At 75.3% G+C, this 51,591-nt stretch carries 47 protein-coding genes, 1 pseudogene and 1 riboswitch; of the genes and pseudogenes, 17 read left to right on the forward strand and 31 right to left on the reverse strand.

Annotated features, from left to right (window positions below):
- Position 1 precedes the first annotated feature (1 nt).
- Together ACFVU3_RS30465 and ACFVU3_RS30470 are read right to left on the reverse strand one after the other, a co-directional pair.
- Positions 2–1,408, reverse strand: coding sequence for a DUF6421 family protein (locus ACFVU3_RS30465; RefSeq protein ID WP_390071250.1), 1,407 nt, complete (start codon positions 1,406–1,408; stop codon positions 2–4).
- Positions 1,409–1,564: 156 nt separating this feature from the next.
- On the reverse strand, positions 1,565–2,137 hold the full coding sequence (locus tag ACFVU3_RS30470; RefSeq protein ID WP_390071251.1) for a GNAT family N-acetyltransferase: 573 nt from the start codon (positions 2,135–2,137) through the stop codon (positions 1,565–1,567).
- A 170-nt stretch (positions 2,138–2,307) separates the two neighbouring features.
- On the opposite strand from ACFVU3_RS30470, the gene ACFVU3_RS30475 reads away from it, so the two are divergent.
- The 4 genes from ACFVU3_RS30475 (at position 2,308) to ACFVU3_RS30490 (ending at position 5,499) form a co-directional block, all read left to right on the forward strand.
- Entirely contained in the window at positions 2,308–2,892 is a 585-nt protein-coding gene (locus tag ACFVU3_RS30475) for a DUF5134 domain-containing protein (protein WP_390071253.1), read from the forward strand.
- Between the two features lie 111 nt (positions 2,893–3,003).
- Positions 3,004–3,948: a M56 family metallopeptidase gene (locus tag ACFVU3_RS30480; RefSeq protein WP_390071254.1), complete on the forward strand. Its 945-nt coding sequence runs from the start codon at positions 3,004–3,006 to the stop codon at positions 3,946–3,948.
- A 132-nt stretch (positions 3,949–4,080) separates the two neighbouring features.
- Positions 4,081–4,749 carry a phosphatase PAP2 family protein gene (locus ACFVU3_RS30485; RefSeq protein WP_390071256.1) on the forward strand — a complete coding sequence of 223 codons (669 nt, stop codon included), beginning with the start codon at positions 4,081–4,083 and terminating at the stop codon, positions 4,747–4,749.
- 132 nt (positions 4,750–4,881) lie between these two features.
- On the forward strand, positions 4,882–5,499 hold the full coding sequence (locus ACFVU3_RS30490; protein ID WP_390071258.1) for a TetR/AcrR family transcriptional regulator: 618 nt from the start codon (positions 4,882–4,884) through the stop codon (positions 5,497–5,499).
- A gap of 11 nt (positions 5,500–5,510) precedes the next feature.
- Here the strand turns inward: ACFVU3_RS30490 and ACFVU3_RS30495 are convergent, their stop codons facing one another.
- On the reverse strand, positions 5,511–7,034 hold the full coding sequence (locus tag ACFVU3_RS30495; RefSeq protein ID WP_390071260.1) for an LVIVD repeat-containing protein: 1,524 nt from the start codon (positions 7,032–7,034) through the stop codon (positions 5,511–5,513).
- 175 nt (positions 7,035–7,209) lie between these two features.
- Between ACFVU3_RS30495 and ACFVU3_RS30500 the strand changes: the two genes are divergently transcribed.
- Positions 7,210–7,866, forward strand: a complete 657-nt coding sequence (locus ACFVU3_RS30500) for a DUF305 domain-containing protein (protein ID WP_390071261.1) — start codon at positions 7,210–7,212, stop codon at positions 7,864–7,866.
- On the opposite strand, the gene ACFVU3_RS30505 is transcribed toward ACFVU3_RS30500, so the two are convergent.
- Positions 7,844–8,233 (reverse strand): ArsR/SmtB family transcription factor, encoded by a 390-nt coding sequence (locus tag ACFVU3_RS30505; protein ID WP_390071263.1) that lies wholly within the window; start codon positions 8,231–8,233, stop codon positions 7,844–7,846. The genes ACFVU3_RS30500 and ACFVU3_RS30505 overlap by 23 nt on opposite strands.
- Positions 8,234–8,395: 162 nt before the next feature.
- Between ACFVU3_RS30505 and ACFVU3_RS30510 the strand changes: the two genes are divergently transcribed.
- Together ACFVU3_RS30510 and ACFVU3_RS30515 are read left to right on the forward strand one after the other, a co-directional pair.
- The gene (locus ACFVU3_RS30510) at positions 8,396–9,475 is read left to right on the forward strand and encodes an NADH:flavin oxidoreductase/NADH oxidase (RefSeq protein ID WP_390071265.1); all 1,080 of its coding nucleotides are present in this window, start codon (positions 8,396–8,398) and stop codon (positions 9,473–9,475) included.
- A 121-nt stretch (positions 9,476–9,596) separates the two neighbouring features.
- On the forward strand, positions 9,597–10,679 hold the full coding sequence (locus tag ACFVU3_RS30515) for a WD40/YVTN/BNR-like repeat-containing protein (RefSeq protein ID WP_390071267.1): 1,083 nt from the start codon (positions 9,597–9,599) through the stop codon (positions 10,677–10,679).
- 34 nt (positions 10,680–10,713) lie between these two features.
- On the opposite strand, the gene ACFVU3_RS30520 is transcribed toward ACFVU3_RS30515, so the two are convergent.
- Complete coding sequence (locus ACFVU3_RS30520; protein ID WP_390071268.1) at positions 10,714–11,391, reverse strand: uracil-DNA glycosylase; 678 nt, start codon at positions 11,389–11,391, stop codon at positions 10,714–10,716.
- A gap of 81 nt (positions 11,392–11,472) precedes the next feature.
- Between ACFVU3_RS30520 and ACFVU3_RS30525 the strand changes: the two genes are divergently transcribed.
- Both ACFVU3_RS30525 and ACFVU3_RS30530 read left to right on the forward strand, forming a co-directional pair.
- Positions 11,473–12,498 carry an N-acetylglucosamine kinase gene (locus ACFVU3_RS30525; RefSeq protein ID WP_390071270.1) on the forward strand — a complete coding sequence of 342 codons (1,026 nt, stop codon included), beginning with the start codon at positions 11,473–11,475 and terminating at the stop codon, positions 12,496–12,498.
- A 172-nt stretch (positions 12,499–12,670) separates the two neighbouring features.
- Positions 12,671–13,588, forward strand: coding sequence for a sirohydrochlorin chelatase (locus ACFVU3_RS30530; RefSeq protein WP_390071271.1), 918 nt, complete (start codon positions 12,671–12,673; stop codon positions 13,586–13,588).
- A 159-nt stretch (positions 13,589–13,747) separates the two neighbouring features.
- Here ACFVU3_RS30530 and ACFVU3_RS30535 read toward each other — a convergent pair whose 3' ends face one another.
- The 4 genes from ACFVU3_RS30535 to ACFVU3_RS30550 all read right to left on the reverse strand — a co-directional run bounded on the left by ACFVU3_RS30535 (position 13,748) and on the right by ACFVU3_RS30550 (position 18,089).
- Positions 13,748–14,809 (reverse strand): lactonase family protein, encoded by a 1,062-nt coding sequence (locus tag ACFVU3_RS30535; RefSeq protein ID WP_390071273.1) that lies wholly within the window; start codon positions 14,807–14,809, stop codon positions 13,748–13,750.
- A 101-nt stretch (positions 14,810–14,910) separates the two neighbouring features.
- Positions 14,911–16,413, reverse strand: a complete 1,503-nt coding sequence (locus ACFVU3_RS30540; protein ID WP_390071274.1) for an FUSC family protein — start codon at positions 16,411–16,413, stop codon at positions 14,911–14,913.
- Between the two features lie 266 nt (positions 16,414–16,679).
- Positions 16,680–17,306, reverse strand: a complete 627-nt coding sequence (locus ACFVU3_RS30545) for an ankyrin repeat domain-containing protein (RefSeq protein WP_390071276.1) — start codon at positions 17,304–17,306, stop codon at positions 16,680–16,682.
- A gap of 225 nt (positions 17,307–17,531) precedes the next feature.
- A complete protein-coding gene (locus ACFVU3_RS30550) occupies positions 17,532–18,089 on the reverse strand; it encodes a heme-binding protein (RefSeq protein ID WP_031009917.1) in 558 nt (185 codons plus the stop codon).
- 381 nt (positions 18,090–18,470) lie between these two features.
- Between ACFVU3_RS30550 and ACFVU3_RS30555 the strand changes: the two genes are divergently transcribed.
- Positions 18,471–18,965 (forward strand): Lrp/AsnC family transcriptional regulator, encoded by a 495-nt coding sequence (locus ACFVU3_RS30555; protein WP_390071278.1) that lies wholly within the window; start codon positions 18,471–18,473, stop codon positions 18,963–18,965.
- A 206-nt stretch (positions 18,966–19,171) separates the two neighbouring features.
- On the forward strand, positions 19,172–19,792 hold the full coding sequence (locus ACFVU3_RS30560) for a DinB family protein (protein ID WP_390071279.1): 621 nt from the start codon (positions 19,172–19,174) through the stop codon (positions 19,790–19,792).
- Positions 19,793–19,849: 57 nt separating this feature from the next.
- On the opposite strand, the gene ACFVU3_RS30565 is transcribed toward ACFVU3_RS30560, so the two are convergent.
- Both ACFVU3_RS30565 and ACFVU3_RS30570 read right to left on the reverse strand, forming a co-directional pair.
- The gene (locus ACFVU3_RS30565; protein ID WP_390071280.1) at positions 19,850–21,994 is read right to left on the reverse strand and encodes a SpoIIE family protein phosphatase; all 2,145 of its coding nucleotides are present in this window, start codon (positions 21,992–21,994) and stop codon (positions 19,850–19,852) included.
- 198 nt (positions 21,995–22,192) lie between these two features.
- Positions 22,193–22,642 carry an SSI family serine proteinase inhibitor gene (locus ACFVU3_RS30570; protein WP_390071281.1) on the reverse strand — a complete coding sequence of 150 codons (450 nt, stop codon included), beginning with the start codon at positions 22,640–22,642 and terminating at the stop codon, positions 22,193–22,195.
- A 462-nt stretch (positions 22,643–23,104) separates the two neighbouring features.
- On the opposite strand from ACFVU3_RS30570, the gene ACFVU3_RS30575 reads away from it, so the two are divergent.
- Positions 23,105–23,710 carry a carboxymuconolactone decarboxylase family protein gene (locus tag ACFVU3_RS30575; protein WP_390071282.1) on the forward strand — a complete coding sequence of 202 codons (606 nt, stop codon included), beginning with the start codon at positions 23,105–23,107 and terminating at the stop codon, positions 23,708–23,710.
- 45 nt (positions 23,711–23,755) lie between these two features.
- On the opposite strand, the gene ACFVU3_RS30580 is transcribed toward ACFVU3_RS30575, so the two are convergent.
- The 11 genes and pseudogenes from ACFVU3_RS30580 to ACFVU3_RS30630 all read right to left on the reverse strand — a co-directional run bounded on the left by ACFVU3_RS30580 (position 23,756) and on the right by ACFVU3_RS30630 (position 33,369).
- Positions 23,756–24,343: a GNAT family N-acetyltransferase gene (locus ACFVU3_RS30580; protein ID WP_390071284.1), complete on the reverse strand. Its 588-nt coding sequence runs from the start codon at positions 24,341–24,343 to the stop codon at positions 23,756–23,758.
- Positions 24,340–24,948: an isochorismatase family protein gene (locus tag ACFVU3_RS30585; protein WP_390071286.1), complete on the reverse strand. Its 609-nt coding sequence runs from the start codon at positions 24,946–24,948 to the stop codon at positions 24,340–24,342. Before ACFVU3_RS30585 ends, ACFVU3_RS30580 begins: the two co-directional genes overlap by 4 nt.
- 135 nt (positions 24,949–25,083) lie before the next feature.
- Complete coding sequence (locus ACFVU3_RS30590) at positions 25,084–26,019, reverse strand: hypothetical protein (RefSeq protein ID WP_390071288.1); 936 nt, start codon at positions 26,017–26,019, stop codon at positions 25,084–25,086.
- The gene (locus ACFVU3_RS30595) at positions 26,016–27,224 is read right to left on the reverse strand and encodes a DUF2306 domain-containing protein (RefSeq protein ID WP_390071290.1); all 1,209 of its coding nucleotides are present in this window, start codon (positions 27,222–27,224) and stop codon (positions 26,016–26,018) included. The genes ACFVU3_RS30590 and ACFVU3_RS30595 overlap by 4 nt, the downstream gene beginning before the upstream one ends.
- Positions 27,225–27,326: 102 nt before the next feature.
- Positions 27,327–27,875, reverse strand: a complete 549-nt coding sequence (locus ACFVU3_RS30600; RefSeq protein WP_390071291.1) for a PadR family transcriptional regulator — start codon at positions 27,873–27,875, stop codon at positions 27,327–27,329.
- Positions 27,876–27,898: 23 nt separating this feature from the next.
- Complete coding sequence (locus ACFVU3_RS30605; protein ID WP_390071293.1) at positions 27,899–28,291, reverse strand: STAS domain-containing protein; 393 nt, start codon at positions 28,289–28,291, stop codon at positions 27,899–27,901.
- 202 nt (positions 28,292–28,493) lie between these two features.
- On the reverse strand, positions 28,494–29,933 hold the full coding sequence (gene rox, locus ACFVU3_RS30610; RefSeq protein WP_390071295.1) for a rifampin monooxygenase: 1,440 nt from the start codon (positions 29,931–29,933) through the stop codon (positions 28,494–28,496).
- A gap of 159 nt (positions 29,934–30,092) precedes the next feature.
- Positions 30,093–30,665: a GNAT family N-acetyltransferase gene (locus ACFVU3_RS30615; protein ID WP_390071297.1), complete on the reverse strand. Its 573-nt coding sequence runs from the start codon at positions 30,663–30,665 to the stop codon at positions 30,093–30,095.
- A 133-nt stretch (positions 30,666–30,798) separates the two neighbouring features.
- A complete protein-coding gene (locus tag ACFVU3_RS30620) occupies positions 30,799–31,005 on the reverse strand; it encodes a cold-shock protein (protein WP_390071298.1) in 207 nt (68 codons plus the stop codon).
- 96 nt (positions 31,006–31,101) lie between these two features.
- Entirely contained in the window at positions 31,102–32,019 is a 918-nt protein-coding gene (locus ACFVU3_RS30625) for a glutaminase (RefSeq protein WP_390071299.1), read from the reverse strand.
- Positions 32,020–32,072: 53 nt separating this feature from the next.
- Positions 32,073–33,369, reverse strand: a pseudogene (locus ACFVU3_RS30630) (flavin monoamine oxidase family protein).
- A 214-nt stretch (positions 33,370–33,583) separates the two neighbouring features.
- Here ACFVU3_RS30630 and ACFVU3_RS30635 point away from each other — a divergent pair.
- Positions 33,584–34,411 carry an N-formylglutamate amidohydrolase gene (locus tag ACFVU3_RS30635; protein ID WP_390071300.1) on the forward strand — a complete coding sequence of 276 codons (828 nt, stop codon included), beginning with the start codon at positions 33,584–33,586 and terminating at the stop codon, positions 34,409–34,411.
- A gap of 132 nt (positions 34,412–34,543) precedes the next feature.
- Here ACFVU3_RS30635 and ACFVU3_RS30640 read toward each other — a convergent pair whose 3' ends face one another.
- Positions 34,544–35,956 (reverse strand): aminopeptidase P family protein, encoded by a 1,413-nt coding sequence (locus tag ACFVU3_RS30640; RefSeq protein ID WP_390071301.1) that lies wholly within the window; start codon positions 35,954–35,956, stop codon positions 34,544–34,546.
- A 148-nt stretch (positions 35,957–36,104) separates the two neighbouring features.
- Between ACFVU3_RS30640 and ACFVU3_RS30645 the strand changes: the two genes are divergently transcribed.
- A complete protein-coding gene (locus ACFVU3_RS30645; protein WP_390071302.1) occupies positions 36,105–37,088 on the forward strand; it encodes a LuxR family transcriptional regulator in 984 nt (327 codons plus the stop codon).
- Between the two features lie 9 nt (positions 37,089–37,097).
- On the opposite strand, the gene ACFVU3_RS30650 is transcribed toward ACFVU3_RS30645, so the two are convergent.
- The 7 genes from ACFVU3_RS30650 to ACFVU3_RS30680 form a co-directional block, all read right to left on the reverse strand.
- Positions 37,098–39,119 (reverse strand): prolyl oligopeptidase family protein, encoded by a 2,022-nt coding sequence (locus ACFVU3_RS30650; RefSeq protein WP_390071303.1) that lies wholly within the window; start codon positions 39,117–39,119, stop codon positions 37,098–37,100.
- A gap of 32 nt (positions 39,120–39,151) precedes the next feature.
- The gene (locus ACFVU3_RS30655) at positions 39,152–40,912 is read right to left on the reverse strand and encodes a serine/threonine-protein kinase (RefSeq protein ID WP_390071305.1); all 1,761 of its coding nucleotides are present in this window, start codon (positions 40,910–40,912) and stop codon (positions 39,152–39,154) included.
- A 68-nt stretch (positions 40,913–40,980) separates the two neighbouring features.
- Positions 40,981–42,702, reverse strand: coding sequence for an acyl-CoA dehydrogenase family protein (locus ACFVU3_RS30660; protein ID WP_390071307.1), 1,722 nt, complete (start codon positions 42,700–42,702; stop codon positions 40,981–40,983).
- Between the two features lie 132 nt (positions 42,703–42,834).
- A complete protein-coding gene (locus ACFVU3_RS30665) occupies positions 42,835–43,401 on the reverse strand; it encodes a PadR family transcriptional regulator (protein ID WP_390071309.1) in 567 nt (188 codons plus the stop codon).
- Between the two features lie 106 nt (positions 43,402–43,507).
- Entirely contained in the window at positions 43,508–44,338 is an 831-nt protein-coding gene (locus ACFVU3_RS30670; protein ID WP_390071310.1) for a DUF2785 domain-containing protein, read from the reverse strand.
- A gap of 304 nt (positions 44,339–44,642) precedes the next feature.
- A complete protein-coding gene (locus tag ACFVU3_RS30675) occupies positions 44,643–45,344 on the reverse strand; it encodes a response regulator (protein ID WP_390071312.1) in 702 nt (233 codons plus the stop codon).
- Positions 45,341–46,651, reverse strand: coding sequence for a sensor histidine kinase (locus ACFVU3_RS30680; RefSeq protein ID WP_390071314.1), 1,311 nt, complete (start codon positions 46,649–46,651; stop codon positions 45,341–45,343). The genes ACFVU3_RS30675 and ACFVU3_RS30680 overlap by 4 nt, the downstream gene beginning before the upstream one ends.
- Positions 46,652–46,870: 219 nt before the next feature.
- On the opposite strand from ACFVU3_RS30680, the gene ACFVU3_RS30685 reads away from it, so the two are divergent.
- From ACFVU3_RS30685 to ACFVU3_RS30695, 3 genes are all read left to right on the forward strand, one after another.
- Complete coding sequence (locus ACFVU3_RS30685; protein ID WP_390071316.1) at positions 46,871–47,710, forward strand: ABC transporter ATP-binding protein; 840 nt, start codon at positions 46,871–46,873, stop codon at positions 47,708–47,710.
- Complete coding sequence (locus ACFVU3_RS30690; RefSeq protein ID WP_390071318.1) at positions 47,707–50,061, forward strand: ABC transporter permease; 2,355 nt, start codon at positions 47,707–47,709, stop codon at positions 50,059–50,061. The genes ACFVU3_RS30685 and ACFVU3_RS30690 overlap by 4 nt, the downstream gene beginning before the upstream one ends.
- 78 nt (positions 50,062–50,139) lie before the next feature.
- Positions 50,140–50,291: riboswitch (cobalamin riboswitch) on the forward strand.
- Between the two features lie 70 nt (positions 50,292–50,361).
- The gene (locus tag ACFVU3_RS30695) at positions 50,362–50,805 is read left to right on the forward strand and encodes an acyl-CoA thioesterase (RefSeq protein ID WP_390071320.1); all 444 of its coding nucleotides are present in this window, start codon (positions 50,362–50,364) and stop codon (positions 50,803–50,805) included.
- Positions 50,806–50,850: 45 nt separating this feature from the next.
- Here the strand turns inward: ACFVU3_RS30695 and ACFVU3_RS30700 are convergent, their stop codons facing one another.
- Positions 50,851–51,354, reverse strand: a complete 504-nt coding sequence (locus ACFVU3_RS30700) for a DedA family protein (protein WP_390071322.1) — start codon at positions 51,352–51,354, stop codon at positions 50,851–50,853.
- Positions 51,355–51,591 lie beyond the last annotated feature (237 nt).

The following is a 51,591-nucleotide window of genomic DNA, read 5'->3' on the forward strand; positions in this document are numbered from 1 at the left end:
CTCACGCGGCGACCCGCTCGGTGCCCGTGACGTCCGCGGCCGTGATGCCCTTGGTTCCGGCGATCACGCCCTTGAGCTTCTTGGCGAGGGCCTCGAAGAACATGCTCAGCGGAAACTCGTCGGGAAGCACGTCGTCGACGAGCTTGCGCGGCGGGAGGCTGAGGTCCAGGGCGTCGGGGCCCTTGGCCCACTTGGAGCCCGGGTGCGGGGCGAGGTAGCCGGAGACGAACTCGTACGCCTTGAACCAGTGGACCAGCTTCGGGCGGTCGATGCCGTCGCGGTACAGGGTCTCGATGTCGGCGCAGAGGCGGTTGGTGACCTCGGGGGCGCGCTCCCAGTCGATGGTGAGGATGTTGTCCGTCCAGCGCACCACGTCGTTCTTGTGGAGGTACGCGAAGAGGAGCTGGCCGCCCAGACCGTCGTAGTTCCGGTTGCGGTCGCCGGTCAGCGGGAAGCGGAACATCCGGTCGAAGAGGACGGCGTACTGCACGTCACGGCCGTGCTCGTTGCCCTCGGCCTCCAGCTTCACGGCCTCCTTGAAGGCGGTGAGGTCGCAGCGGAGCTCCTCCAGGCCGTACATCCAGAACGGCTGGCGCTGCTTGATCATGAAGGGGTCGAAGGGCAGGTCGCCGCGGCTGTGGGCGCGGTCGTGGACCAGGTCCCAGAGGACGAACGCCTGCTCGCAGCGGGTCTGGTCGTCGAGCATGGCGGCGATGTCCGCGGGCAGCTTGAGGCCCAGGGTGTCGACGGCGGCCTCGGTGACCTTGCGGAAGCGGGCGGCCTCGCGGTCGCAGAAGATGCCGCCCCAGGTGAAGCGCTCGGGGACCTCGCGGACGGCGACGGTCTCCGGGAAGAGGACGGCCGAGTTGGTGTCGTACCCGGCGGTGAAGTCCTCGAAGGTGATGCCGCAGAAGCCCGGGTTGTCGTAGCGGGTGCCCTCCAGCTCGGCGAGCCACTCGGGCCAGACCATGCGGAGGACGACGGCCTCGAAGTTGCGGTCCGGGTTGCCGTTCTGCGTGTACATCGGGAAGAGCACGAGGTGCTGGAGCCCGTCCGCGCGGCCGGCGGCCGGGTGGAAGACCATCAGCGAGTCCAGGAAGTCCGGGACGGCGAAGCCGCCCTCGGACCACTTGCGGAGGTCGGCGACGAGCGCGCGGTGGTACTCGCCGTCGTGCGGCACCAGCGGGGAGAGCTGCTCGACGGCGGAGATCAGCCGGTCGACGGTCAGCTCGACGAGCGCGCGGGCGGGCGCGCCCTCGGCGTCGAAGTCCACGGATCCGTCGGCGCGCTGCCAGACCCGGATCTCCTCCACGGCGTTCTTGAGCTCGGCCCACGCCGGGTGGTCGATCACGCGGGTGTCGGCGACTATGCCCTCACCGGTCACGTCCTGCACAAGAATTTCCGTCATGCCTCTTCCTCCACAGGAGAACCTTGCGTCTAGAAACCGTATCCAGGCAGCACGGGATACCGCAAGGGGAGCAAGAGAAATTCTCTCGTGAGACACCCACCCGACCGCATTTTTTCCTGTCGGCCGGGGGGTGAAGGCGTGCTTCCGCCGGAAGGATCAGACCAGAGGCTTCACCAGGAGCTCGAAGCGGAGGTCGTCCCTCCGAGGCAGGCCGAACCGCTCGTCGCCGTACGGGAAGGGGCTCGTCTCCCCCGTGCGCCGGTAGCCGCGCCGCTCGTACCAGGCGATCAGCTCCTCCCGGGCGGTGATCACCGTCATGTGCATCTCGCGGGCGTCCCACAGCTCCCGTGCCCGCCGCTCGGCCTCCGCGATGATCGCCTTGCCGAGTCCGGCGCCCTGGAGCTCGGGCCGGACCGCGAACATGCCGAAGTAGGCGGCCTCGCCGCGGTGCTCCAGCTGGCAGCAGGCGACCGTCACGTCGCCGCGCTCCACCAGCAGCAGCACGCTGCCGGGGGCGGAGATCACCGCGGCCACCCCCTCCGGATCGGTCCGCTGCCCGTCGAGCAGGTCCGCCTCGGTGGTCCAGCCGGCCCGGCTCGCGTCGCCCCGGTAGGCCGACTCGACGAGCGGCACCACGACGGGGACGTCGTCGAGCACCGCCTGCCGGTACGTGACGGTGCCGGTCTCCCGGCTCTCGCCGGTGTCGGGAACGGGCGTGGCGGTGTCCATCGTGCGGGGCTCCCCTCGGGTGCTGCGGATCGGCGTGCGCGATCGTTCCGAGCCTAACGCGCGCCTCCCCACCCCCTTTCGTACGCCTGTGCGCGCCCGTGCGCCCGCGTGCGCGCACCCTCCGGCGGGCAGGTCCTGGGTGGGGGTACGAGTCGAGGGGGAGGTGTGCCGTGCACGGACCGGCCCTGTCCGGCTGGCTGCTCGTCGCGCTCTGCGCGGCCGGCGGAGCGTACTGCCTGCTGCGGATGCGGGCCTGCGCCGGCGAGGAGCGCAAGGCCGCCCGCGCGGAGGCGGTGATGGGCTTCGGGATGGCCGCGATGGCACTGCCCGCGGCGGCCGCCGGACCGCCGTCCTGGGGCTGGGCGGTGTACGCGGCCCTGTTCGGCGCCGTGGCGGCGGCGGACCTGGTCGCGGCGCGCCGCGACGGGCACCGGCTGCACCACGCGGTCGGCTCCCTGGCCATGGTCTACATGGCGCTCGCGATGGCCCCGGCGGCCGGCGGCGCACAGGGGGTGCACACGGCGCACGGCGCGGGCGCGGTGGGCGGCATACCCCTGCTCACCGGCGGCCTGCTCCTCTACTTCATGGTGTACGTGCTCCGCACCGGCGCACGGCTCGTCCCCGTGGCGCCCCCCGCGCGCGTGGCCGGGGCGCCGGGGGACGACGGATCCGCGTGGGCGACCCGGCCCGAGCTGACCCTGGTCTGCCGGCTGTCGATGGGGCTCGCCATGCTGGCGATGCTCTCCACGCTCTGAGTCCCTTGCCCCGTGCGGGTGTTCGGGCCGGAGGGAACCGAAACCGTGGCGTGCGTCACTTGGCCGGTGAGGCCATACCCCCGGGGAGCACCCCCCTCATAGGCTGGCGCCATGTCGGTCTCCCTCGCACTGCTCCTGCTCGGCGTCCTGACCGCTCTCACCGCTCCCCGGCTGCTCGCCCGGGCCGACTGGGTGGAGCGAGAACCGGTCGTCGCGCTCTGGGTGTGGCAGTGCGTGGTGGCCGCGGTGCTGGTCAGCTTCGCGCTCTCGATGACCCTGAGCGCGGCCGCCGCCTGGCAGGCCGTGCGCGGCCAGGTCTTCGCGCCCGCGCCGCGCGCGGTGATCGACGCGTACGAGCTCTCCACCGGCGGCGGCCCCTGGTCGGCCGTGATCGCCGTGGTCCTCGCCGCCGGCGGGCTGTGGTCCGGCGCGATGCTGGGCCGGGAGATCGGCCTGGCCCGCGCCCGCCGCCGGCAGCGCCGTGACGACCTGCTGGTCCGCGCCCCGCAGCTGCCCGGCGAGGAGGAGGCCGGCGGACGGCTGGTCGTCCTGGAGGGCGAACGGCCCGACGCCTGGTGGCTGCCCGGGACCACGCCGCGGCTCGTCGTCACCACCGCCGCCCTCCGCCGGCTGAAGGGCCGCCAGCTCGACGCGCTCCTCGCCCACGAGCAGGGCCACGCCCGCGCCCGGCACGACTGGCTGCTCAACTGCTCCGGCGCCCTGGCCGCCGGCTTCCCCGGCATCCCGGTCTTCGCCGCCTTCCGCGAGGAGATGCACCGGCTGGTCGAGCTGGCCGCCGACGACGTGGCCTCGCGCCGCTTCGGCCGGCTCACCATCGCGCTCGCCCTGGTGGAACTGAACGAGGAGCGGGGGGTGTTCGCCGCCGCGCCCGGCACCGGACCCGAGGCCGGACTCCCCCGGCGCGTCGACCGCCTGCTCACCGCCACGCCCCGGCTGCCCGCCGCCCACCGCCTGCGCCTGACGGCGACCGCCGCGCTGGTCCCGGTCGTGCCGCTGCTCGTCGCCTTCTATCCGGGCCTGGCGGCGCTGGGCTAGCGGGTGTCGTCCGGCACGCGGGACAACACGAGGGACGACACGAGGGACGGGGCCGGGGACCGCACGACGGCCGGTGGGCGTCCCGGTGTTGCGCGGTGCCGCGCGCGGCGCCCGGTCCGGCAGGATCGTGGAATGCGTACTTCCGCCGTGGTGTCCGGGGGCCTGGCCCTGTTGTTGCTCGTGCTCGTGGTGGCCGGCTGGTCCCCCTTGCTCTCCTTCGACCGCGCGGTCGACGAGGCCCTGCACCGCAGCGCCGTGGCCCACCCCGGCTTCACCCGCCTCAACCGGGTGCTCAGCGACTGGGTGTGGGATCCGTGGACGCTGCGGGCGGTGGCCTTCGCCGTCGCCCTGGCCCTCGTCCGGTACGGGCACCGGCGGGCGGCGCTCTGGGTGGCCGGGACGGTCGTCGCCGCGCTCGGGGTGCAGCAGGCGGTGAAGGCGCTGGTGGGCCGGGACCGGCCGGAGTGGAAGGACCCGGTGGACTCGGCCTCGTTCGCCGCCTTCCCCTCGGGGCACGCGATGACGGCGGCGGTGGTGTGCGGGCTGCTGCTGTGGGTGGTCGCGCTCGTCGGACGGGAGCCGTGGCGGGGCTGGGGCACGCTGGCCGGTCTCGCGGTGGTCTCGGTGCTCGGCGTCGGCTGGACCCGGCTCTACCTGGGGGTGCACTGGCCGTCGGACGTGCTGGCCGGCTGGCTGATGGGCTGGTGCTGCGTGGCCGTCGCGGTGCTGACCTACCGCCGGAGCCTCGACCGCCGTCCGCTGCCGGCGGAGGCCCGCGCGGACGAGGAGGAGGGGACATGACGAAGCCGCCCGGCCTGGACGATCCCCCGTGTCGCCCAGGGCAGGCGGCCTCCTCGCCGTCGCGCCACGGGGGCGGGGCGGCGAGCCACGCTGAGTATATTGGCCGAGAGCCAGTCAACGCAGGAGCCCAGCATGACGCCGCGTAGCCCGTCGGTCAACGAAGAGCTTCGGCGACGCTCGCGGGAGCGGATCCTCACGGCCACCGTCGAGCTGGTCGGGCTCCATGGATACGAGGCCACCACCCTCGGCGACATCGCCGAGCGGGCCGGGGTGGCCCGGGGCCTCGTCTCGTACTACTTCCCGGGCAAGCGGCAGCTGCTCCAGTCGGCCGTGCACCGGCTGATGCACCTCACGCTCGCCGAGGCGCTGGAGCGCGAACCGCGCACGGAGGACGGCCCGGAACGGCTCGCGCGGGCGATCGACGCGATCCTGGGGCTCGCGGTGGACCGGCCGACGCTGATGCGCACCCACATGGCCGGCATCCTCCAGGCCGAGGGCTTCGTGCGGTGCGAGGAGCAGCAGCGGCTCGCCTTCCTGCTGCGGGACACGGTGGAGCGGTACGGCTCCGAGGACGTGGACCGGGACTATCCGCTGCTGCGGGCGCTGCTGATGGGCGCGGTGGTGGCGGTGCTGCTGCCGGGCGCGCCGATGCCGGCGGCGCGGCTGCGCGCCGAGCTGTTCCACCGCTACGGACTGGCGTGGGAGAGCGGGATGCCGCCGGACGGTGGTCCGCCCGACGGCATGCCCTGACGCCTCCGGGATCAGTCCCGGTCGAAGTCCTCGAAGTAGTCCGGCTGGGTCTGGACGTTGAGCTCGTCCATGCGGACCCGCTTCGCGGGGTCGGTGCGGCGGTCGGAGATCTTCAGGACGTCGAGGCCCCGGGCGATCTCGTTCGAGTAGACGTGGCCGTTGTAGTAGTAGGCGGACCAGGAGCCGCCGGTGATGAGCGCGGTGTCGGAGACCGGGCCGCGGTCGAAGTAGCCGATCTCCTTCGGGTGCGCGGAGTCGGTGAAGTCCCAGATCGAGACGCCGCCCTGGTACCACGCCTGGACCATGAGGTCCTTGCCCTTGACCGGGATCAGCGAGCCGTTGTGGGCGACGCAGTTCTCGGTGTCGGCCTGGTGGCGCGGGATCTTGTAGTAGCTGCGGAAGACGAGCTGGCGGTGCTTGCCCTTGCCGACGATGTCGTAGATGCCGTTGGCGCCGCGGTTCGGGCCGACGGCGGCGTTGCAGGTGGCGCCGCCACCGCCGCCGAGCTCGTCGGTGAAGACGACCTTGTTCGCCTTCTGGTTGAAGGTCGCGGAGTGCCAGAAGGCGAAGTTGACGTTGTCCTGGACCTGGTCGATCACCCGGGGGTGCTCGGGGTCGGAGATGTCGAAGAGGATGCCGTCGCCCATGCAGGCGCCGGCCGCGAGGTCCTTGCCGGGCAGCACGGTGATGTCGTGGCAGCCGGTGGTCTTGGAGACGCCCGGGTTGGTCGGGCCGCCGGGGTTGCCGCCGCCGTCGGGGCCCTCACCGGGGAAGAGGACGGGGAAGCCGACGACGCGGGCCTGCTGGGGCGCCTTGCGGGGCACCTTGATGACGGAGATGCCGTCGTGCGGCGGCTGGCAGTCGGGGAAGGCCGCGTTGGGCGAGTAGGAGGAGACGTACACGTACACGTCCTTGCGCTGCGGCAGGATCGTGTGGGTGTGGGAGCCGCAGGAGGTCTCGACCGAGGCGACGTACTTCGGGTTCGTGACGTCGCTGATGTCGAAGATCTTCATGCCCTCCCAGGACTCCTTGACGGAGGCCGGCTGCGTCGTGCTGGCGCACGAGTCGTCGCTGCGGGAGGAGTCGGTGGAGAGGAAGAGGAGGTCCCCGGAGACGGAGATGTCGTTCTGGGAGCCGGGGCAGAGGACCTGGGCGACGGTCTTCGGGGACTTCGGGTCGCTGATGTCGAAGATGCGGAAGCCGTCGTAGTTGCCGGCGAAGGCGTACCTGCCCTGGAAGGCGAGGTCCGTGTTGAGGCTCTTGAGCGCGTCCTTCGGGACGTTCGCCAGGTGCTGGATGTTGTCGGTGCGGACGATCTCGTCGACGCCGGGTATCTCTCCGCTCCGGATCGCGGACCGGGCTCCGGCCGCCTGCTCCGCCGAGACCGGCGCCTGGACCTGGGCGTCTCCGGGATCGGGGGTGGCGGCGGCCGTGCCGGTGGCGAGCAGCGCCGCCAGGAGGCCGGCTGCGGCGGTGGCCGCGCCGAGGCGTCTGAACCGGGACCGTGGACTCTGCGGGGTATGCAACGAAGTCACTCCGTCCTCCGTGATTTCCGTTCAATGCTGAACGGTGCTGGACCCCGGCAGTATGTTCCTTGGCGTGCACATCCCAACAGATGGCAACACAGATGTAATGAAGGATTTTGAGCAACTCCCCAGCAAGAAGTGCTAGGAACGGCCCCAGTACCCGCAAAACCCCTTGGAGGTACCGTTGCTGATCCGCCACCGCGAACGCGCCACCGTCGCCGCGACCCTCTCCGTGCTGGCCGTACTCGCCCTGGGCGGCTGCGACGCGGGGCCGGACACCTCGGCCCGGGAACCCGCGCCGGACGGCACCACCGCGGGGGTCGTGGTGCCCGGCAGGCCCGGCGAGCCGGCCCGGCGGGTCTCACCGGAGGAGGCGGCGAGCCTGCTCCCCGACGAGCGGCCGAACGGCGCGGACTTCCGGTACGTGCAGATGATGGTCGTCCACCACCGCCAGGCCCTGACGATGACCGCGCTCGCCCCCGGGCGGGCGGGGTCGCCCGCGGTCAGGAAGGTGGCGGAGCGGATCGCGGCGGCACAGCAGCCGGAGATCGGCGCGATGGAGGGATGGCTGACGGCCCACGGCGGGCCCCGGGACCAGGGCGGGCACGACCATCACACGATGCCGGGGATGGCGACCGAGGCGCAGCTCGCGGAGTTGCGGGCGGCGAAGGGCGCGGCCTTCGACGAACTGTTCCTGAAGCTGATGGTGACGCACCACGAGGGCGCGGTGACGATGGCCGCCGAGGTGCTCGGCCAGGGCAACAACATCCAGGTGGAGGAGATGGCGAACGACGTGATCGCGCAGCAGACGGCCGAGATCAACCGGATGCGGTCGCTGTGACCCCGGCCCCGGGGACCTCCGCCGCGTCCTGACGGGCGGACTGCGCCTCGGCCGCCGCCAGGACGGTGTCGAGGAGTCCGGGGAAGAGGGCGTCGAGGTCGGCGCGGCGGAGTCCGTTGAGCTTGGCCGTGCCGCGGTAGTCCTGCCGGATGACGCCGGCCTCGCGCAGCACCCGGAAGTGGTGGGTGGTCGTCGACTTGGTGACCGGGAGGACGAAGTACGAGCAGCTCAGCTCGGTCTCCGCGGCGGCCAGTTCGCGCACGATCCGCAGCCGCACCGCGTCCGACAGCGCGTGCAGCACCGGCTCCAGGCGGATCTCCTCGGGCGCGGGGTGCTCCAGGAGACGGGGGCTGGCGGGGGTCGTCATGGCGGCGGCTCCACTCTCTCCGGCGGGTCGGTCCGGGACGTTCCTCATTGTACGAGGATCCTCGTAGTTTGACAGTCGCCGTACTACGATGAGTATCGTACGAGTATCCCGCCGGGCCTTCCCCCGTCCGGCTCCCCGGCCGTTCCCGAAACGGAGTCCGCGATGAGCGCCGCCCTCTTCGAGCCCTACACCCTCCGCTCGCTGACCGTCCCCAACCGCGTCTGGATGGCCCCGATGTGCCAGTACTCCGCGGAGGTCTTCGGGCCGAACGCCGGAGTCGCCACCGACTGGCACCTCGCCCACTACGGGTCCCGCGCGACCGGCGGCGCCGGCCTCATCCTGGTCGAGGCCACCGCCGTCTCCCCCGAGGGCCGGATCAGCCCCGCCGACCTGGGCCTGTGGAACGACACCCAGACCGAGGCGCTGCGCCGGATCGCCTCCTTCGTCAAGGCCCAGGGCTCCGTCCCCGGCATCCAGATCGCCCACGCCGGACGCAAGGCGTCCACCGAGCGCCCCTGGCTCGGCCGCGGCCCCGCCACCGCCGAGGAGGCGTGGCAGCCGGTCGCCCCGAGCCCGGCCGCCTTCGCCGACGGCTACCCCGTGCCCACCGAGCTGACCGAGGACGGGATCCAGGAGATCGTCGGGCAGTTCGCGGACGCGGCCCGCCGCGCCCTGGCCGCCGGCTTCGAGGTCGTCGAGGTGCACGGCGCCCACGGCTACCTCATCGGCGAGTTCCTCTCCCCGCACAGCAACCGCCGCACCGACGCCTACGGCGGCTCCTTCGAGAACCGGACCCGGCTCGCCCTGGAGGTCGTGGACGCGGTCCGCTCCGTCTGGCCCGAGGAACTGCCCGTCCTCTTCCGGATCTCCGCCACCGACTGGCTGGAGGACGCGGGCTGGACCGCGGACGAGACCGTCCGCTTCGCCGCCCTGCTGCGTGACCACGGCGTCGACCTGCTCGACGTCTCCAGCGGCGGCAACGGCGGCCCCGCGCGGATCCCCGTAGGCCCCGGCTACCAGGTGCCCTTCGCCGCCCGGGTCAGGGCCGAGACCGGGCTGCCGGTCGCCGCGGTCGGGCTCATCACCGAGCCCGCGCAGGCCGAGAAGATCGTCGCCAACGGCGAGGCCGACGCCGTCCTGCTCGGCCGCGAGCTGCTCCGCGACGCCTCCTGGCCCCGCCGCGCCGCCCGCGAACTGGACGCCGCCACCTTCGCGCCCCCGCAGTACGCCTGGGCGATCTGAGCCCACCCACCCGTGGACACCTCGCGGCCGGCCGGTCACGGGGTGTCTTCGGGCGCCCTTGTCGGTGGCCGGGTGCAGACTGGCCGGTATCCGCGACAACGGCGTCCTGGAGGTGGGCCCCATGCCCGACGTACTTCTCACCGTAGGCACCCGCAAGGGACTCTTCATCGGCCGCAGGCACGACGGGCGCTGGGAGTTCGACGATCCCCACTTCCCGGCCCAGGCCGTCTACTCGGTGGCCATCGACACGCGGCCCGGCACCCCGCGGCTGCTCGTCGGCGGCGACAGCTCCCACTGGGGCCCGTCCGTCTTCCACTCCGACGACCTGGGCCGGACCTGGACCGAACCCCCCGCGCCGGCCGTCAGGTTCCCCCAGGACACCGGCGCCTCCCTGGAGCGCGTCTGGCAGCTCCACCCGGCCCCCGCCCACTCCCCCGGCGTCGTCTACGCGGGCACCGAACCGGCCGCGCTCTTCCGCTCCGACGACGGCGGCGAGTCCTTCGCGCTGGTCCGGCCGCTGTGGGAGCACCCGACCCGCTCCCAGTGGGTGCCCGGCGGAGGCGGCGAGGCCGTGCACACCGTCGTCACCGACCGGCGCGACCCGGACGCCGTCACCGTGGCCGTCTCCACCGCCGGCGTCTTCCGCAGCCAGGACGGCGGCGCCTCCTGGGCCCCGTCCAACGACGGCGTCTCCGCCGTCTTCCTGCCCGATCCGCACCCCGAGTTCGGCCAGTGCGTGCACAAGATCGCGCAGGACGCCGGCGACCTGGACCGGCTCTACCTCCAGAACCACTGGGGCGTCTACCGCAGCGACGACGCCGGCGGCAGCTGGACCGACATCGGCGGGCCGCTCCCCTCCGACTTCGGCTTCGCCGTCGCCGCGCACCCGCACCGTCCCGGCACCGCCTACGTCTTCCCCATCACCGCCGACTCCGACCGGGTCCCGGCGGACCACCGCTGCCGGGTCTACCGCACGACCGACGCCGGCACGAGCTGGGAGCCGCTCGACAAGGGCCTCCCGCGGGGCGACCACTACGGCACGGTCCTCCGCGACGCGCTGTGCACGGACGACGCCGACCCGGCGGGCGTCTACTTCGGCAACCGCAACGGCGAGGTGTACGCGAGCGCCGACGACGGCGACTCCTGGCAGCTCCTCGCCGGCCACCTGCCGGACGTCCTGTGCGTCAGGGCGGCGGTGATCTGAACTCCCCGCCGCCCCCGGGGCGTCGGCGGCCCGCTCAGGGCAGCAGCCAGTCCACCGGCTCGGCGCCCTGGGCGACCAGCATCTCGTTGGCCCGGCTGAAGGGACGGGAGCCGAAGAAGCCCCGGTCCGCAGAGCGCGGCGACGGGTGCGCCGACTCGACGGCGGGCAGACTGCCCAGCAGCGGACGGGCGTTGCGGGCGTCCCGGCCCCAGAGGATGGACACCAGCGGCTTGCCGCGGGCGGCGAGGGCCCGTATGGCCTGCTCGGTGACCTCCTCCCAGCCCTTGTTCCGGTGGGCGCCCGCGTTGCGCGGGGAGGTGGTGAGCGTCCTGTTGAGCAGCAGGACGCCCTGCCGGGTCCACGGGGTGAGGTCGCCGTTGGAGGGGCGGGGATGGCCCAGGTCCTGGTGCATCTCCCAGAAGATGTTCAGAAGACTGGCGGGCAGCTGCCGCACCTCCGGCGCCACCGCGAAGCTCAGACCGATCGCCATCCCCGGCGTGGGATAGGGGTCCTGACCCACGATCAGGACCCGCACGTCGTCGAAGGGCTGCTGGAAGGCGCGCAGGACGTTCGGCCCCGACGGCAGATAGGTCCGGCCCGCGGCGATCTCCGCCCGCAGGAAGTCACCCATCTCGGACACCCGGCCCGCGACGGGCTCCAGGGCCTTCGCCCAGCCGGGCTCCACCAGTTCGTTCAACGGTCTCGCAGTCACAGTCCGTCACTCTAGCGGCCTACACCGACAACGCCCCTCCGCTCTAGACTGCGGGCCCCAGACCCCCACCCGGTGAGGACGATGGCGAGCGTGGAGTCCCAGAACACAGGCGTGGAAGCCCCGGGCGAGCGCGCCGCCGGCCCGGCGGACGGAGTGGTCGTCGGCATCGACTCGGGAGGCTCGGGACTGCGGATCGCCCTCGCCCGGGCCGCCGACGGCACGGTGCTCGACCGGGTGACCGCGCCCGGCCCCGTCCGGACCGGACCGGGCGGGATCTCCGCCGCGCACTTCCTGGAGTCGGTGCTGCCGGCCGTCGCCACGCTGCGGGCACGCGTCGCGGACGGACGCCCGGTGCGCGCCGCGGCCGTGGGCGCCGCCGGCATGGCCACGCTCGGCACGGAGCTGCGCGCGGTCCTCCCCGGGGCCTTCGCCGACGCCTGGGGGGTGCGCGGGACCGCGCTCGCCGCCGACGCCGTCACCGCCTACGCCGGGGCGCTCGGCGCCCGCCCCGGCGCGGTCGTCGCGGGCGGCACCGGCCTCATCGCCCTCGGCACCGACCTGGCCCGCTGGCGCCGCGCCGACGGCTGGGGCCACCTCCTCGGCGACTGCGGCAGCGGCGCCTGGATCGGCCGGGCCGGCCTGGAGGCCGCCCTGCGGGCGCACGACGGGCGGCGCGGCGGTTCGGCGGCGCTGCTCGCCCGGGCGGAGAAGCTCCACGGCCCGGCGGCGGGCCTGCCCGCCGCGCTCTACCCGCGCGCCGACCGGCCGGCCGTGCTCGCCGCCTTCGCGCCGGAGGTCGCGGCCTGCGCCGCGGACGACCCGGCCGCGGCCGGGATCCTGGAGCGGGCCGCGGAGCACATCGCCGACGCCGCCGAGGCGGCCTGCCCGCCGGGCCCGGAGTCCGTGGTCGCGCTGACCGGCGGCCTGTTCCGGCTCGGCGAACCGCTCCTCGTACCGCTGCGGGCGGCGCTCGCGGACCGGCTGCCCGGGGTCGGGCGGGTCGCTCCCGCGGGCGACCCCCTCGACGGGGCGGTGACGCTCGCCGCGGGGCTCGCAGGGGGCGGGATCCGGCTCCCGGAGGACCCCGCGCTGCTCCGGATCGCCTGACGGCGCCACCCCGGCCCGGAGGGCATCGCCGCTGGTCGAGGGCGTGCGGAGGCGTCGTACGGAGGTCCGGTCCACGATTCGGCACACCTCGGACCGGACATACAGGGGCAGAAGGCGCGGGGTCCTACCTCACCGAACGCTCCCGTCCGCAAAGCCAGTAGCATGCGGCGCCATGAGCTCCCCCACTGGGCCCGCCAACGGCCTGCCTGTACGAATGCCGCGCCCCCGCCCGTCCGGGCGGCACCGTCGCCCCGACCCGGCGGCGGCGCCCGAGGGCGCTCCCGCCCTGGTGCTCGCCGTCCCCGGCGCGCCCTCGGCCGCCATACGCTCACTCGCCGACGAGCTGGTGAGCATCGCCCGGTCCGAGCTGCCCGGCCTGGAGGCCGCGATCGGTTTCGTGGACGGCGACGGCGAGGAGTACCCGACGCTCGCCGGCGTGCTGACCGCCGCAGCGGAGCTGCGTGAGGAGCGGTACCGGATCGCCGTGGCGGCCGGCCGCGAGGTCGGTGCCCCGCAGGGCCCCGCCGCGATCGTCGTCCCGCTGCTCGCGGGCCCGGACAGCGCCGTGATGCGCCAGGTCCGCCAGGCCGTGATGGACAGCGGCAACACCGCCGAGCTGACCGACGTGCTCGGCCCGCACCCGCTGCTCGCCGAGGCGCTGCACGTGCGCCTGTCGGAGGCGGGTCTGGCCCGCGCCGACCGCGCCCGGCTCTTCACCGTCGCCACGGCCGCGGACGGCATCGTCCTGGCCACCGTGGGCGGCGAGGAGGCCGTGCAGGCCGCCGGCATCACGGGCATGCTGCTCGCGGCCCGGCTCGCCGTGCCGGTGATGGCCGCCGCGCTCGACCAGGAGGGCTCGATCGCCTCCGTGGCCGAGCAGCTGCGCGAGGCGGGCGCGGTGCAGCTGGCGCTCGCCCCGTACCTGATCGGCCCGGAGCTGGCCGAGGGCCTGCTCGACGAGGCGTCGAAGGAGGCCGGCTGCCCCGCGGCCGAGGCCCTGGGCGCCTACCCGGCCATCGGCAAGCTGGTGCTGTCGCAGTACGCGGCCGTGCTCGGCCTCCCGCAGCAGGGCGCGGCCCCCGCTCTCTGACGCGCCCGGATCCGCACAAGGGCCCGCACACCGGAAACCTCCGGCGCGGGCCCTTCCGCATGCCCGGCGGGGCGTCCCCGGGGCCGTGGCGAGGGAGGGTTCTCCGCATGCCCGCCGGGCCGCCCCCGGGGTCGTGCCGGGGGCGGCGGGGGCGGCCGGTCAGCCGAAGACGACGCAGGTGACCGCCGGGGCGTCGACGGAGCCGGCCCGGACCGGGGTGCCGGTCCCGGGGTCGACGTCGAACCAGGTCACGTCGCCGGAGCGCTCGTTCGCCGCGTACAGCCGCCGTCCGGACGGGTCGAGGGCGAGATCGCGCGGCCAGGCGCCGCCGCACGGGACGGTGGCGGAGCGGATCGCCTCGTCGCCCGCCGGGGAGAGGACCAGGACGGCGATCGTGTCGGTGCCGCGCACGGCCACCCACAGGAACCGCCCGTCGGGCGCCACGACGACGGCCGAGGGGTACGCCGGCCCGGCCGCGCCCGCGTCGACGAGCGGGATCTCCGCCAGCGGCGTCAGCTCGCCGCGCTCGGCGTCCCAGCGGCAGACGGTGACGGCGGGCTCCAGCTCGCCGACCACGTAGGCGTGGCCGCCCGCCGGGTGGAAGGCGAGGTGGCGGGGGCCGTAGCCGGGCCGCAGGGCGGTCTCCCGGTGCGGGCGGAGGGTGCCGGTGGCGGGGTCGAGGGCGCAGACGCGCACGGAGTCGGTGCCGAGGTCCACGCTGACCGTCCAGCGGCCGCTCGGGTCCGGCAGGACCTGGTGGGCGTGGGGGCCCGCCTGGCGGTCGGCGACCGGGCCGCCACCCTCGTGGTGGAGGACGGAGGCGGCGGCGCCGGGGAGGCCGTCCGGGCCGAGGGGCAGGACGGTGACGCTGCCGGAGGTGTAGTTGGCGGTCAGCAGATGGCCGCCGGCGACGGCCAGGTGGGTGGGGCCCGCGCCGTCGACGGGCACGGGCGCGCCGAGCGGGCGGGGCGCGGGTCCGCCGGGGGCGAGGGCGGCGACGGCGCCCGGCTCGGTCTCGGAGACGGCGTAGAGGACGCCGCCGGCGAGGGCGAGGTAGGAGGGGTCGGCGACGGCGTCGGTGGAGCCGGTGACGGTGAGCGCGCCGGTCCCCGGATCGACGTCGGCGGCGAGCACGCCGAGGCCGCCGGCCGAGGTGAAGGAGCCGAGGTAGGCCCGCGCCCGTCCCGCCCCCCGCTCAGGTGTCTCGTCGGTCCCGCCCACGGCGCCCTCCCTGCCCCTGGACCGGTCGCTGCGACCGGCCGTCTCGGGCCGACGGTAGCAGGCGGTCTAGACCAAGTCGGCCCCGTCGGTGGGCAGCGGCGTCAGGAACGGACGAGGAGGGAGCCCGGCGGGGTGCGGAGCGGCTCGTCGAGGGCGGCGAGCAGCCGCTCCAGGCCGCTGACGTGGCCGAGGGCGGCGGGGGCCGGGTGGTGGGCGGTCTCGGGCCCGTCGGCCTGCCGGACCGGGGCGCGCTCCGGGGCTCCGGGGGAGGTGAGCCGCTCGACAGCGGTCTCGACCCGCCAGCAGGCGGCGGCGAGCCGGGCGTCGTGGCTGGCGTCCGGGTCGGCGGCGACGGCCGCGAGACCGCGCACCTCGGCGGCGCACTCGTCGAGCAGGGCGAGGACCTGGCGCGCGCGGCCCTTGCGCTCGCGGAACGGGCTGAGCGGGTGGACGAGCGGGGCCACGGAGAGCCGTACCCGGCCCAGGAGCAGGTCGAGCTCGGCGACGTGCGGGCTCGGGTCGGCCTGGTCGTCGCCGGAGAGCCGGCGCTCGGAAGCGGCCGTGGCGGCGTGGACGGCCCGCAGCGCGCGCTGGATCCACGCGTCGTTGATGGCGTGGGTGGTGACCGGGAGGATCAGCAGGACCGCCAGGGCGGCGCAGACCGCGCCGACGACGGTCTCCTCCAGGCGCAGCACCAGCAGCGCCGGGTCGAGGACGCCGAGGAGCCCGTAGAGCAGCCCGGCCATCACGGTCACCGCGAGCATCATCCAGCTGTAGGAGAGCGGCGCGGTGTAGAAGATCCCGAAGACGCAGACGGCCACCAGGAGGGCGGTGGGCAGCGGGGCGCCGTGCAGCGGGAGGGCGACGACCATGCCGACGGCGATGCCGAGCAGGGTGCCGAGGAAGCGGCGGAAGCCGCGCACCAGGGTCTCGCCGCGGGAGACGGTGTTCACGAAGATCCACCAGGTGGTACCGACGGCCCAGTACCAGCGGTCCTCGGAGAGCACCTGGCCTACGCCGAGGGCCACCGCGCAGGCCACGGTGGCCTGGACGGCCTGCCGGGTGGTGATCCGGGCGAGGCCCGTGCCGGGCAGCGGGGCGGGGGCGGCGGGCGGCGGGGTGCGCCGCTCGATCGGCCAGAGCGCGAAGCGCACGGCGCCGGCCGCCGCGAGCGCGATGCCCACGGCCGCGTACAGCTCGGGGAGCTGGCCGGGCACGGCGTGCAGGAACTGGGTGCTGAAGAAGTTCATGAAGGCGAAGATGCCGAGCGCGTGGCCGCGCGGGCCCCAGCGCCGGGCGTAGACGCCGCAGAGCACGACGAGCAGGAAGGCCGTGTCCCTCAGGAGCGTGTGGTCGTGCAGCAGGGTGGCCAGCGCGAGGACCGGGAAGCCGGCGAGCGGCAGCAGGAGGGTGGTGACGGCCTGGCCGCGGACGGTGGCGTCGGTGACGGTGAACAGGGCGAGCAGCGCCGCCAGTCCTCCGGTGATCGACGCGGTCAGCGAGAAGCCGGCCAGCTCGGCGAGGGCCACCGCGAGCGCGATGCCGAGCACCGCGCGCACGCCGGTCCTGAGCCGGAGGAGCCCCGGGTCCGGAGCCACGAACATCCTCTTCACGACGGTCGGCCGCCCCCTCGTCTTGCCGTTCGCCCGCCGTACGCCCTGCCCCGGGGGTGGTGGGGCGCGCACGACACGACGAAGGCGCCGCCGTCCGGGGCGGCCTCGTCGCCGTCCCGGCGCGCGGCGCCGAAAGTACCTGGTGGACACAAGAGAAACACCGACCGGGCGCTTGGCTCAAATCGTCCTCGAAAGGCTGGGCCATTGGCCCGGTCTTCGCGTGTCGCACTGGCCCAGGTGCGGGCCAACGGACCAGCTTAGCCCAGGGCGGCCGGGGCCGCGGGGGTGTGGCGCAGCAGGGCGGCGAGCGCGGTGTGGCCGCGCCGCTCGGCATGCTCCAGGGCGGTGGTCCCGTACGCGTCGGCCAGCCCGGGATCGGCGCCGGCGGCGAGCAGCAGCGCGACGACCTTCTGGTGCGCCGGGCCGCCGTCGCCGAGGATGACCGCCTCCAGGAGCGCGGTCCAGCCCAGGTCGTTGACGTGGTCGACCTCGATCGGGGTGTCGCGCAGGACGGCCCGGACGTACGGCACGTGGCCGCGTTCGGCGGCGCGGATGAGACCGGTGCCGCCGAAGCGGTCGGTCAGCCGGACGTCGGGGGCGGGGTCGGCGGTGAGCAGCACGCGCAGCATGGCGACGCTGCCGGTGGCGCCGGTGGCCAGCCAGGGGCTGTCGTGCCGGGCGTCCAGGGCGTTGACGTCGGCGCCGGCGGCGACGAGCGCGCGGGCGGCCCCGACGTGGTCGCCGAGCACGGCGAGGAGCAGCGGGGAGCGCAGTTCCCCGTCGCGGGTCCCGGTCCGGGCGCCGTCGGCGAGCGCGGCGCGGACGCCGTCGGCGTCGCCCCGGCGGGCGGCGGCGAGGAGCCGGTGGTGGGGTGGGGCGGTCACGTCGGTCTCCTCGGGGTCGGCGGCGGACGGGGGTGTGGGGCGCGGATCGTCCGGTGCCCTGCCGGGGCCGCGCACCGGAGGGTGCGTACGGCCCCGGGGGCACGGGGCCGGCGGTGTCCGGCCGGGCGTGACCGGACACCGCCGGGGCTGGGGGCGCGAGGCCGTGCCCTTCGGGTCGGGCCGGGAGCCCGGCACATCCGGAAGGGACGGTCCGGCCCTTCGCGGTTACTTGGCGAGGGCGTCGACGCCGGCCTGGGCGAACTTCTGGTCGAGGTCGCCGGAGGGGGCGCCGGCCACGCCGATGCCGGCGATGGGGGCGTTCTTGGAGGTGACGGGGGCGCCGCCGCCGAGGAAGAGGGTGCCGGGGATGTCCTTGAGGTTGGGAGCCTGCTCCAGGCGCTTGACCAGCTCGGTGGTCGGGGCGTTCCAGGAGACGGCGGTGTACGCCTTCTTCTCGGCGGACTCGTAGGACTGCGGGCCGGCGCCGTCGCCGCGCAGGGTGACGAGGGTGTTGCCGTTGCGGTCGACGACGGCCACGGAGACGCGCTGGTTCTCCTTCTCGGCGGCGTCGAGGGCGGCCTGGGCGGCCTTGGTGGCGGCGTCGATCGTCAGGTGGGTGCTGGTGGTGGTGTTCTTGTTCTTCGCGTCGGCCTTGGCGACGGCGGCGGGAGCGGCGGCCGGGGTGGCGGCGTTCGCGGAGACCGCGCCGAAGGCGCCGGCGCCCAGGGCGACCAGGGCCGCACCACCGGTCAGGACACGGGCACGCTTCGAGATCTGCTTCATGGTCGGTCACTCCAAGGACGCGTACGGAAGAGGACGGGGCCGGAAGGGAACCGGCCCGGACGACCGGGAGGCCGTCACGCCGTCCCGCTCTGCACTCCATCCTGGGCGCGGTGCCGGGGCCGCACGGTCGGCCCGGCGGATGGTCGTCCGGCCCCGCCCGGCGGACCGGGGGGTCATCCGATCGGACGACCCGGAGCGGCCGGGGAAGGGGTACGCGCGCGGGCGGCCCGGCCGGCGGTACGCGCGCGTGGAGGGCGCGTGCCCGCCGCCGGGGAGGCGCCGCCGGCTGGGTACAGTCGGGACCATTCCGGCGGATCGCCCCGCCGGGCGGACCATCACGCCGGGGACCCGACCCGGCGGGCACGGGGAGGCCGGCACGTCATGGCGGTGGACGAACTCGACACCCGCATCCTGCGGCTCCTGATCGAGCAGCCGCGCACGAGCGTGCGGGAGTACGCGCGCGTCCTGGGCGTCGCCCGGGGCACCGTGCAGGCCCGCATCGACCGGCTCGAACGCGACGGGGTGATCACGGCCACCGGCCCGGTCCTCTCCCCCGCCGCGCTCGGGCATCCGGTGCTGGCCTTCGTGCACGTGGAGGTCACACAGGGGCATCTGGACGAGGTCGGCGACGCGCTCGCCTCCGTGCCGGAGATCGTCGAGGCGTTCTCCATCACCGGCGGGGGCGATCTGCTCACCCGGGTGGTGGCGCGGGACGCGGGCCATCTGGAGGACGTCATCCAGCGGCTCATCCAGCTGCCGGGCGTGGTCCGCACCCGCACGGAGATCGCGCTGCGCGAAAGGGTCGCCCACCGGATGCTGCCGCTGGTGGAGTCGATGGGCCGCGGCGGCACCGAGCGGCGGGCCGGGGGCCGGTGACGCGCGGGCGGCCGCGGTCGGGTGCGGGCGGCCGCGGTCGGGTGCGGGCGGTCGCGTGCGAGGACAGCCGGCCGGTAACTCGCGTGCGGGGTACGGGCGTCCGGTAACTCGCGTGCGGGGTACGGGCGTCCGGTAACTCGCGTGCGGGCGCGGGCGGCCGCGTGGCAGGGTACGGGCGTCCTGTCCCCGCGCACCGGAGCCGTCCCATGGCGATACCCGCCCGACTCGTCCCTCTGCTCGCCCAGTTCGACTTCGCCCGCACCCGGCTGACGGACCGACTGTCCGGGCCGGTGGTGGACAGCGGCAACGGCACGGACGTGCCGGTGGGCCCGATGACCGACGCCGAGTACCTGTGGGAGCCGGCTCCCGGCTGCTGGTCGGTGCGGCGGACGGCCGACGGCCCCGGTCCGGCCGCCGGGCTGCTGACCGGCGCCGGGGAGTGGGGACGGGAGAGTGCCCCGTACCCGCATCCCGTGCCTCCGCCGTTCACCACCCTCGCCTGGCGGCTCGCCCATCTGAGCGAGCTGCTGGCGCTCCGCGCCGACCACACGAACGGCACCCGTTCGCTGACCCGTGACGACTACCGGGCGGCCGGTGACGCCGCCGCGGCGATCGCCGGCTTCGACGCGGCGGCCGGGGCGTGGCGCGCGGCGCTGCTGTCCGTCGGCGACGAGGAGCTGGACACGGTCGGGCACTGCACCTACCCGCACGGCAGCGACGCCGAGGAGCCGTTCCTGGAGATCGTCTGGTGGGTCAACCAGGAACTCCTGCACCACGGCGCCGAGATCGCCCTCCTGCGCGACCTGTACCGGATCCGGAACGCCTGAACGGCCGGACGGACGACGCCCCGCGCCCCCGGCGCCTCGTCGGAGCGGGGCCGGGGGTCAGCCGGCCGTCGTGCGCGCGAGGACGAGGGCCACGTCGTCCTGGGCCGGGTCCACGAGGAGCCGGCCCAGGACCGCGTCGCAGACCTCGTCCAGCGGGCCGTCGGCGCGGCCGAGGGCGAGGCCGAGCTGGCGCATCCCCACGTCGAGGTCGCGGTCCCGGGCCTCGATCAGTCCGTCCGTGTAGAGCACGAGCAGACCGCCGGGCGGCAGCGGGAGCTCCTCGGTGCCGAAGTCGTGCGCGCCGGTGCCGAGCGGGGTGCCGGGCGGTCCCTGGAGGAAGGAGACCGCGCCGTCGGGGGTGACGACGGCCGGCGGCAGGTGGCCGGCGCGGGCGATCGTCCAGGTGCCGGTGGCCGGGGAGTGCACGGCGTACAGGCAGGTGGCCATCGTGTCCTCGCCGAGGTCGGCGACGACGGCGTCGAGCGAGCGCAGCATCTCGGTGGGCGGGATGTCGTGGCGGGCCAGGGTCCTCACGGCGGTGCGGAGTTGCCCCATGACGGCGGCCGCGTGGATGCCGTGGCCCATCACGTCGCCGATGACCAGCCCGGTGCGGCCGTCGGGCAGTTCGATCACGTCGAACCAGTCGCCGCCGACGTCGTGGGCGCTCGCGGGAAGGTAGCGGCCGGTGAGTTCGAGGCCGGTGACGGCGGGCAGGGCGCTGTTGGTGAGGCTGCGCTGGAGGGCGAGGGCGGCGGCCCTCTGGGTGGTGTAGAGCCGGGCGTTGTCGATGTTGAGCGCGGCCCGGGCGACGACCTCGTCGATGAGCACCGCGTCCTGGTCGTCGAAGGGCTCGCGGCTCCTCAGACGGGTGACGGTGACGGCGCCGAGGACCTGGCCGCGGGCGACGAGCGGGACGGTACGGGCGGAGCCGAAGCGGGTCGACAGGTAGTCCCGCAGCGTCTCGGCGGCCTTCCCCGGGAAGAGGACCGGGATGTCGGCGTCGGTGAGGGAGGTGGGCCGGCCGTCGAGGACGAGCCGCTCGTACGCGGAACCCTCGGGCAGCTGGAAGGTCTGGCCGGGCCCGAGGAGCGGGCTCGGCGGCACGGGCTCGGGGAAGACGGCGGCGATGCGGCGCAGCACCCCCCGGGAGGAGGCGGCCGGGTCGTCGGGCTCCAGGACGGACTCCAGCATCTGCACGTCGGCGGAGTCGCAGAGCTGCGGCACGAGGAAGCGGACGACCTCCTCCGCGGTCTGCCGCAGGTCGAGGGTGGTGCCGATGCGCGCGCCCGCCTCGGAGAGCAGCGCGAAGCGGTGCCTGGCCCGTTCGACCTCGATGTGCGCCTCCTGGCTCTCCGTGATGTCGACGAGGGAGGCGATGATGCCGAGCGGGCGCCCGGACCGGCCGGGGTCGGCGGGGCCGTCGGCGCGGCCGGAGGCGGTGCCGGGCGCGGCGGGGCCGCCCGGGCCGGAGCGGGTGCCGCGGTCGACGAGGGGCGCGTAGGAGCAGGACCAGATGTGGTCGCGGCCGGGGTCGGCGGGGGTGCGGCCGACGCGCCGGGCGTCGATGACGGGTGTGCGGGAGTCCAGGACCTGCCGCATCAGGGACTCCAGCGCGGTGGCGTTGACGCCGGGCACCACCTCGGTGAGACGGCGGCCGACGTGTTCGGCGGCGGCGACGCCGTTCATCCGGGCGAGGGCGTCGTTGACCCGCAGGAAGCGCAGGTCGGGGCCGAGCAGGGCGAGCCCTATGGGCGACTGGGTGAAGAGGCTCTCCATCGCGGCGAGGTTCTCGCGCATCCGCAGGACCTCGGAGGTCTCCACGGCGATGAGCATCGCCCCGGGCCGGCCGGCCGGATCGGCGGCGGGCACGATCCACATCTCCATGGGGACCATGTGGCCGTCGCGGTGGCGGACCGGCAGGGTGCCGACCATGGTCTCGCCGGCCTGGACGCGGCGGGTGAGCCGGTCGGCGAGCTCCCGGTTGGCGTCGGGCACGAGGAGGGGGGTGGCGGGGAGGCCGAGGACGTGCTCGGGGCGGTGGCCGAGGAGGTCCTGGGCGGCGAGCGACCACTCGACGATGCGCCCCTCGGCGTCCTCGCGCCACAGGGCGATCGGCAGCAGTTCCCGGAGCACGCCCGCGTCCCCGACGGCCGCTCGCGGCGGCTGCGGAACCCTGCTCGGCAACGACTGATGAGCGTCCACGCATCGACCTACGCATTGGCCTGGCCCCGGGGGGCAATCCCTACCGAATCACCCTAGCCGAGGTGGCGTCGGGGGGCTTGCGCGGCGCATCCGTTCGGCTGCGCACCGCAGGCCCCGCCCCGCCCCGGCCCGGAACCGGGGGCCCGGTGCGGGCGGCCGCACCGGGGGCGGACGCGGGGGCGGGGCCGGCGGGACGGGTCAGAAGGCGAAGACGGCGCCGGTGCGGGCGTTCAGCTCGCAGGTGTTGCCGTACTGGCGGGTGAAGGAGACCGGCCGGCCCTGCCAGACGCCTTCGGCGCGGACCTCGACGGGGTCGTAGAGGAGGACGCACGCGGTGTCGGAGTCGCGCTCGACGCGCCCCTGGGTGGCGTCCAGGTCGGCGCAGGCGGCCTCGGCGCGGGGGTGGTCGCCGCCGGCCGGGTCGCAGGTCAGGGTGACGGTGCGCCCGGCGGGCGCGGACGTCGTCGTGGCCTCCGGCGAGGGCGCCGTGGTGGCGGGGGCGGGACCGGAGACGGTGAGCCGGACGGTGGTGGGGGCGGGGACGGCCGCGCCGCCGGGGACGCCGGGGCCGTCCGGCGGGGTGGCCCCGGCCGTGGGGGCGGCGAGGAACAGGGCGGCCAGCAGGGCGGCCGGGAAGTACGTGTTCATGCCCGGCCAACGAGCCGCGGGGACCGGCGGTCACCGCCGGGGCGCCGGGCCTCGGGGACCCGCGGGCACCGGCAGGGGTCGAGCCATGGGGACCGGCGGGGCCGCGGCGCGGGCGGGGCGGTGGCGAGAACTCGCCATGCGGGCACCCGCGGCGTGGTGCGGGTGCCCGCACGGGATCGCGTGCGAGGGCCGTCGCCGCACCGGACTCCGGGTCGTCCGGGGCGGAGCGCCGCCCCCCGTGGCCGCTCGACGAGGAACCGGGCCGCGGGCACGCCCCCCTGGCCCGCCGCAGGACGCCGCTCGTCCTCCCGTCGGCTGTCGGTGCCGCCGCTTCCGCGACGGCCCCGCCCCGGCTCGTGGCGCACGCCCGGGACGCGCGGGCCGCGCGACGGGGACCGGCGCGGGGAACGATCTCCACCCGCGCCTCGTTATACCCCCCACGGGTATAACGAGGAGGATCGTATGACCACGACCAGCGCCACCGCCCGCCGCCTGCCGGCGCTCACCCCCGACCAGGCCCAGGGCCGGGCCCGCGACCTGCTGGCGGACATCGTCGAACGGCACGGTTCGGCGGGCGAGATGGTGTCCACGATGGCCAACTCGCCCGCCGTGATCGAGGGTTATCTGAGCCTCTCGCGCGCGATGAAGCGGGTGAAGATCCCGCGCGCCCTGAGCGAGAAGCTGTCGCTCGCCGTCCAGGAGTGGATCGGCTGCGGCACCTGCCGCGAGGCGCACGAGTCCGCGGGCCGGGCCGCCGGGCTGAACGATTCGGACATCGCGCTGGCCCGCCAGGGCACGTCCACCGATCCGCGCGAGGCGGCCCTCATCGCACTCGCCCTGAAGGTCCTCGCCGAGCCGAGCGGACTCGGCGACGCGGACGTCGCCGAGGTCAGGGCCCACGGGTGGAGCGACCGGATCATCGCCGAAGTGGTCGGGGTCGTCAGCCTCAACCTGCTCACGGGCGCCTTCAACCTCCTCGCCGGCATCCAGCCGGACGCCGGGGAGGAGGCCGGAGGGGAGGCCGGCCCGGACTCTCCTGGCGAGGTCCGGGTCCTGTCCGGACAGTAGCGCCGGCCGGCCGGAGGGCCGGGCGGGACTCCGGGCGGCCAGGGCCTACGGGACGGCCGGGACGGGGGCCGCCGCTCCGGCGGCCGGGGCGGACCCCGCGGGCAGGTCCTGGGGGGCGGCCGGGGCGGGGAGTTCCTTCTCCATCAGCGTGAAGGACTTCGGCGGTCCGCCCGGCTGGGGCTTGCCGTCCTTCCGGCCGACGGCGCGGTAGCCGGCCCGCTCGTAGTAGGCGGTGAGCTTCGCGTTGGCGGTGAGGCAGTCGAGCCGCAGGCGGGTGCGGCCGGCCTCGGTGACGCGGCGCTCCGCGGCGGCCAGCAGCAGCCGTCCGGTGCCGGGTGCCGCGCCGCGGTCCACCATGAGCCGGTGGACGTAGCCGGCGACCGGCGGCTGCGGGCCCCAGGCCGCCTCGTCGTCCCACCACAGCTCCCAGGCCCCGACGACGCGCCCCGCGCTCTCCGCGAGCCAGACCTCTCCGTGCGCCATGATCCGGCGGAAGTGGTCCTCGCCCAGTTCGCCGGGGCTCCACTGGCCGGTGATGCCCCGGGCCAGCATCCAGCGCGCGGCGTCGTCGCGGAGGCGGACGAGGGTGGCGAGGTCGGCCTCGCCGGCCGGGCGGTGGCGCGGTGCGGTCATGCGGCCGATCCTCGCACGGCGTCCGCCGGAGCGGACGGGGCGGTGAAGGCGAGGGCGGAGGCCGGGACGGCGACCTCCGCGTCGGAGCCGAGGGCGTAGGCGGCGACCCGGGAGACCACGGCCGCCGGGACGGCGTCGGCGACGCCGGGGACGGCCGGGCAGTCCTGGGTGGCGTGGGCGTCGTACGGGACCACGACCCGGTAGCCGCGGTCCAGTGCCGTACGGGCGGTGGCCTGGACGCACATCTCCGACATCACCCCGCAGACGGCGACGGCCCGGGTGCCGTGCCCGGTCAGCAGACCGCCGAGGCCCGTCTCCCGGAAGCCGTCGTCGTACGGCTTGCGGACGACGGACTCGGTGGGGCCGGGGAGGACCGGGTGGTGCAACTCCCACCCGGGGGTGTGGGGTTCGTCCTCCGCGCCGGGCGGCCCGTCGTTCTGGAGGTGGACGACGAGCGCGCCGGCGGCGCGGGCGCGGGCGAGCAGCGCGGCGGTGCGGTCGACGAGCCGGGCGGCGTCGGGCACGGCACCGTCGCCGGTGACGAAGGCCGACTGGACGTCGACGACGATGAGCGTGTCGACGGGCGGAAGGGTCTGCGCGGTCATCCGCTCATCATCACGCTTCCGCCCGGCTCCCTCCACGGGGTTTCGCCCGGCCCTCCCGGACACCCGCCCCGCACCGTCGAGCCCGCCCCGCCGCCGCACCGTCGAGCCCGGTCCGCCGCCCCGTTCGACGTACCGTCAGGCCCGGGACGCCCGCCGGAGCAGCAGCTGTCCGGTCACCCCGGTGACCAGCAGCCCGGCGAGCAGGGCGAGGAGCGAGACGGCGCCGCCCGACGCCCAGTCCACGGCCGGGGCGCGTGCGGCGAGCACGAGGCCGCAGGCGGCCGCGACGAGCGGCACGGCCCGGACGGCGGGGCGGCTGCGCGCCAGGTCGTCCTCGGCGAGCGAAATGAGGACGCCGACGCCGAGCGAGAGGGCCCACACGCCGAGGGCCTGGGCGTCGGCGCGGTTCACCGTCCACGGCATGAAGGCGCTCCAGAAGCCGGGGAGGAAGAGGAGGCCCGCTCCGATGCCGAGCCAGCCCGAACCGAGGACCGCGAGCGGCGGCTTGGACCAGCCGGGCACCGGGGCGACCGGGGTCCGGGGAGGCCCACCGGCCGGCTTGCGGTACTGGGCGGCGAGGCAGCCGACGGAGGCGAGTGCGAGGACGGCCACCACGGGGATCCAGCCGAGGCTGAAGAGGACGAGGAAGAGGGGGCCGCCGGCGGCGACGCGGAGCGAGCCGGCGTTGAGCAGGGTGACGGCGAGCAGCCCGGCCATGACGACGACGAGCGGCAGGTAGAGGCTCCGCACCTCCTCCCAGGTGTCGGCACGGCTCAGGGTGAGGAGGCCGGGCGCGACGCCCACCATGGCGGCGCCGATGAGCGCCGGGCTGAGCGGTTCCGGCGAGGCCCAGGCCCCGGCCGCGTGGCCGAAGGCGCCCGCGAGGGCGAGGAGGGAGCCGACGCCGAGGCTGACGACGGCGACGACCGTGCTCAGGACGGCCACGGCGGCGGAGAGTTCACGCCCGGGCACGGCCGGGACGACGGGCACGACGGGCGCTGCGGGCGCGGCGGGCGCTGCGGCGGACCGGGCCGAGGACGGGTCGGCCGGATGTGCGGCGGGGGTGCTCATCGGGCCTCCTCCCCGGCCGGGGCGGCGATCGGTTCGGGTGCGGGTGCGGGTGCGGCGGGCGGTGGCACCGGGGTCCGCCCGCGGCGCAGGAGTTCGCGGCCGGCGAGGACGCGGAGGCTGACGACGGTGACGGCGGTGTAGGCGAGCATGCCGCAGCCGATGCCGGCGGCGGCCACGAGGGCGGTCCCCCGGTCCAGGTCCATGGCCCGCTCCAGGACGGGCAGCATCACCGCCGAGAAGGCCGGGGCGAGGAGCAGGGCGGCGAGGTGGAGGCGCCACTCCTCGCGGGCCCAGCCGTTGCCCGCGCGGCGCGCGCCGGCGGCACGGGCGGCGAGGACGGCGTACGTGACGGCGTACGGCACCAGATAGGCGAGGAGCAGCCGGCGGCCCTCGGCGCCCTCGCCGAGGAAGGCGGGGACGAGCGCGGCGAGTCCGGCGGCGCCGGCGAGGTGGGCGAGGACCAGGACCGGTCCGGGCGCCCAGGTGCCGGTCAGGCCGGGGACGGCGGTGCGCCGGTCGAGGGCGCGGGTGGCGAGCAGCGCGCCGAAGGAGACCAGCGCGCCCAGGTGCATGATCGCGACCCGGTTGATCTCCTGGATCGTCAGGCCCGGGTAGAGCGTGGGCAGGAAGCCCCATTCGAGGCGGAGCAGCGGGGCGGTCATCAGGAAGCCGTAGCAGAGCAGCAGCCAGCGCTGGTGGAGGTCGGGGTGGCCGGTGAGGGCGGTGAGGATGCCGAAGGTGACGCTGCCGACCGTGCCGACCAGGATGACCGCGAGGACGATCCAGAAGGCGGCGCCGCTGAACGCCCGCTCCGGGGGCGTGCGGACCAGGTAGAGCGCCGCGCCGGCCATCGACACGTACACGATCGCGGCGAAGGCGAAGCCGAGGGCCCGGTGGAGGCGGATGCGGCGGCGGACGGCGGTGAGCAGCTGGACGGGGCCGAGGAGCATGAGCAGGCCGCCGAGGACGGAGTGGACGATCAGCGGCACGAGGCTGCGCTCGTACGGCTCCGTCCGGTCGCGGACGGCGTCGGCGACGAACTCGGGCGAGACGGTGCGGCCGAGGAGCCATTCGCCGAGGGCGGGCGCTCCGGGGCGGGCGTAGGGCCAGAGCTCGGTGAAGGCGATCGGTGCGTACGCGAGGCAGACCGCCGTCAGCGCGACGATGGCCACCCTTCCGCGTCTGGTGCTGGTCGGACGCCTCATGGCGACCCCCCCTCTGCAATAGTCCACTCTGGACTATGGAGGAAGGTAGGGCCGGTTCCGGCCGGGGTCAACCGGTCGGTAACAAAGTGGTGTTACCGGGGGTCAGTGCTGATCGGTGGCGTCGCCTTCGGCGCCCTCCGGCTCGCGGCTCCCGACCCACTGCCAGAAGTCGACCATCATCCGCTCGTACCGGATGCCGAACTCCAGCGCCTCCCGCTGGCCGCGGGTCAGCAGCTCGCCCACCTCCCCGGCCAGCCCCTCGTACTCCTCCAGGGTGCGCCGGTGCTCCTCGGACTGGACGGGGGCGTGGACGCGGGGGCTCGCCCCGAACCAGAGCTTCAGGATGCCCCGTTCGCGGGCCTCGACCGGGACGAAGGAGGGGTCGGCGAGCCAGCCCCTGAGGGCCGCCGTGCCCTCTTCGGTGAGCCGCATCAGCCGCCGGTTGCGGCCGCCCTCCTGGCGCGCCTCCGACAGCAGTCCGGCCTGCAGGAGCCGGTCGCACTGGGCGTAGACCTGCGCGTGCGGCACGGACCAGAAGGGGGCGACGGTCCGCGCCGCCTCGACCTTGACGTCGTACGGGCTGGCCTCGCCCAGCTTGTCGATGATGCCGAGGACGAGGAAGGAGGGTGTGGTCAACCGGACTTCAGACATACGGCCGACCGTATCGCGGGCCCTCAGACGGGGTGCTCGGCCCGCGCGCGGGGTCCGGAGAGCAGCGGCGGGGCGGGCAGCGGCCGCAGGGCGGGCTCGGGGCGGAGCAGGTCGTCCAGGCCGGTGAGACGGACCAGGCGGAGGATCCACGGCTGGTCGCAGACGAGCTGCCAGTGCGCCCCGCGCGCGCGGGTGCTCCGGGCGCAGTGGGCGAGCAGACCGAGGCCGGTGGCGTCGCAGAAGCCGAGCGGACGGACGTCGACGGCGAGGGCGTCGGCCTCGCGGACGAGGGCGTCGAGTTCGGGTCGCAGGTGGCGGACGAGGACGAGGTCCAGTTCGCCGCTGAGGACGGCGACGGTCAGGGCGCCGGCCGAGCGGACGGCGAGGTGGGGGTCGTGACGGGGGATCAGCTGCATCGGACGCTCCACTGGGTGGGTCCAAGTGTCACGTCGAGCGTGGCCGCACATCCGGCGGGAGGGACGTTTCGCCTCGGCCTCAGTCACCTGATTCGGTGAATGCGCGGCCAAAGGTTTGCCGGACATTCCTGCGAGGGGGGCAGGGGCGCGGTTCCCGGGGACGGCCCGCCCCCTCGCCCCGGGGGCGGGCCGTCCCGCGTGGTCAGTCCGCGGCCGGGGCCCCGAACCAGCGCTCCAGGCGCTCCCGCAGCTCCGCCGGGTCGTCGCCGACCCAGACGACGTGGCCGTCCGGCCGCAGCAGCGCCGCCGGCACGTCCGGCGCGTCGCCGGCCCCGGTGACCCGCTCCACCCGGTCCTCCCAGCCCTCCGCCGAGAGCGCGCCGGTGCGGTCCAGGAGGAGTCCGCGCCCGCCGCGCGCCGCCTCGAAGAGGCGCCCCTCCTTCAGCGGCACGTCCCGCAGCCGCCGGCCGACCAGCGGGTGCTCGCCCTCCTCGGCGTAGCCGTAGCGGATGTCGATCGCGGTGAGCTTCCCGATCAGGTGCCGGTTGACCTCGTCGAAGTCCATCAGCTCCGCGAGCAGCCGGCGCACCGCCCGCGCCCCCGGCTCCTCGGACATCAGCTCCATCTGGGCGCGGGTGTTGTCGAGCACGTCGGCGGCGACCGGGTGGCGCTCGGAGTGGTACGTGTCGAGCAAGCCCTCCGGGGCCCATCCCGACACCTCGGCGGCGAGCTTCCAGCCGAGGTTGAAGGCGTCCTGCACACCGAGGTTGAGGCCCTGGCCGCCGGTCGGCGGGTGGATGTGGGCGGCGTCCCCGGCGAGCAGCACCCGGCCCTCGCGGTACCGCTCGGCCTGCCGGGTGCCGTCGCCGAAGCGGGACAGCCAGCGCGGCTCGTGGACCCCGAAGTCGGTTCCCCCGACGGCGGTCAGACGCTCCCTCAGCTCGTCGAACGTCGGCGCCGAGCGGTCGCCGGAGAGTCCGGCGGCGGGCACGACCACCCGGAAGAGCCCGTCCCCGAGCGGCATCACGCCGTACCGCGTCTGCGTTTTGCGGACCTCGGCCACCACGGGGACGACCTCCTCCCACGGGACCCCGATCCGCACCTCGGCGATCAGCGTCTCGTGCCGCGCGGGCAGCCCGGGGAAGCCGATCCCGGTGAGGGCGCGGACGGTGCTGCGGCCTCCGTCGCAGCCGACCAGCCAGCGGGCGCGCAGCCGGGCGCCGTCGGCGAGCTCCGCCGTCACGCCCTCCGCGTCCTGGTCGAGGCCGACCAGTTCCCGCCCGCGCCGGAGCTCCACGCCCAGCTCGCGGGCGTGCTCGTCGAGCAGCTCCTCGGTGACGTTCTGCGGGATGCCGAGGACGTAGGAGTGGGCGGTGTCCAGGCCCTCGGGCCAGCTGGTGCCGAGCCCGGCGAAGAAGCCGCCGACCCGGTACTGCCGGCCCCGGGCGAGGAAGCGGTCGAGGAGGCCGCGCTGGTCCATCACCTCGATGCTGCGGACGTGCAGCCCGAGCGCGCGGCTGTGCCCGCTGGGCTCCGCCGCCTTCTCCAGGACGATCGGCCGCAGGCCCCACAGGCGCAGCTCCGACGCGAGCACGAGCCCGGTCGGCCCGCCGCCGACCACGAGGACATCGGCATCGAACATGAACGTTCCCCCATCTGTCTGTGCTGTTCAGCCGCCGATTCTGCGGCACGGCCGGGGCCTTGCCGCAAGGCCCCCCGTGCGCTATACGTTGAAGAGGGCGAGGGACCGGTGGTTCCGCGCCCTTCGTCGTGTCCGGGTCCGGCGGCCTCGGCGGCGGGGTCAGCTCAGGTCGAGCCGCATGAGGATCCGGGGGTGTCCGGAGAGCACCGAGGTGGTGTCGGCGGCCTTCACGAAGCCGGCGCGTTCGAAGTTCTTCCGCAGCCCGGGATAGGCCATCGTCAGGTCCACGCGCGCCTCGCCGTTGTCCAGCGGGTACGCCTCGACCGCCGGCGCCCCGTGCGCGCGGGCGAACTCGACCGCGCCCGCGATCAGGGCGTGGCTGACGCCCTTCTTGCGGTGGCCCGGACGGACCCGGACGCACCAGAGCGACCAGACCGGCAGGTCGTCGACGTGCGGGATCTTCCGGTTGCGGGCGAAGGTGGTCTCGGAGCGGGGCGCCACGGCGGCCCAGCCGGCCGGTTCGCCGTCGTCGTAGGCGAGGACGCCCGGCGGGGGCTCCTGGGCGCACAGGCCGGCGACGTACTCGCCCCTGGCCGGCTCGCGCAGCTCGTTGTTGAGCTTGGACGGGATCCGGTAGCTCAGGCAGAAACACACGTTGGCCGTGGGCGACTTGGGGCCGATCACGGCACGGACGTCCTCGTAGACGGAGGCCGGGCGCACTTCGATGGTCATGCCTCCAGCCTGGCACGGGCGGCGCGGCCCGGCAGGCCGTACGGCGCCCTGCCGGGGACCGGCCCGGGACCGGCTCGCTCCGGCGGGTCCCGGGGAGACGGGGCTGCTCCGTACGGGGGAGGGCCGTTCCCGGTCAGATGCGCAGTTCGCGGGCCTCGAAGCGGCCCTCGCCGAGGACCAGGACGAAGGTGACCTGCTGGCCCTCGGAGAGGGAGCGGACGCCGCCCTCGACGTCGTCCGCCCGGAAGAAGACGGGTTCCTCGGATCCGACGGGCAGCACGAACCCGTAGCCGGCGCGGCGGTTGAAGGACTGCACGAATCCGGTGGTGCGGTTGTCCACGGCGACCTCCTTCGCTCCGGGCGCGCACGGCGCTCCCACCGGATACGTACCCCGTGGAGGACGTCCTCGCCAGCCGGGCCGGGGAGCGGCGGCGGATCAGAAGACGGAGAGGCCGGTGATGGTGGTGAAGCGGTCGAGGGCCGCGACCCCGGCGACCGAGTTGCCCCGCTCGTCGAGGCCGGGGCTCCACACACACAGGGTGCAGCGGCCGGGCACGACGGCGATGATCCCGCCGCCGACGCCGCTCTTGCCCGGCAGGCCCACGCGGTAGGCGAAGTCGCCGGCGGCGTCGTAGGTGCCGCAGGTGAGCATGACCGCGTTGATCTGCTTGGCCTGGCTGCGGGTGAGGAGCCGGCTGCCGTCGGCGCGGACGCCGTGCCGGGCGAGGAAGCCGGTGGCGACCGCGAGGTCGGCGCAGGACGCCTCGACCGAGCACTGCCGGAAGTACTCGCGCAGCAGGGTGGGGACGGGCGTGGTGATGTTGCCGTACGAGGCCATGAAGTGGGCGAGGGCGGCGTTGCGGTCGCCGTGCTCGGTCTCGGAGGCGGCCACGCCCCGGTCGAAGTCGAGGTCGTGGTTGCCGCTCTCGGCGCGCAGGAAGTCGCGCAGGCTGCCGGAGGCGTCGCCGGTGAGCCGGTGCAGCCGGTCGGTGACGACGAGCGCGCCGGCGTTGATGAACGGGTTGCGGGGGATGCCCCGCTCGTACTCCAGCTGCACGAGCGAGTTGAAGGGGTTGCCGGAGGGTTCGCGGCCCACGTGCTCCCACAGCTCGTCGCCCTCCTTGGCGAGGGCGAGGGCGAGGCTGAAGACCTTGGTGACGGACTGGGTGGAGAAGGGGCGCTGCCACTCCCCCACCCCGTATACGCTGCCGTCCACCTCGGCCACGGCCATCCCGAAGCTGCGGGGGTCGCCGGCCGCGAGCGCCGGGATGTAGTCGGCCGGGCGGCCCCGGCCGACCAGGCCCTCGATCTCCTCGGCGACGCGTTCGAGGACGGGCAGGAACGACTGCATCATGATCGCATTGTGCCGTTCCCGGCGGCCGGCCGGAGCGGTGGCCCGGCCGCGGCTCACCCGGCCCGGTGCACCTCCAGGGCCACCCGGACCGCCGACTCCAGGGCGCCCTCGATCCAGGCCGGCTTGACCGAGGTGTGGCAGCCGGCGAAGTGGAGGCGGCCCTCGGGGCCGCGGACGTGCGGGAAGAGCTCCGTGTGCTGGCCGGGGAGGAGGACGGACGCCTCGCCGTACGCGTACGGGTCGCGCATCCAGGACTGGGTGCGCCCGACGCCCGTGTAGAAGACCTCCACCCGCTGCCCGTACAGCTCCGCGAGTCCGGCCAGGGCGCGCGGGTAGCGCTCGGCGTCGTCGAAGGAGTCCCACTTGAGGGCGTCGTCGGCCCAGCTGTAGGAGGCGAGGAGGACCCCGCCCTCGCTGCCGTCCACCGGGTGCGAGGGCTGGTAGGCGAAGCGGTTGGGGTTGTCGGTGGCGGAGCCGCCGCCGATCACGCCGGCCGCCTCGGGCTGGTCGCGGGCGACCGGCCGGCAGGCGGCGTAGTGGGCGCGCTGCGCGGGGGTGATGTGGCCGCGCGGCACCGAGCGGTGGGAGCCGATCAGGGAGCCGTCGGTGGGGGTGCGGCCGAGGCGGTAGTCGGCGTGCAGTCCGGGGCGGATCGAGTCGAGCTCGCGGCGCCAGTCGTCCTCGTCGAACTCCCACCAGCGGCGGCTGAATTCGAGGAGGACCTTGGTGGCGGCGTCGTAGTGCAGCTCGGTGACGGCGCGGCGCTTGTGGTACGAGAACGGCGGGCTGACGGGGATGTGCCGCAGCCCGGAGAAGGGGACGGTGACGATCGCGAGGTCCGCGGTGAAGCTCTCGCGGACGACGGGGGCGCCGTCGCGGCCTTCCGAGACGGATGCGCATGGCGCCGGCCTCGGCGTACTGGCGGGGGTCGGCGAAGGGCTGGGCGGCGTTCTCGTGTCCGCCGGTGCGGAAGGTCTTGATCCGGCCGCCGACCCGGTTGGCGTTGGCCTCGACGACGGTGACCCGGTGGCCGGCGGCGCGCAGCAGATGGGCGGCGGTGAGCCCGGCGGGGCCCGCGCCGACGACGAGGACCCTCCTGGGCGGGCGGCCCGAGCGCGGCAGGCCGCTGTTCACCAGGATGTCGAGGTAGCGCGGGACCAGGGGCTCGTCGTCCTCGTCGCGGACGAGGACGGCCCGGGCGACCGTGAGGCAGGTGCGCCAGTCGGCGGAGGGCGCGGCGGCGGGTGCCCGTCCGGGCGCGGCGGCGGGAGCGACGGCGGCGGCCGGGCCGGAGGCGGCGGACGCGGGGACGGCGCCGGCGGCGGCGAGGGCGGCGGTCCCGGCGAGCACGGCGCGGCGGGCGGGAGCGGTCCCGTGCGGGACGTTCTGGGGGTTCTGGGGGTTCTGGGGGTTCTGGGGGTTCACGGGCGTCACTCTGGCGGCTCGCCGGCCGGTCATGATCACCGATCCGGTGAAGATCATCCGTAAACCACCCGGGCCCCGGAGTGTCATGATCATCCGGTTGACGCGCAGGTCCCGGTCCAGCAGCAGGGAGACGAACACCGTGCCCGACAGCCCTTCCGCATCCCCCGCCCCCGCCGCCCCGTTCCAGCTCCACCCGGGGGCCTCCGGCTCCCCGGTCCTGCTCCATGTCCCGCACTCCGCGCGGGAGATACCGGCCGGGGTGCGGTCCGGCATCGTGCTGGACGACGCGGCGCTCGGCCGCGAGCTCGACCACATCACCGACGCCCACACCGCGGAGATCGCCGCCCGCGCCGCCGCGTCCGCGGGGCAGGCGCCCTGGCGGTTCGTGAACGGGCTCTCCCGGCTCGTGGTGGACCCCGAGCGGTTCCCGGACGAGCGGGAGGAGATGCTCGCGAGCGGCATGGGCGCCGTCTACACCCGGACCACCCACGGAGAGGAGCTGCGGCCGGCCGGTTTCGACGGACGGCCTCTGGTGGAGCGGTACTTCGAGCCGTACGCGCGGGCGATGACCGACGCCGTGGCCGGCCGGCTCGCCGCGACCGGGCGGGCGGTGGTCGTCGACGTCCACTCGTACCCGACCCGCGCCCTGCCGTACGAGCTGCACGGCGGGGGCCCGAGGCCGCCCGTCTGCCTGGGCACGGACCCCTTCCACACCCCGGCCTGGCTGCTGGAGGCGGCCCGGGAGGCGTTCGCCGGGTTCGGCGGCACGGGGATCGACAGTCCCTTCGCGGGGACGTACGTGCCGCTGCGGCACTACGGGCGGGACCCGGAGGTCACCGCCCTGATGGTGGAGATCCGCCGGGACGTGTACATGGCGGAGCCGGGCGGGCCGGCCGGTCCCGGGCTCGGCGCCCTCGCGGACGCCCTGGCCGAGCTGGTCGACCGGGTGTCCGCGAGGACGCCGTGAACGTCGCCGTCCCCGGACGGTTCGGGCGACGACCTCGTACGTGAGGGTGTAGGCCGTCTCTTTCGGACGAGCCCGGCAGGATCCGAGGGAGACGGCCTGGAGTCGCCGCGCGCGGAGCGCGGAGCGCGGATCTCAGCCCGCGACGCGGGCCATCCACTCCTCCACCTCGGCGGAGGTGCGGGGCAGGCCGGCGGACAGGTTCTCGTGTCCCTCCTCGGTGACCAGCAGGTCGTCCTCGATACGGACGCCGATGCCGCGCCATTCGGCGGGCACGGTCAGGTCGTCGGGCTGGAAGTAGAGGCCCGGCTCGACGGTGAGGACCATGCCCGGGACGAGGTCGCCGTCGACGTACTCCTCGGTGCGCGCGGTGGCGCAGTCGTGCACGTCGAGACCGAGCATGTGGCCGGTTCCCGCCATGGTGAAGCGCCGCTGGAGGCCGAGCTCGTACGCCCGGTCCACCGGCCCCTCGATGAAGCCCCACTCCACCAGCCGCGCCGCGAGGTGGCGCTGGGCGGCCTCGTGGAAGGCGCGGTAGGGGGCGCCGGGCTTCACGGCGTCGAAGCCGGCCTGCTGGGCCTCGTAGACGGCGTCGTACACCTGCCGCTGGACGGGGGTGAAGGTGCCGCTGATGGGGAGGGTGCGGGTGACGTCGGCGGTGTAGAGGGAGTTCGTCTCCACGCCGGCGTCGAAGAGGAGCAGCTCGCCCGGGCGGACCGGGCCGTCGTTGGAGGTCCAGTGCATGATCGTGGCGTGGTCGCCGGCGGCGCAGATGGAGCCGTAGCCGACGGAGTTGCCCTCCAGTCGGGCGCGGCGGAAGAAGGTGCCCTCGATCCACCGCTCGGAGGTGGCGACGGCGGTGGACAGGTCGCCGATGGCGTCGGTGAAGCCGCGGACGGTGGAGTCGACGGCCTTGCGGAGCTCGCCGACCTCCCAGGCGTCCTTGACGAGGCGCAGCTCGCTGAGGGCGTCCTCCAGCTCGGTGTCCCGCTCCTCGTCGGTGGTGACGGCCGCCTCCAGGGCGGGGTCGACGCCGCGGACGATGCGGGTGGGCACGCCGGCGCCGGCGGCCAGCTCCCCGGCGGCCTCGCGGACGTCGCGGCAGGGCAGCCCGAGGACGGCCTCGGCCTCGGCGAGGGAGAGCCGGCGGCCCATCCACAGCTCGGCGGTGTAGCCGATCCAGAAGGTGTCGTCGTCGCGGCCGTCGCGGGGCAGCTGGTAGCAGTACGCGTCGTGGCCGCCCTCCGCGCGCGGCTCCAGGACGAGCGCGCAGTCGCGGGCCTGGTCGCCGGTCATGTGGACGTAGGCGGAGTGCGGGCGGAAGGGGTACGTGTCGTCGTTGGAGCGGACCTTGAGGTTGCCGGACGGGATCACCAGGCGCTCGCCGGGGAAGAGCGCGGAGAGCGCGGCCCGGCGGGCGGCGGCGTACGGCGCCTGCTCGGCGAGCTGCAGGTCGTGCCGCTCGGTGTCGGCCCAGCCGGTTCGCATCAGCGCGGACAGCTCCGGGGAGATGCCGTCGTACAGGCCGTTCTTGCGACCCTTCGCCACGTCGTGCTCCTTCGTCGTGTGTGCCTGGGGAACCGCCGGTCGTCGGCGGCTCACGGACCGTAGCCCGCCGCGGGGCGCCGCGGGGCGCGGGAGTGCCAGTGGCACGGATCGGACACCGGGCGGCGCGGTCCCGGCCAGAATGGGTGCCATGGCGAACGCGAAACTGGGCGAGGCCCTGCGGCTCCTGGGCCTCGGCGGACCGGCGGCGCGGCTGTACCACGCGCTCCTGGAGCGGGCTCCCGCGCCGCTGGCGGAGGTGGGGGCGGCGGCCGGGCTCGACGGGCCGGCGCTGGCGGAGGCGTACGGGGAGCTGGTCGACGCGGGGCTCGCGAGCCCCGCGTCGGAGGACGGCGACACGGTGGCGCCGGTGCCGCCGGCGGCGGGACTGGAGATCCTCGGCCGGCACCGGGCCGCGGAGCTGGACGAGTCCCGGATCACCGTGGGCGGCGCGTTCGAGTCGTTCCGGCGGCAGCGGCTGGCCGCGTACAACGACGATCTGGTGGAGGTGGTGACCGGGGAGGCGATCGGGCCCCGGATGCGGCAGGCGTGGGCGAGCGCGCGGCAGCAGATCCGGCAGATGGACTCGCCGCCGTACTTCCCGATCCCCGGCTCGACCGAGGACGCACTCGCGACGCTGGCCCGGGGCGTCACCCAGCGGGTGATCTACTCGCGGGCCTCGCTGGAGCAGCCGGGGCACCTGGAGGAGTCGATCGAGCCGGTGATCGCGGCGGGCGAGCAGGCCCGGGTGCTGCCCGCCGTCCCCGTGAAGCTGGTGCTGATCGACGACGCCTACGCGCTGGTCTCGCTGTCGATCAAGGAGGCCGACGTGCACAACACGATGCTGGTGGTGCAGCCGTGCGGACTGCTCTCGGCGCTGGTGGCGCTCTTCGAGCAGTCCTGGCGGGACGCGCTGCCCTTCCACGGCCGCACCGCGCTCCCGGGCGGGCTCCAGCCGGCCGACCGGCGGCTGCTGTGGCTGCTCGCCGGGGGTGCGGCGGACGAGGTGATCGCCCGGGAGATCGGCGTCAGCCGCCGCACCCTCTTCCGCCGCGTCCAGGTCCTGATGGCCCGGCTGGGCGCGACCAACCGCTTCCAGCTGGCGCTCCAGGCCCAGCGGCACGGCTGGCTGTGAGCCCGTCCGTCACCCCTCGGTGAGGTGCTTGCGCAGGAAGGTGTACATCAGGGCCTTGTTGCGGGCGGCCTGCGCGTTGTCGGTGGCGCCGGCGTGCCCGCCGCCGGTGTTCTCGTGGAAGAGCACCGGGTGGCCCAGCTCGCGGAGCCGCGCCGCCGCCTTGCGCGCGTGGCCGGGGTGGACCCGGTCGTCGCGGGTGGAGGTGGTGAGCAGCACGGGCGGGTAGGCGGCGCCGGGGTCGAGCCGGTGGTACGGGGAGAGCTCCCGCAGGTGCGGCAGGTCGGCCTCGTCGTCGGGGTCGCCGTACTCGGCGATCCAGGAGGCGCCGGCGAGCAGCTTGTGGAAGCGGACCATGTCGAGCAGCGGCACCTGGCAGACGATCGCGCCGAACAGCTCCGGGTACCGGGTGAGCATGGCGCCCATGAGGAGGCCGCCGTTGCTGCCGCCGGCGGCGCCGAGCGTCGCCGGGGTGGTGATGCCGCGGGCGACGAGGTCCCGGGCGACGGCCGCGAAGTCCTCGAACGCCTTGTGCCGGCGGGCGCCGAGCGCGGCCTGGTGCCAGCCGGGGCCGTACTCGCCGCCGCCGCGGATGTTGGCGATGACGTAGGTGCCGCCGGTCTCCAGCCAGCCGCGGCCGGTGAGGGCCGCGTAGGAGGGGGTGAGGGAGACCTCGAAGCCGCCGTAGCCGTAGAGCAGGGTGGGGCCGGGGGCCCGGGAGCGGTCGGGGCCGATGACGAAGTACGGGACGCGGGTCCCGTCGTCGGAGACGGCGAAGGACTGCTCGACGGAGAGGCCGGAGGTGTCGAAACGGGCCGGCGCCTGGCGCAGGATCTCGCTGTCGCCGCCGATGGTGCCGCGGGTGAGGGTGGACGCCTGGAGGAAGCCGGAGACGTCGAGGAAGTACTCGTCGGAGACGTCCGGGTCGGTGTCGGTGACGGCGACCGCGGAGAGCGCGGGCACGTCGGCGAGCGGGGCCCGCGACCAGCCGCCCTCCTCGCGCGGGGTGAGCACCTCGATGCGGGTGCTGACGTCCCGCATGGTCTCCAGGATCAGGTGGTGCCGGGTCCAGGAGTGTCCGGCGAGGGCGGTCCGCTCGTCGGGGGTGAAGAGGGCCTCGGCGGTGCGGTCGCCGGCCAGGAAGGCGTCGAAGCCGAAGGCGAGGAGGGCGCCCGCGGGGTGCCCGAGCCAGGGCGACTTGAGGGTGACGATCAGATGCCGGCGGTGGGCGTAGACCTCGGCGTCCTCCGGGACCTCGATCCGGACGAGCCGGTCGTCGTCGGTGAGGAGGTGGGTCTCGCTGCGGAAGAAGTCGAGGGAGCGGCCGACGAAGGCGCGCTCGTGGCCGGGGGTGTCGTCGTGCCACGCCCAGGCGGAGACGTCGGCGGCCTCGCCCTCGAAGACGGTGGGCGCCCCGGCGAGCGGGGTGCCGCGCCGCCAGCGGCGGACGGTGCGCGGGTAGCCGGCGTCGGTGAGCGAGCCGGGGCCGTGGTCGGTGCCGACGAAGACGGTGTCGGCGTCGATCCAGCCGATGCTGGTCTTGGCCTCGGGCACGGTGAAGCCGTCCTCGACGAAGGCGCCGGACGCCAGGTCGAACTCGCGGACGACGACGGCGTCGCCGCCGTCCCGGGAGAGGGAGACCAGCGCCCGGTCGTGGGCGGGGCGCCGCACCCGGGCCCCGGCCCACACCCACTTCTCGCCCTCGGCCTCGGCGAGCGCGTCGACGTCGAGGAGCGTCTCCCACTCGGGGGCGTCCTTGCGGTACTGCTCCAGCGTGGTGCGCCGCCACAGGCCCCGTACGTGCTCTGCGTCCTGCCAGAAGTTGTAGAGGTGGGGGCCTCGGCGGGTGGTGTACGGGATGCGGTCGACGGCGTCGAGCACCTCGCGCAGGCGGTCGGCGAAGGCGTCGAAGCCGGGCCCGGCGGCGAGCTCGGCCTCCGTCTCCGCGTTCCGCTCGGCCACCCAGGCGAGGGCCTCCTCGCCGTCGACGTCTTCCAGCCACAGGTACGGGTCGTCATGGTTCACGCGGGCCATTGTCCCCCGTGCGGGGGCGGTGGCGGGGAGGGTCAGTCGGCGACGAGCTTGTGGACCACCTTCCCGCTCTGGTCGACGGCGAGGTAGCCGGTGGCGGAGTAGTCGTTGGTCCGGTAGACGAGCAGGGTGGGGCGGTCCTCGTTGAAGGTCCAGCGCTGGACGACCAGGTACCGCAGGGCGGGTTCCTCGACCTTGAGCTCGCGGTCGGCGCGCTTCGCCAGGGCCGGCAGGTCGTCCCAGGGCATGCGGGCGGCGTCGAAGGGCTGCTCGTCGGCATCGGAGGCGCTGATGGTGCCGCCGATGCCCTGACGGCCGACCTGGCCGTCCCGGTACTGGTAGCGGTCGTAGGTCTTGGCGCCCGGCTTGGTCGGGATCTCGGCGATGGCGTACGCGTCGTAGACGTACATCGACTTGAAGGTGGAGGTGCCGGTGGCCTCCTCGAAGGCGGCGACGGCGGTGCGGACGCCGGAGGGGGTGAGGAGGGAGCCGCCGGTGGCGGGGGTCCCGGACGGCGTGACGGGGGCGCCGGTGGTGGTGCCGGGGGTACGGGGGGCGGTGGTGCCGCCCTTCGCGTCAGGGGTCCTGGTGCCGTTCCCGTTGCTCCCGTTGGTCCCGCCGTTCCCGCCGTTCCCTCCGAGGGGGAGGAGCTGCGAGAGGGCGAGGGCGAGGAGCCCGGCGGAGACGGCGAGGGCCCCGGCCACGGTCGTGATCCGGCGGCGCCGGGAGGGGGCGGCGGCCCGGCCCGCCGCGACGGCCGGCGGCGCGGGTGGCCGGTGGGCGGGGTGGGCGTACGGGTGGGGCGGGCCGGGCGCGTACGACGCCGGGGACGGGATCGGCGGGCCGAAGCCCGCGGGGACGGAGTCGGCGGGGGTGCGGGGATCGAAGGAGCCGGCCGGTGCCTCCGTCCCGGCCCCGGTCCCGGCCCCGGTCCCGGCCCCGGTCCCGGCCGCGGCCTCGGCCTCGGCGAGCAGCCGGTCGAGGAGCGCGCCGTCCGGGCGCAGGGCCGGGTCGCGGACGAGGAGCCGGGTGAGGACGGGCGTGAGGGCGCCGGAGCGGACCGGCGGCGGGATCGGGTCGTCGAGGACGGCGACGACGGTGGCGAGGCTGGTGGCGCGGCGCAGCGGGTGGTGGCCCTCGGTCGCCACGTACAGGAGCATGCCGAGGGACCATAGGTCGGAGGCCGGGTTGCCCTCCTCGCCGCGCACCCGCTCGGGGGCGATGAACTCGGCGGAGCCGATGAGGTCGCCGGAGGCGGTGAGCCGGGAGGTCGCCTCGTCGAGGACGGCGATGCCGAAGTCGGTGAGGACGGCGCCGCCCTCGGCGCGCAGCAGCACGTTGGCGGGCTTGACGTCGCGGTGCTGGATGCCGGCGGCGTGGGCGGCGCGCAGGGCGCCGAGGACCTGCCGGCCGAGGGCGATCGCCTCGGGGACGGACATCGGCCCGGCGGCGAGCCGGTCGGCGACCGAGTTGCCCTCGACCAGTTCCATGACGATCCACGGGGCGGAGCCGTCGGCGGGCTCGACGATGTGGTGGACCGTCACGACGTGCGGGTGCGAGAGACGGGCGAGGGCGCGGGCCTCGCGGACCGCCCTGGCCCGCGTCTGGGCCGTGAGGCCGGGGTGGGCCGCCTCGGCGGCGGGGTCGGGCGGACGGACCTCCTTGAGGGCGACGTCCCGGTCGAGGGCGATGTCGCGGGCCCGCCAGACGGTGCCCATGCCGCCGCTGCCGAGCCGGGAGACCAGCCGGAACCGTCCGTCGACGAGGGGTCTGCCGTCGTCGTCACTCGTGCTCATGACCGGTCATCGTAGGCGGCCCGGCCGACAGCCGGGGTCCGGGCGGCGCACCGCCCGGACCGGCGGGGTCAGGGCTTCATCTCGTACGCGCCGGAGAGGGCCTCGACGCGGGCCCAGACGCGGGCGGTGCGGGCCTCGTCGACGACGGGGCGGCGGACCGCGCCGAGCGCCCAGGTCTGCTGCGCCTCGGTGGCGGAGTCCTTGCCGTGGAGCTCGACGGCGTACCCGGAGAAGTCCCGGACGAGGACGGCGAAGAGCTCGTCGAGGACGTCGTCGTCGAGACCGGTGAGGGCGGCCTGCTCCAGGACGAGCTGGGCGTGGACGACGAGCGCGAAGAGCTGCCCGACGGCGAGGAGCAGGTCCAGGTCGCGGCTCTGGGCCTCGTCGGGGGCGGCGGTGCGGACGAAGTCGCAGAGGGCGTCGGCCTGTTCGCGGAGGCGGGCGACGTTCGGGAGCCGGTCGTACGCGTCGAAGGCCGGCCGCCAGTCGTGGAAGCGGACCGAGCCGAGGCCGCGGGCCGGGCCCTGGCGGAAGAGGAAGGCGTCGTCGGCCGCGTCCAGGCGGGTCGGGACGGGCTCGTACGCGACCGGGTCGAGGAGGTGGTTGCGCATGAACTTGAGGATCAGCGCCAGGTTGACGTGGACGGTGCCCTCCAGCTTCGGCAGGCCCCGGATCTCCACGGCCGCCTCGGCGAAGTAGTTGTCCTTCTCGAAGCCCTTGGCGGCGATGACGTCCCACATCAGGTCGATGACCTTCTCGCCCTCCGTGGTCACCTTCATCTTCGTCATCGGGTTGAAGAGGAGGTAGCGGCGGTCCTCGGGACCGGCGGTGCGGAAGTAGTCGACGGCCCGGTCGCTGAAGAGCTTCATGCCGACCAGCCGGACGTACGCGTCGGTCAGCTCGCGCCGCACGTGCGGGAAGGCGGTGACGGGGCGGCCGTAGAGGATCCGGTTCTGCGCGTGGGTGACGGCCTCGTACATCGCGTGCTCGCAGATGCCGATGGAGGCGGTGCAGAGGTTGAACTTGCCGACGTTGACGGTGTTGAGGGCGGCGTCGAAGGCGGCGCGGCCGGTGTGCAGCACGTCCCCGGCGGCGACCGGGTACTCCTCCAGGCGGAACTCGCTGACGAACTTCGAGGAGTCGACGACGTTCTTGACCAGGTGGTAGGCCGGGTGGCGGCTGTCGGCGGCGAAGAAGACGTAGCCGTCGGGGCCCTCGACGTCGGTGCGGCGGCCGAAGACGGAGACGAGGCCGGCGGCGTTGCCGTTGCCGATGTAGTACTTGGAGCCGGTGGCGCGGAAGCCGCCGTCGCCGTCCGGGGTGAGCAGCATGTCGGTGGAGTAGATGTCGGCGCCGTGCGTCTTCTCGGAGAGGCCGAAGGCGAACACCTCGCCCTGGTCGAGGAGTTCGGCGGCGCGGGCGCGGGCGGCGGCGTTGCCGCTCTGCCAGACCGGGCCGAGGCCGAGGATGGTGACCTGCCAGGCGTACCAGTAGTCGAGCCCGTAGAAGCCGAGGATCTCGTTGAGGGCGGCGATGCGGGCGGTGTCCCACCGCTTGTCGGGGTGGTCGCCGGCCTCGCCGGCGGGGGTCAGGAAGGCGGCGAACAGCCCTTCCTTCGCGGCGAAGGCGAGGAAGTCGCCGAGCCAGGCGCGGGTGCGGTAGTCCTCGATGATCCGGCGCTTGCCGCGCTCCTCGAACCAGTCGACGGTGGCGCGCAGCAGCCTGCGGGTCTCCGGGTCGAAGTGCGCGGGGTCGTAGGTGCGGGGGTTGAACAGCAGCGCGTCGGCCATGGGGGTACCGCCTTGGGGGATCGAGGGGTGGGTGAGGGTGGGTCGGGGTGCGTCGGGTGCGTCGGGGCGTCTCGGGGTGGGTGCCGGCGCGGTGTCTCGGGATGGGTGCCGGCGGGGCGGGTTCCGGAGGTCTCAGAACCGGCGCAGGGTGGCGAGGACGTCGTCGAGCCAGGCGATCATCATGCGTTCGTACGCGATGCCGCCGCGCAGCACGGCGTGCTGGAGCTCGCGCTCGGCGTCGGGCGGGGTGCCCGTCCCCGGCGGCCCGTCCGCCGCGGGCCGCGCGGGGAAGTCCCGGGCCTCGCCCGCGAGGTAGTGGTCGAGGCGGTCCGCGTGCGCCCGCCGGTGCCGCTCGACCTCGCCGACCAGACCCGCGGGGTCGTCGAAGGCGGCTCCCCGGATCTTCACGGCGAGGTCGTGCCGGACGCTCTCGGGCTCGATCGGCTCGTGCAGCCAGGAGCTGAGCGCCGCGTGCCCGAGGTCGGCGACGGAGTACTCCTTCTTGTCCGGCCGCCCCTGCTGGGGCACCTCGCGGGCGGCGACCCAGCCGTCGTTCTCCATCCGCTTGAGCACGCGGTAGATCTGCTGGTGGGTGGCGGTCCAGAAGTAGCCGATGGACCGCTCGAACCGCCGGGCCAGTTCGTATCCGGACCCCGGCTTCTCCAGCAGGGACACGAGGATCGCGTGTTCGAGCGCCATGCCCCGATCCTGCTATGCAACTGGTTGCATAGCAAGGCGGGCGTGCGCCGATGAGACGCGCCTCACCCCTCGGAGGACGCGCCTCGCGGCACGGGGCACCCGCCCGTCAGGCCGACTGGAACACCGGGGCCAGCACCTCCGTCAGGCGCCGCTTCAGCGCCTCGGCGTGCGGCGGGCGGACGGGGACGGCGGCGTCGCCGGTCCGGACCCCGGTGTCGGCGAGGAGGTACAGCATCCGCAGCGTGCGCATGGCGTTGGAGGTGTGCGCGGCCGTGGTGGGGAGGCCGCGCCGCCCGGCGGCGAAGTCCGACGCGAGCGCGTCCAGCCAGCCGACGGCGTCGGCCTCGGAGAGCTCCGGCCGGGTGAGCGTGCGGGCGACGCCCTGCGCGAGCCGGTCGTCCTCCTGCTGGCCGAAGAGCGCGTCGGTCGGGGCCACGAGCCGTGCGGCCGCCAGGGCGAGCATCTCCCTCGGATCGACGTCCGGGTGGAGTCCGAAGGTGCCCAGCAGGTCCGCGCCGTGCGCGACGGCGTGGAGCCAGCCGAGCCGGGCGTCGTAGCCGCGCAGGTCGGTCTCGGCCGGGTACCAGCGACGGAAGGCGGCGAGCCAGGCCGGGTCGAAGTCGCCGCGGCCGACGATCATGTCGAGCACGAGCGGGGCGAAGGTCCGTGCCTGGACCTCGGGGTCGTCGAACCGGTCGGCCATCACGGCGCCCAGCCGGGCACGCAGCGGCCCGTCGATGACGTCCCGCTGGATCCAGGTCCGCAGCACCACGTAGGGGGCGCCGTCACGGAGGTCCGGGTCGGGGTGGCGGAGGGCCTCGGCCAGTTCGGCGGCGAGGTCCGGCAGTTCGGCCGCCGCCGGGGCGGGGCAGTCGTTCTCGTAGAGGTACAGCCAGCGGGCCGCGTCGATGGGCGGCCTGAAGTCGATCTCGGTCACCGCGCCACCCTCGGGGACGCCCCCGGACATGGCAACCGGTTATCGGACGGACGCGGACGCCGAGGGCGGGGAGGGCCGGAACGGCGAGGGCGGGGAGGCCGGAGCGGCGAGGGCGGGGAGGGCCGGAACGGCGAGGGCGGGGAGGCCGGAACGGCGAGGAGGCGACGAGGCCGGCCCGGGGGCGCGGGGCGGGGAGCGCGCCGACCGCCCGTCGGTGGCCCTCACCACGCTCGCCCCATGACGGCTCATCTGGCCGAGGACGCGTGGGACGCGTCCTGGTACGCCGGCCGGACCGGTCGGGTGGCTAGGTCCCTTCTTCCGAAAGCCCGTCCGCCCCGCGTTCGCCCGCGCTGACCAGGCCCGTCTCGTAGGCGGCGATGACGGCCTGGGCGCGGTCGCGGAGGCCGAGCTTGGCGAGGATGCGGGCGACGTGGGTCTTGACGGTCGCCTCGGCGAGGTGGAGGCGGGCGGCGAGTTCCGCGTTGCTGAGTCCTCGCGCCAGCAGCCCGAGCACCTCCAGCTCGCGCGGGGTGAGCGAGGCGAGGTCGCGGTGGAGGGCGACGGTGTCGTCGCCGCGCCGGGTGAAGCGCTGCACGAGCCGGCGGGTGATGGCGGGCGCGAGGAGGGCGTCGCCGGTGCGCACCGTGCGGACGGCGGCGGCCAGGTGCTCAGGGGTGACGTCCTTGAGCAGGAAGCCGCTGGCCCCGGCGGACAGGGCCGCGTAGACGTACCGGTCGAGGTCGAAGGTGGTCAGGATGATGACGCGGGGTTCGTCCGGGCCGCCGGAGAGGATCCGGCGGGTGGCCTCCAGGCCGTCCATCTCCGGCATCCGGATGTCCATCAGGACCACGTCGGGCCGGGTGCGGCGGACCGCCTCGACGGCCTCCGCCCCGTTGGTCGCCTCGGCGACGACGTCGATGCCGTCGGCACCGAGGATCATCCGGAATCCGGTGCGGACCAGGGTCTGGTCGTCGGCGAGGACCACACGCGGCGGCGGCTCGGTCACGGTGCCTCCAGGGGGATCAGGGCCTCCACACGGTAGCCGCCCCCGGGATCGCGCCCGGCGGTCAGCGTGCCGTCGTAGACGGCGAGCCGCTCGCGCAGGCCGATCAGGCCCCGGCCGTCGCCGGTGGCCGCGCCCGGGCCCGGGCGGCCGCCGGTGTCGGCGACCTCCACCCGGAGCCGTTCCCGGCCGTACTCGACGGTCACGGCGGCGGTCGCGCCGGCCGCGTGCTTCACCGCGTTGGTCAGCGCCTCCTGCACCACCCGGTAGGCGGCGAGCCCGATGCCGGAGGGGAGTTCGCGGGGCGTGCCGGTCACGGTCAGGCCGACCGGCAGTCCGGCGTCCCGCACCCGTCCGACGAGGGCGTCCAGCTGCTCCAGGCCCGGCTGGGGGGCGAGGTCCTCCGGCGCGTCGCCGGGGTCCGCGTCCCCGTCCCGCCGCTCGTCCCCGTCGGCCATGGTGAGCAGCCCCATGACGTGGCGCAGTTCGGTCATGGCCGACCGGCCGCTCGCCTCGACGGCGAGCAACGCCTCGCCGGCCTGCTCGGGCGAGGTCCGCATGACGGTGCGGGCCGCGCCCGCCTGGATGATCATGACGCTGACGTTGTGGGTGACGACGTCGTGGAGTTCCCGGGCGATCCTGGCCCGCTCGTGCTCGACCGCCCGCCGCAGCGCCTCGGCCTGTTCGCGCTCCAGGGCGGAGATCCGGGTGCGGCTCTCGTCGGTCCGCAGCTTCCAGGTGCGCAGTCCGACGGCGGCCATGGCCATCGGGACCAGGATGAGCAGGGCGATGTACTCGTTGGGGACGATCGGTGTCACCGAGTTCCCCGACGTGCCGACGAGGACGACCGACACCGGCAGCGCCGCCAGGGTCGCCCCGCGGTACGGGCTGTACACGGCGGCGCTGTAGACGGCGAGGACGAAGGCGTAGAAGGTCAGCCGGAGCACGCTCTGCGGGGTGGCCAGGGTCGCCGCCGTCACGACGCACAGCACGGCGAGCGGGTAGCGGCGGCGCAGGGCGAGGGCGCCCGAGGCGACGACCGCGAGCGACACCATCCAGGCGCCGCCGGCGAGTCCGTCCGGCCGCGCCAGGACGTGCACCACGCCGGGCGGGCTCTCGCGCAGTACGACGACCCCGATGTTGTCAAGGCCGTAGTGGACGGTGACGACGCCGAACACCAGCGCCAGCAGGACGTCGGAATGCCAGGCGCGCCGGCTGAGCCGCGGCGCCGGTCCGGCCGGGACCGTCACGTCGAGGACCGCCCCGCGGGCCAGGTCCCGCAGCCGCGCCGCCGTCGTACGCACGTTCATCACCGGCTCATTGTCGCGGTCGCCCGGTCCGAGGGAATCCGTCTCCGAGGCGGGTTCCGGGAGGACGCGTACACCGGTCGCCTACATCGCGGGGATGACGTCCCGGCACGTCGTCCCGACGCGGTACGGGAAGGGGTCCGGGCGGCCGACGCGCGCCGGCGGGCCGGACTCCTAGCGTTCACGCCGCCGATCCCTCCCCCGTACCCGAGGAGCCCTCCCATGACCGCACCGGTGATCGAACTGCGCGGGGTGACCCGCCGCTACGACGACGGGCCGCCGGCCCTGAGCGACGTGTCGCTGACCGTGACGCCCGGCGAGGCCGTCGCGGTCCTCGGTCCGTCCGGCAGCGGCAAGTCGACGCTGCTGCACCTGATCGCGGGCCTGGACCGGCCCGACGCGGGGACCGTCACCGTCGACGGGGTCCGGGTCGACCGGCTGGGCGAGGCCGGAGCGGCGCTGCACCGGCGGGCGAGGATCGGCATGGTCTTCCAGTTCTTCCACCTGCTCGACGATCTGACCGTCACCGAGAACGTCGTGCTGCCCGCCCGTCTCGCGGGCACCGGGCGGGGCGCGGCCGAGCGGCGGGCGGCGGAGCTGCTGGAGCGCCTCGGCATCGGCCGGCACGCCCGCGCCCTGCCCGGACGGCTGTCCGGCGGTGAACGCCAGCGCGTCGCGGTGGCCCGGGCGCTGATGAACCGGCCGGCGCTGCTCCTGGCCGACGAGCCGACCGGGGCGCTGGACACGGCCGCCGGGGAGGACGTCAGCGGGCTGCTCTCCGCGCTCCACGCCGAGGGGCAGACCCTCGTCGTCGTCACCCACGACCTGGCCCTGGCCCGGTCCTGCACGGACCGCACGGTGCGGATCGCGGACGGCCGGATCACCGGGGACGTCCGGTCGCGGGCGGGCGACCCGGAGGACGCCGGCCAGGTCGCGGCGCCGCGGACCGGGGACGCCGGGGACGGCCGGGCCGGGGACGCCGGGGACGGCCGGGCCGGGCGCCCGTCGCCGTCCGCCGGGCTCCTTCCGTCGCGGGCCGACGCCGCCGGGGAGGTCCGGTGAGCGCGCTCGGCCGGGTGGTGCGCTCGGGGGTGCGGCGGCGCCGGGTGCAGACGCTGGTGATCGGGCTCGCCACGACGATGGCGGTGGCCGCGTCCGTGCTGGCCGGCTCGCTGCTCGTGGTCTCCGGCGCTCCCTTCCGCGACGCCTTCGCCCGGCAGAACGGCACCCATCTGTCCGTGGAGTTCGACGCGGGCAGGGTGACGGCCGGGCAGGTGGAGCGGTCCCGGGAGGCGTCGGGAGTGAGCGCGGCGGCCGGGCCGTTCCGTACGGCGACGGTCACCCCGCGGGCGGGCGAGGCCGGTCCCGGGTGGCCGGTGACCGTGGCCGGGCGGCCCGGTCCCGGCCGGGAGGTGGACGCGGTGGCGCTGCTCGACGGGCGGTGGCCCACGGGACCCGGCGAGATCGCGCTGTCCGCCGACTCCCCCCTCTTCCCGAGGCCGGGCCTGCGCATCGACGTTCCCGGCCCGTCGGGCGACACGGCGCTGACCGTCGTCGGAGTGGCCCGTTCGGTCACCCGGACCGCCGACGCGTGGGTGGTGCCGGAGCAGATGGCGGCGCTGACCCCGCCCGGCGGCGGCGGGTTCCAGATGCTCTACCGCTTCGCCGACGCGACCACCGGCGAACGGGTCGCGGCGGGCGGGAAGGCGGTGACGGCGGACCTGCCGGCCGGGGCCGTCACCGGCGAGCGGTCGTGGCTGACCGTCGCGGAGGACGCCGAGCGCGACACCGCCCTCTACGTCCCGTTCCTCGTCGCGTTCGGCGCCCTGGACCTGGTCATGTCCGTGCTCGTCGTCGGCAACGTCGTCGCGTCGGCGGTGGGCACGGGGACGCGCCGCATCGGCGTCCTGAAGGCCGTCGGCTTCACACCGGCCCAGGTCGTCCGGGCGTACGTGGGCCAGGCGCTGGTCCCGGCCGCCGTCGGTACGGCCGCCGGCGTGCTCGCCGGCCATCTCCTCGCGGTGCCGGTGCTGGCCGAGGCCGAGGAGGTGTACGGCACCACCTCGCTGGCCGTCGCCCCCTCGGTGGACCTGGCGGTGGCCGGCGGGGTGCTCGCCCTGGTGGCGGCGACCGCGTGGGCGAGCGCCCGGCGGGCGGGCCGGCTGCGCACGGTCGACGCGCTCGCCGTCGGCCGGGCCGCCCCGGCGGGGCGCGGCGGACGGGCGGCCCGCCTGGCCGGGCGGCTGCCGCTGCCGCAGCCGGTCGCGCTGGGCCTGACGCGGCCGTTCGCCCGGCCGGTCCGCGCGCTGGCGATGGGCACGGCGGTGCTGTTCGGCGCGATCGCCGTCACCTTCACGGTGGGGATGAGCGCCTCGCTCGGCGAGGTGATGCGGGCCAAGGCCCACGACGTGGCGGACGTGACCGTGCCGGAGCCGCTGCCGGACTTCGGACCGCCGGGGTCAGGGGCCGGGCGGGAGGAGCGCCCGCCCGCCGATCCCGCCGCCGTCGCCGCCGCGGTGCGCGCGGCGACCGGCACCGGGAGGCACTACGGCGCCACGACGGTACGGGCGACGCTGGCCGGTTCGACCGGTGTCGTCGACGTGGTCGCGTTCACCGGCGACGCCTCCTGGGGCGGCTACACGATGGTCTCGGGCCGGTGGTTCGAGCGGCCCGGCGAGGCCGTGGTCCCGACACCGTTCCTGGCCGCCACCGGCACCCGCGTCGGCGACACCGTCACGGTGAGCGGCCTGGCCCGGCCGGTCACGGTCCGGATCGTCGGCGAGGTCCTCGACCCCCGCAACGACGGCATGCAGGTCTTCACCGACATCGCGACCGTCGCCCCCGCGCGGCCCGACCTGACGCCGACGAGCCACCACGTCGCGGTCGCCCCGGGCACCGACGTGTCCGCCTACGTCGCGGCCCTGAACGACGCGCTGGAGCCGCTGGGGGCCCGCGCCCAGGCCGGCGGCCTCCGTACCGGCGGCGACATGGTCGTCACCCTGAACGCGCTGTCCGCGCTGCTGACCCTGATCCTCGTCGCCGTCGCCGCGCTCGGCGTCCTCAACGGCGTGCTGCTCGACACCCGCGAGCGGGTCCGGGAGATCGGTGTCCACAAGGCGCTCGGCATGACCCCCCGTCAGACCGTGGCGATGGTCCTCACCTCGGTCGCCCTCACCGGGGCGGCCGCCGGCGCCCTGGGCGTACCGCTCGGGGTGGCCCTGCACGGCCGGGTGGTGCCGGCGATGGCGGAGAGCGCGGGCCTGCGTCTCCCCGCCTCCGTCCTCGACGTGTACGGCGCGGCGGAACTCCTCCCACTGGCCCTGGGCGGCCTGCTGATCGCCGCCCTCGGCGCCCTCCTGCCCGCCGGCTGGGCCGCCCGGACCCGCACGGCGACGGCCCTGCGCACCGAGTAGCCGGCCCGGGGGGCGGGGCGGTGGCGCGTAGGGTGGCGGGTGCAGCTGGTTCGCCCCGTCCGCCAGGCGGGAGCGTCGTAAGAGGGAACCCGGTGGAAGTCCGGGACTGCCCCGCAGCGGTGAGCGGGAACGACCGCCGTCATACGCACTGGGTCCGGCGAGGGCCCGGGAAGCGACGGCCAGTAGGTGTCCATCCGGTCCGGTGGACGTGCCCGCGAGTCCGAAGACCTGCCCGCTGTCCGCGCGCCGGCGACCCGTCGCGCGGTGCAGCCCTGCCGCGACTCGCGAAGGAGAGTTGACGTGGCCGACCGTGCCGTCTCCGCATCCGCCCGCCCCGCCAAGACCCCGGACGACTCCCGGGTGGTGCTCGCCCACATCATGAGCGAGCACGACACCAACCTGTACGGCACCATCCACGGCGGCGTGATGATGAAGCTCATCGACGACGCCGCCGCTGCCGCCGCCGGCCGTCACGCCGACGGGCCCGCCGTGACGGTGTCGGTCGACCGGATGACGTTCCTCGCCCCGGTCCGGACCGGGGACCTGCTCAGCGTGGAGGCCGGCCTCGAACGGGCCGGGCGGACCTCCATGACCGTCGGCGTCCGGGTCACCGCCGAACGCTGGAACAGCTCCGGCCCCGCCACCGAGGTCGCCACCGCCTTCCTCACCTTCGTCGCGATCGACTCCGGCGGTGCGCCCAGCCCGGTGCCCGCGCTCCGCGTGGACCACGCCGGCCTGTCCTGAGCCGGCGCGCCCGCGGCGCCGCTCGGCGGGCGGCGGCCGCGGCGGTCAGGACTCCTCGGTCGCGGCCCCGCCGGAGGTCGCGGCCCCGCCGGAGGGGGACGGCGCCGTCCTCCTCCGGCGGTACAGCACCACGCCGCACACGACGAGGAGGAGGACGGCCACCGCGGCCACCCCGAGCGCCGTCCGTTCGGCGAACAGCGCTCCCAGCGCGTGGAGCGCGCCGATGCCGACGGTCGCGTAGATCAGCGCCCAGGCCGCTCCGCCCACGAACAGGGCGGGCAGGTAGCGGGTCAGCGGCATGCGCATGCTGCCGGCGAGGAAGTTGGCGGCGGTCTGGAAACCGACGGTCAGGAAGGAGACGGCCACCACCGGCGCGCCCCACCGCTGGATCGCCCGTTCGACCCGCTGGAACTTGGCGGAGGAGATCCGCCCGGCGAACCTGCTGCGCCTGGCTCCGGCGGCGGCGAGCCACCCGACGGCGAACGTCCCGCCGGCCCGGAGCAGCACGATGACGTACAGGGTTCCGGCCGTGAGCGCGACCTTACCCACGGCGCCTCGTCCCGGGCGCCGGACCGAGGCCCGCGCCTCCCGTCACCCGCCGCGCGCGTCCCGCGACCGCGGGCCCGCGACGGATCCAAGCCCGGTCTCCGTGTCTCACCTGCGCTCCGCCTCCGCCCGATCCGTCCCCTGCGCGTCCCACCGTAGCGGCACGGGGCCCCGGACCTGCCGCCGAGGCCGGTTCGTCCGGGACCGTCAGGGTATCCGAACGCACGTACGGCGGAGGGG

Source organism: Streptomyces sp. NPDC058052, from assembly GCF_042885515.1.
GTDB lineage: Bacteria > Actinomycetota > Actinomycetes > Streptomycetales > Streptomycetaceae > Streptomyces.

Coding starts and splice junctions, on each gene's coding strand:
- ACFVU3_RS30590 (WP_390071288.1), bottom strand. CDS start 26,019: ATGAGCACCCCCGCCGCACATCCGGCCGACCCGTCCTCGGCCCGGTCC.
- ACFVU3_RS30605 (WP_390071293.1), bottom strand. CDS start 28,291: ATGCAGCTGATCCCCCGTCACGACCCCCACCTCGCCGTCCGCTCGGCC.
- ACFVU3_RS30580 (WP_390071284.1), bottom strand. CDS start 24,343: ATGACCGCACCGCGCCACCGCCCGGCCGGCGAGGCCGACCTCGCCACC.
- ACFVU3_RS30550 (WP_031009917.1), bottom strand. CDS start 18,089: ATGAAGCAGATCTCGAAGCGTGCCCGTGTCCTGACCGGTGGTGCGGCC.
- ACFVU3_RS30600 (WP_390071291.1), bottom strand. CDS start 27,875: ATGTCTGAAGTCCGGTTGACCACACCCTCCTTCCTCGTCCTCGGCATC.
- ACFVU3_RS30650 (WP_390071303.1), bottom strand. CDS start 39,119: ATGGCCCGCGTGAACCATGACGACCCGTACCTGTGGCTGGAAGACGTC.
- ACFVU3_RS30485 (WP_390071256.1), top strand. CDS start 4,081: ATGCGTACTTCCGCCGTGGTGTCCGGGGGCCTGGCCCTGTTGTTGCTC.
- ACFVU3_RS30465 (WP_390071250.1), bottom strand. CDS start 1,408: ATGACGGAAATTCTTGTGCAGGACGTGACCGGTGAGGGCATAGTCGCC.
- ACFVU3_RS30510 (WP_390071265.1), top strand. CDS start 8,396: ATGAGCGCCGCCCTCTTCGAGCCCTACACCCTCCGCTCGCTGACCGTC.
- ACFVU3_RS30585 (WP_390071286.1), bottom strand. CDS start 24,948: ATGACCGCGCAGACCCTTCCGCCCGTCGACACGCTCATCGTCGTCGAC.
- ACFVU3_RS30525 (WP_390071270.1), top strand. CDS start 11,473: ATGGCGAGCGTGGAGTCCCAGAACACAGGCGTGGAAGCCCCGGGCGAG.
- ACFVU3_RS30680 (WP_390071314.1), bottom strand. CDS start 46,651: ATGAACGTGCGTACGACGGCGGCGCGGCTGCGGGACCTGGCCCGCGGG.
- ACFVU3_RS30570 (WP_390071281.1), bottom strand. CDS start 22,642: ATGAACACGTACTTCCCGGCCGCCCTGCTGGCCGCCCTGTTCCTCGCC.
- ACFVU3_RS30645 (WP_390071302.1), top strand. CDS start 36,105: ATGGCGAACGCGAAACTGGGCGAGGCCCTGCGGCTCCTGGGCCTCGGC.
- ACFVU3_RS30665 (WP_390071309.1), bottom strand. CDS start 43,401: ATGGCGCTCGAACACGCGATCCTCGTGTCCCTGCTGGAGAAGCCGGGG.
- ACFVU3_RS30625 (WP_390071299.1), bottom strand. CDS start 32,019: ATGATGCAGTCGTTCCTGCCCGTCCTCGAACGCGTCGCCGAGGAGATC.
- ACFVU3_RS30540 (WP_390071274.1), bottom strand. CDS start 16,413: ATGTTCGTGGCTCCGGACCCGGGGCTCCTCCGGCTCAGGACCGGCGTG.
- ACFVU3_RS30470 (WP_390071251.1), bottom strand. CDS start 2,137: ATGGACACCGCCACGCCCGTTCCCGACACCGGCGAGAGCCGGGAGACC.
- ACFVU3_RS30560 (WP_390071279.1), top strand. CDS start 19,172: ATGGCGATACCCGCCCGACTCGTCCCTCTGCTCGCCCAGTTCGACTTC.
- ACFVU3_RS30490 (WP_390071258.1), top strand. CDS start 4,882: ATGACGCCGCGTAGCCCGTCGGTCAACGAAGAGCTTCGGCGACGCTCG.
- ACFVU3_RS30615 (WP_390071297.1), bottom strand. CDS start 30,665: ATGACCATCGAAGTGCGCCCGGCCTCCGTCTACGAGGACGTCCGTGCC.
- rox (WP_390071295.1), bottom strand. CDS start 29,933: ATGTTCGATGCCGATGTCCTCGTGGTCGGCGGCGGGCCGACCGGGCTC.
- ACFVU3_RS30595 (WP_390071290.1), bottom strand. CDS start 27,224: ATGAGGCGTCCGACCAGCACCAGACGCGGAAGGGTGGCCATCGTCGCG.
- ACFVU3_RS30685 (WP_390071316.1), top strand. CDS start 46,871: ATGACCGCACCGGTGATCGAACTGCGCGGGGTGACCCGCCGCTACGAC.
- ACFVU3_RS30575 (WP_390071282.1), top strand. CDS start 23,105: ATGACCACGACCAGCGCCACCGCCCGCCGCCTGCCGGCGCTCACCCCC.
- ACFVU3_RS30660 (WP_390071307.1), bottom strand. CDS start 42,702: ATGGCCGACGCGCTGCTGTTCAACCCCCGCACCTACGACCCCGCGCAC.
- ACFVU3_RS30505 (WP_390071263.1), bottom strand. CDS start 8,233: ATGACGACCCCCGCCAGCCCCCGTCTCCTGGAGCACCCCGCGCCCGAG.
- ACFVU3_RS30530 (WP_390071271.1), top strand. CDS start 12,671: ATGAGCTCCCCCACTGGGCCCGCCAACGGCCTGCCTGTACGAATGCCG.
- ACFVU3_RS30480 (WP_390071254.1), top strand. CDS start 3,004: ATGTCGGTCTCCCTCGCACTGCTCCTGCTCGGCGTCCTGACCGCTCTC.
- ACFVU3_RS30655 (WP_390071305.1), bottom strand. CDS start 40,912: ATGAGCACGAGTGACGACGACGGCAGACCCCTCGTCGACGGACGGTTC.
- ACFVU3_RS30515 (WP_390071267.1), top strand. CDS start 9,597: ATGCCCGACGTACTTCTCACCGTAGGCACCCGCAAGGGACTCTTCATC.
- ACFVU3_RS30555 (WP_390071278.1), top strand. CDS start 18,471: ATGGCGGTGGACGAACTCGACACCCGCATCCTGCGGCTCCTGATCGAG.